This window comes from Anoxybacillus pushchinoensis (assembly GCF_900111795.1).
GTDB lineage: Bacteria > Bacillota > Bacilli > Bacillales > Anoxybacillaceae > Anoxybacillus > Anoxybacillus pushchinoensis.
On sequence record NZ_FOJQ01000016.1, the window covers coordinates 1 to 46789 of the forward strand.

Below are 46789 nucleotides of genomic sequence, written 5' to 3' on the forward strand. Positions count from 1 at the left end.
GATGTCGAAAAGATATCGTCCTGACGATACGCTTCGATATGATCAAAATCCGTTTTTCCTGTGGCAAGCAAGCCGATCATCGAGCGAATGACGTCGCTATGGGAAATGTGCACATCTCGACGAACCGTTGGGAGCCGAAGGGCGTTTACTCGCTTATCCAGCTTCGTTTGGTGCAGTAAGTAGCCCACGAGAGCAAGCCCAGCACTTGGAGTAATCGCTTCATCTGTCAATACAAACCGAATCGGGAAATCTTTCATCACATTCACCTACTTGATGAAGAGTCGTCAACGTCGTTTTCCCTTATCGTATCAACGGTTTGCGACCATTGTAAAGATGTTTTGTCACGGATTCAGGTATTATACATATTCTGAAGAAAAAGGAAATAGTATAATGTGCTGAAAAATATTTTTTTACACAGGAGTTGACACATGAAAGAGAGAAAAATAATGATGTTCGATCATATGGAAGGGGATGAGGATATGAAATTTGTTACAGCGTATGCAGGATCTGATGTGTTTGTTGGAGTTGTACATGAAAACGTGATCGTCCATTTATCGAGGGCAGATGAAACGATACCGAATACGATGATCGAATGTGTAGAACTTGGTGAATCGTTCATTGAAAAAGTGGAACGTGTGCTTCAAAACGTGCATCCGGAGTGGACGTATGCGCTTTGCGACGTACAGCTTCTTGCTCCGATTCCGCGTCCGACGAAAAATATTTTTTGTATCGGGAAAAATTATGCGGATCATGCGCAAGAAATGGGCAGTGAGGCTGATCGGGAAAATATAATCGTATTTTCAAAAGCGCCAACGGCGGTCATCGGGCATGAGGCGGACATTTTACGCCATGCGGATGTGACCGATCAGCTCGATTATGAAGGAGAGCTTGCGATTGTTATTGGGAAAAAAGGGAAAGCGATCCCGAAAGAACAGGCGCTCCATTATGTGTTTGGTTATACAATTATAAACGATGTAACAGCGCGCGATTTACAAGAAAGACATAAACAATATTTGCTCGGCAAAAGTTTAGATACATCATGTCCGATGGGACCTTGGATCGTTCATCGTTCCGCTATTTCGGATGCGCATGCGTTACATATCGAAACGAAAGTCAATGGTGAAGTGAGACAATCGGCAACGACGGCACAATTTATTTTTGACATTCCGACGATAATCGCAACATTGTCGAAAGGGATGACGTTAGAGCCGGGCGACATTATTGCGACAGGAACACCAGCAGGAGTCGGAAAAGGCATGACGCCTCCGCGCTTTTTACAGTCGGGTGATGTGATTGAAATAACGATTGAACAAATTGGAACGTTGCGCAATCGGGTAAAGTAAAAAGCTGGGATACCCCAGCTTTTTACTGTTCAAACACTTTTTTCACTTTTTCGATTGCCCAGTCGAGCTCTTCTTTCGTAATGACGAGCGGTGGTGCGAAACGAATGACTGTATCGTGAGTTTCTTTACATAATAGTCCTTCTTGTTGTAGTTTTTCGCAGTACGGACGGGCAGGTACGTGCAGTTCGACGCCGATGAACAATCCTCGTCCACGCACTTCTTTAATGTCAGGATGATTGATTTCGCGCAATTTTTCTTGGAAATATTGTCCGAGTTCGAATGAGCGTTCTGGCAATTTTTCTTCTACAATTACATCTAGTGCAGCGATCGATACTGCGCAAGCAAGCGGGTTACCGCCGAATGTTGATCCGTGCGATCCCGGATTAAATACGCCAAGAATGTCTCGGTTTGCCGCAACGCACGAAATTGGGAATACACCGCCACCAAGCGCTTTGCCGAGAATGTACATATCTGGTTCGACGTCTTCCCAATCGCACGCAAACATTTTACCAGATCGACCAAGCCCTGATTGAATTTCGTCGGCGATATATAATACGTTATGTTGTTTACATACGTCATATGCGGCTTTCAAAAATCCTTCTGGTGGAATGTTAATGCCGGCTTCTCCTTGAATCGGTTCAAAAATAAAAGCGGCAGTATGCGGTGTGATCGCTTGTTTGAGCGCTTCGACATCTCCAAACGGAATGACTTTAATGCCCGGAAGCATTGGACCGAATCCGCGTTTATATTCTGGATTGGATGACATCGATACAGCTGTCATCGTCCGTCCGTGAAAGTTATCTTCACAAACGATAATTTCCGCTTGATCTGCTGGAACGCCTTTTACGTCATACGCCCAGCGGCGCGCCGCTTTCACTGCTGTTTCTACCGCTTCGGCACCTGTGTTCATCGGCAAAACCATTTCTTTTTTCGTTAGCTTTGCGACTTTTTCGTACCACGGACCGAGCTGATCGTTATGGAACGCTCGGGAAGTTAACGTAATTTTATTCGCTTGATCAATAAGCGCCTGCACGATGCGCGGATGGCGATGACCTTGGTTGACCGCAGAGTAAGCGCTCAACATATCCATATAACGATTGCCTTCTGGATCTTCTACCCATACTCCTTCGCCTTTAGATAAGACGACTGGAAGCGGATGATAGTTGTTTGCCCCGTATTTTTCTGTTAGCTCGATAATTTGTGTTGTTTTCAAGTTGATCCCTCCCACTTGGATGCTCATATATATAACATACTTGAAGTGAATATAGAAAGTAAATAGAAAAGGTGAGCGTTTTCTTTTTCAATTGTCCGATCCCGATCGACGTGTTATTATAGATTCATATATGAAATGGATAGAGAAAGGAGAATGACGATGACACATGCACATATTACAACGTGGGTCGTTGCGCTCATTTTATTTGTCGTGGCGATTGCGTTGCAAGCGAAAGGGAATGAAAAAACAAAAATGGTGCATATGATGTTGCGTTTATTTTACGTATTAATTATTGCAACAGGTGCATGGATCTTATATACCATGTCTTCGTTTCCGGCTCTTTATATCGTCAAAGTTGTTGTCGGTTTATGGGTAATCGGAGCGATGGAAATGATTCTCATTCGGACGGCAAAAGGAAAAAATACGAACGTGCTTTGGCTTCAATTTATTACTGCGTTTGTCGTTGCGCTATATCTCGGATTTAAGTTGCCGTTTGGTTTCTCTTTCTTTTCATAAAGTTGGCATATTTGCCAACTTTTATATTTTTCTACTATATAAAAATGTGCTATAATATAAAATGATTAAAAATTCTAAAAAAAGAGAAAGGAAGAGTGGGAAAAAAGGGGATGAAATTATTTCAAACGGCTTGTAAAACGTTTGCTGATTGGGAACGGTGGGTAAGCGACTATCGTTTATATGAGTACGAGCAACTAATGCTTTTCATTTCTTCGCTCTCTCCTTCGTTTCGCATGCAGTTGAACCGATACATACAACAACATTTGCCCCAAGCGCAGCTGTTTCCGATGATTGGGGATTCATCGGAATGTGCAGTCATTTGTGCGCTTGTTTTTGATGAATGTCGCGCAGACTTAGACGAGATGCGTCAAAAAATGAAAATATCTGAACAGTATTATCGCTCATTATTTGAACATAATCCAGATATTGTATATTCAACGGATTTAGAAGGTAACTTCACAAGCGTCAATCCTGCGTTCGAACGAGTTTTCGGATATAAAGCAGAAGAAATTTTGCATACAAACTCGCTTAGCTATATTAAAAAAGAGGATATTCCGCGCGTGCGCCGCTATTTTTATCGCGCATTAAAAGGGAAAGTACAGCAATACAATTTGGAAATTCCAGCGAAATCGGGGGAAGTATATTTATTTCAAATAAAAAACGTCCCGATTATTGTTGACGGAAAGAAGGTTGGCATTTACGGCATCGGGCGCGACATTACTGAACAAAAGCGCGCGGAAGAACATATTCAATATATTGCCTATCACGATATAGACACGGGGTTGCCGAATCGGCTGCAATTTACAAATATCGTGAAAAACGCCATCGACAAAGCGAAAGAAACAGGCGATACACTTGCGGTTTTATTTATTGATATGGACCGCTTTAAAATGGTGAACGATACGATCGGTCATTACGGTGGGGATGAAATATTAAAACAAATGGCAGAGCGAATAAAAAACGTCTTGCCGAAAGGTGCGCACATCGGTCGTTTCGGTGGAGATAAATTTAGCTTACTGTTCACAAAACAAGTCGATGTACAGACGGTTGTCGATTGGGCAAAAAAGCTGCTGCAACATATTTCCATCCCGATTGTGTACGAAGAAAAAGAGTTTTTTTTAAGCGCAAGCATCGGAGTGAGCTTTTATCCAACAGACGGCATCGATGCGCAGTCGCTGTTAAAACATGCGGATACGGCCGTCAATCGCGCGAAACAAAAAGGCGGCAACGGCGTGAAGTTATACGCTACAAAAATGAACGAACAAGTGCTTCATCGCCTAGAACTTGAGCGATATTTGCGGAAAGCGCTCGAAAAACAAGAATGTTTTCTCGTCTATCAGCCGCTCCTTGATTTAATGACGGGAAAAATTATCGGGAGCGAAGCGCTATTGCGCTGGAAACACCCGAAAATCGGATTTGTGTCTCCGCTTGAATTTATTCCGATTGCAGAGGAAATCGGATTCATTCATGAGCTCGGGCGTTGGGTGTTAACGGAAGCGTGCACGCAAACGAGAAAGTGGCACGACCTCGGTTTTGATTCGCTTATGATTTCTGTCAACGTCTCAGCAACCCAATTTCAACATGCGACATTTTTTGAAGATGTGCAGCAAGCGCTGAAGCAGTCGCAGCTTCCCGCTCATTGTTTACATTTAGAACTTACAGAAAGCTCGATGTTACGAAATATGTATTACAGCATTCACGTGATGAAAAAGCTTCAACAGCTTGGTGTGCAAGTGTCTATTGATGATTTTGGCACAGGTTACTCCTCTTTAAGTTATTTAAAAGATTTGCCGATCAATACGTTAAAAATTGACAGGTCGTTCATTTACCAACTTCATCAAGATCGTTCGGACATTGCGATTGTGAAATCAATCATTACGATGGGGCACGGCTTGCGCCTAAAAGTTGTCGCGGAAGGCGTCGAAACGGCTGAGCAAATGAAGTTATTAAAACGATTAAAATGTCATTATGCCCAAGGGTATGCGATTTTTAAGCCGCTTTCTGCGGAACAATTTGAACAACAAGTGTTACAAGGGAACGTGGTCATTCAATAATCGAGTTGGACACCGATCACTTTTTTCCCTGTTTGCAACGTCAGTTCAAAGCGATGTTGTTTTTCGTCAAAATAATGTTGGACGTTGCACATGTCGAGCGAGTTATCGAACATAAGGAAATTCACCCCTTTTTCAGCAAACAATATATAGTTGTAACAATACAAACAGTCGTATACTGAGAAATTCCATTCGTTTATTAAATGAATGAAATGAAAAAACGCGTGATCAGGTAGCTGAGAGAGCCATTGTTCGTATGCGTGCGGCAGCGGCTTTACGTAGCGAAGACGATCACCGTTTTTTAATGTATATCGTTCAGTCACGTACACATCTCCATCTTCGCCAAGCCACCCTTTGATCCATTGACCGAAGCGAAACAGTTCCACTTCTTCTGGCAAATGTGCGAGCTCATGCGCTTCATCTTCTTCGTCAAAAAACACCCATTGTTCATTTATTTGTTCGACGACACCGTATATATAAGCACGTTTTTGTGCGCGCAATGATTTGAGGCGATCCATTGTCATTCAGCTCCTTTTGTGTCAATTCCTTTCGTACGCCATTATAGACAACTCATCATTTATATAAACGATGCATAAAATAAAAGCATGCTTCACACTTGTTCACAACAGAAGGGAATGATTGACGTGTGCGGAATTACCGGATGGGTTCATTTTGAGCGTCAGTTGCGCCAAGAAAGAGATGTTGTTCTCAACATGGCCAATACGCTTTCATTTAGAGGACCTGATGATACAAATGTTTGGATGGACGATCATGTCGCATTTGGGCATAAGCGGCTTGTTGTCGTCGATCCAGCAGGCGGTGTACAGCCGATGACGCGAATGAAAAACGGCTATAGCTATACGGTTTGTTATAATGGGGAGCTTTACAATACGGAAGATATTCGGAAAGAGCTATTGAAAAAAGGATATACGTTTCAAGGGCATTCCGATACGGAAGTGTTGCTTACAGCATATATGGAATGGCGGGAACAATGTGTCGATCATTTCAACGGCATTTTTGCATTTGCTGTTTGGGATGATGAGCGACGCCATTTATTTTTAGCGCGCGACCGATTAGGTGTCAAGCCGCTTTTTTACCGCCATGAACAAGGAGAGTTTTTATTTGCATCGGAAATCAAAGCGATTTTATCACATCCGAACGTCCGAGCAGAAGTTGACCGCGAAAGCTTGTGCGAAATTTTAGCGCTTGGACCGTCGCGTACACCAGGACATGGCGTGTTTCGGACGATTCATGAGCTACGTCCGGCACATGCGATGATTGTCGCAAAAGATGGTGTGCGACAGTGGCGGTATTGGAATGTAACGAGCGCACCGCACGTTCATTCGTTTCATGAGACGGTTGAACATCTTCGGACATTGCTGACAGATGCGATTACGCGCCAACTCGTTTCCGATGTACCTGTTTGTACGTTTTTATCCGGGGGAGTAGACTCGAGCGCTATTACGGCGATTGCTGCCAAGTCGTTTGAAAAAGACGGAAAAGGAGCACTTCATACGTATTCGATTGACTATGAGGAGAATGAACAATATTTTACAGCAAACGTCTTCCAACCAAATAGCGATGGTCCATGGATTAAACAAATGAGCGATGCGTTTCAAACCGTTCATCATACGTGCGTCATCTCTCAACAACAGCTAGCCGACTATTTGACGGAAGCGATGATTGCGCGCGACTTACCGGGGATGGCTGATATCGATTCGTCGCTTCTTTGGTTTTGTCAACAAATTAAACAACAGTTTGTTGTTAGTCTCTCTGGAGAATGTGCTGACGAAATTTTTGGCGGCTATCCTTGGTTCCATAGGAAAGAAGATTTAGAGCGAGACGGATTTCCGTGGATGCGGTCGTTAAATGAACGGTTTCGACTTTTAAACGAAACTTGGCGCGAAAAACTTCCGCTCCATGATTATGCGTATATGCGGTATAAAGAAACGCTTCGTGAAGTTCCTCACGCAGATGGGGAAAGCGGAGAAGAAAAACGTCGCCGCGAACTATTTTATTTAAATATGATTTGGTTTATGACGACGTTGTTAGATCGAAAAGACCGCATGAGCATGGCGGCGAGTTTGGAAGTGCGCGTGCCGTTTGCTGATCATCGTCTCGTGGAGTACGTATGGAACATTCCGTGGGAGATGAAAATGTATAACAATCGCGAAAAAGGGATTTTGCGCAAAGCGCTCGAAGGATTGTTGCCTCATGACGTATTATATCGGAAAAAAAGCCCGTATCCGAAAACACATCATCCGCGCTATACAGAAATCGTAGCCGGACGTTTACAAACGATTTTAGCGGATCGCTCATCCGTTTTATACGAGCTGTTTGATTCACAGCAATTGCAACAATTAGTCGAAACAAAAGGACAATCGTTCCGCATTCCATGGTTTGGTCAGCTTATGTCTGGACCGCAACTTTTAGCATATCTCATTCAATTTCACGAATGGTTTGAGCATTACAATATTCAGTTAAAAGAAAACTGAGAAAACCCGAACAACGTCGTCGTTGTTCGGGTTTTTAAGCTGTCGCTTCCTTTTTGATGAACGATTTCGTGCGCCATACGTTTGATTTCCAGCGCCAATAGACGAGCAGTCCGCGCAGCCATTCGTCCGCGGTAAACGCGAGCCAAATACCTACTAAACCGAGATCGAGCTGAATGCCGAGCACGTAAGCGAGTGGGACGCTCACTCCCCACATGGAAGCGATGCCGATGTATACCGGAAATTTCACATCGCCAGCTGCACGGAGGGAGTTAATAATGACAAGGTTGAAAGAGCGCCCCGGCTCAAGAATCATCGTCAGCAAAATAAGCGTTCCGCCTGCTTCAATCATACGTTTGTTGCTTGTAAAAATAGAAAATAGATGATCGGAAAAAAGAGAAAACAAGGCGGCAGCTGTAAACGAAATGATGACGGCGAGCCGCAAACTTTTTAAACAGCGAGCATACGCTTCGTTAAAACGTTGTGCCCCGACGAGATGCCCGACGATAATTTGCGTCCCTTGCCCGATCGCGACGCTAAATAAAAAAATGAACATCATCAAGTTTTGTGTATATACTCTTGTCGTTAACGCTTCTGTGCCGAGGAGAGTAATAAAATACGTGATGACAAGCTGCGACGTATTGTAAGCGACATGTTCGCCGGCAGATGGAATGCCGATTTTTAATAATTGTTTGACGTAAGCAAATGAAAACGCCTCTTTTGATAACAGTGGGAGCGGGTGTGGGAGACGTTTCATGATGAGCAAAAATCCAATGACAAGCCCGATCATGCGGCTGATGGTCGTCGACCATGCGACGCCTTCTACCCCTAAAACAGGCAAGCCAAACGGCCCGAACAATACGAAATAGTTGCCGATAATGTTTAATATATTCACTCCGATGGTGACGTTCATAATATCTTTCGTAAAACCGTGGCTGCGCAAAATCGCCCCAATCGTCATAATGATCGCTTGCACAAATGAAAAACCGCCGACAATGCGCAAGTAGGCGTGCGCATCAGCCGTGAGTTCGGACGGAACGTTCATAAGTTGAAGGAGCCAGTTACCCCCGACAACAAGCGCAAAGCTTAACATGAGACCGAATAATACATTCGCCCAAATCGAAACAGCGCCAATACGGGACGCTGTTTTTTCATCGTTTGCCCCGGCGTATTGTGCAATTAAAATAGACGTGCCGGTTGCGACAAAACCGAACATAACAATGAACATAAATAACAACTGGTTCGCGACGCCGACTGCCGCTACTGATTCATCGGAATATTGACTGAGCATAAACGTATCGGCGTTGCCTGTTAACATATGAAGCGTTAATTCAATAAAAATGGGCCAAGTGAGCGCAAATAACGAAAACTTTTTTGCCAAAGAAGACAACCCCTTTACGATTTCCGACTTGCAAACTGTTTTCAGTTTAACGGATTGTTATAATGGAAAAAAGGGAAAAAGACGATTATTTTTGTACATTTCCGACTTGAAGGAGGGGGCTTATGTATATATCGTTTTCCGTTCCGCCATTTCCCGTTTTTATTAAAGGTGGCCAGGCGATGTTTCGCAAAGGAATGAAACATTTTCGGCGCACGTTTTCAGTATTTGACTTTTTATATGTACAAAAAGGAACGTTACATATGACGGAACAAAAGGAAACGTTCGTTGTTCGTGAAGGAGAATACGTCATTTTACGCCCGGGTTTTGAACATTATGGGCATGAGCCGTGCGAGGAAGATACGCATTTTATTTGGATTCATTTTTCATTGCCACAATACGATCGCGTGGAAAAAGAGCCGTATGGCTGGGGCGATATTATTGAGAGAGAGGCTACATATGTCGATTATGCGCAATATCGTTTGTTTATTCCGCAATATGGAAAGTTGAAACAAGCGGGGATGGAGTCAATGCTTCAACATATCGTCCGCGAGCAACAAACGCCGGACCATTCGTTAACGCAACAGTTGCTATTTGCTCAATGGATCGTTCAGCTGCAAAAACAAACGCTTCATATTCCGACAGCTGCCGAGCATGTATGTGCAGAAGCGATGGAATATATTCATCAACATTACAGAGAGCCGTTTAACATGGAGCATCTCGCTTATGCACTTCGCCTTCATCCAGATTACATTTCTCGCTGCATGCAAAAGACGATTGGAATGAGTGCGTTGCAGTATGTGAACGACTATCGGATCAACATTGCGAAAAAAAAATTAGCCGCGACGAACGAAACGATCGCGGCTATTGCGAAACAAGTTGGGTTTGAAGATGGCGCTTATTTTTCACGCGTATTTAAAAAAATGGAAGGGATGACCCCGAGCGAGTATCGTCGTTTTATACAGCGGACGTAGGCTGTACAAGTAGCATGAGAAATCCGTACGGCTCAATTGTCATCGTTTGCTTTGTAAGGAACTCGTTCGTCCAAAGATTTGTGATCGTTTTGTCTTTAAGTGAAAATGGAACGGTCCATGTAAGCGGTGTTTCCGCATTGTTTAATACGCAAACGATCGTCTCATCGTCGTATGTTTTGACATAAGCGATATGATTCGTTTCATCGTTTGTTTCTAACACATGAAATTCCCCAAATCGCAAGGCGCGATATTGTTTGCGCAACGCAATGAGCGTTTGTACGTGCGTAAATAAATCGCGGTCTTGCTTTTCTTTTTCCCATACCATACATTTGCGACAAAGCGGATCTTGCCCGCCTGTTAAGCCGATTTCATCTCCGTAGTAAATGCACGGAGAACCGCTGAAAGAAAGTTGGAACACGAACATGAGCTTTACTTTTTCTTTTCGTTCGTCGCACGTAGTTAATATGCGCGGTGTATCGTGGCTGCCGAGCAAATTAAAGGCGACTTCATTGACGTTTTGCGGATAGCTATGCAACACGTTTGTCATCGTATCGGCAAACTCGTTTGCGCGCACGTTCCCTTTCGCAAAATAATTGAGCGCTCCGTTTGTAAATGGGTAGTTCATGACGGCATCGAATTGATCTCCGCGCAACCAAGGCATCGCATCGTGCCAAATTTCACCGAGAATGTACACATCCGGTTTGATCGCCTTCACCGCTTGGCGAAACTCGCGCCAAAATTGATGATCGACTTCGTTCGCGACATCTAAACGCCAGCCGTCAATATCAAATTCGCGAATCCAATATGTTGCGACATCTAGTAAATATTGTTTTACTTCTCGGTTTTCCGTATTTAATTTCGGCATTTCTGGCACGAACGCGAACGTATCGTAGTTTGGGATCGGTTCTGTTTGAAGCGGAAACTCACGAATATGAAACCAATCTTTATAGCGTGACTTCTCACCGTTTTTTAATACGTCTTGAAACGGAGCGAAGTAATAGCCGCTATGGTTAAATACTGCATCAAGCATGACGCGAATGCCTTTTTTATGGCACTCCTCAACGAGCCGTTTAAACGTTTGTTTATTGCCAAATTGCGGATCGATTTCGAAATAGTCAATCGTATCGTATTTATGATTGGATGGCGCTTTAAAAATAGGAGTGAAGTAAATGCCGTTAATCCCAAGTTCAACAAGATAATCTAAATGGTCGATGATGCCTTCAAAATCGCCGCCAAAAAAGCTTGTAGTCGTCGGTTCAACGCTTCCCCATGGGAGCGTATTTGGCGGGTTTAAGCGCGGATTGCCGTTGGCGAAGCGCTCAGGGAAAATTTGATACCAGACGGTGTCTTTTACCCAAGCGGGCGCGCAAAAGACGTCCGCATGATTTAAAAATGGAAAACAAAAGTAATAGGCAGTATCGTCTGTCGGTGCTTCTTGATAAAATCCTTTTTCTGTATAAATGAGCACTTCGTTTTCCGCATGCAATTCAAAGCCGTACCGCAAGCGACGATAAGGTGGAGCAACAGCGATGAACCAATAATCAAATAAGGCATCTGTTCCGCTTTTTTGCATCGGTTGTTTGTCCCATTGCCATGCGCCATCTTTCCATACGTATGGATCACCAAACAATAAATATACGGCATCAACGTCATTTTTTTTTGTGCGGAGACGAATATGTAACGTTCGTTCATCGTATGCATAAGCAAACGCATCTTTTGGACGATGGTAAATCGCTTCTTTCAACATGTTTCAACCACTCCTCTTATTTTTTTTCATCGCGCAATCGCTTGCGCTTTTTCTCACATGCGCCTCCTCTTCTTATTGAACGGTGCACGGAAGCGTAAACAATGTTTATGTCAAGCGTAAAATGAAACGAATAAAAAAGTCAACATTCATTCAAAAAAAGATAAAAAAAATAGTTGTCAAAACGGAAAATGATTGTATAATAAAGATAAAGATTGTGCAATCGTTTTCACAAAACGACGTAGTGAAAGCGTTTGTATATGTTTGAAAACAGGAGGGGTCGAAATGAAAAAAACGGTATCTATTTTTTCATCGCTTGCATTGCTTGCAGGTGTCATGGCAGGTTGTGGTCCACAAGATGAGGCAAAACCAGCGGAAAACGAAAATGAAGGTAAAACAGAAGTAACGGAAGAAGGCATGCCGCCGAAACCGGAAAAGCTTGTCGTTTGGGAAGACGTGGATCGCGGTGTAGCGTTAGAGCCAGCAATTAAAGCATTCGAAGAAAAGTATGGCATTAAAGTAGAGTACAAAGAAGTTGAAATGGCGACAAAACAGCGCGATCAACTTCGTTTGGATGGCCCAGCAGGAACAGGTCCTGACGTTATTACTGTTCCACACGACCAAATCGGTCAGCTCGTTACAGAAGGATTAATTCGTGAAATTCAAGTCGACCAAGCTGTATTAGATACGTTTACAGAATCTTCTATCGCTGCGCAAATGTATGACGGAAAATTGTATGGACTTCCAAAAGCGGTCGAAACACCTGTGTTCATCTACAATAAAAAGTTGATGGACAAAGCGCCAGAGACGATGGATGAGCTATATCAGTTCTCAAAAGAGTTTACAAAAGGCGACCAATACGGTTTCTTAGCGCTTTGGGATAACTTCTATTTTGCGCACGGCGTCATTGCTGGTATGGGCGGCTACGTATTTAAAAACAACAACGGTGCGTTAGATCGCAATGACATCGGTTTAAATAACGAAGGTGCAGTAAAAGGGACAGAATACATTCAACAATGGTATAAAGAATTGTTCCCGAAAGGTATTATCGGTGAAAACGGCGGTTCAGCGATGGACGGTTTATTCAACGAAGGAAAAGCGGCATCTGTCATGAACGGTCCGTGGGCGTTCCAAGGTATGCGTGATGCAGGTGTCGATATCGGAGTGGCGCCAATGCCAAAATTGCCAAACGGCGAGCCTGTGAAAACATTTATGGGTGTAAAAGGATGGCACGTATCATCGTTCTCGAAACATCCTGAATGGGCAACAAAATTAATTGAGTTTATTACAAACGAAGAAAATGCGAAAAAACGCTTTGAGTTAACGCATGAAATTCCGCCAGTAAAATCGCTCATTGACGATCCGGTAATCACGGAAGACGAAGGAGCGAAAGCAGTCGCAATTCAATCTCAATACGCGATTCCAATGCCAAACATTCCAGAAATGGCAGAAGTATGGGGTCCAATGGCGACAGCGCTTCAGCTTGTAGCGACCCAAAAAGCAGAGCCAAAACAAGCGCTTGATGAAGCTGTAAAAACAATTAAGACGAACATTGAAACAAATCATCCAAGCAACTAAGAAACGAGCGGTACCTCTCTTGTAGAGGTACTGCTTCAACTTTCTATCGTTTGTTTATTCATTCACAATGCAGGTGGGCTCCTCGCAATTGGTCAGAAAGGAGACAAAATCAATGGAAACACCAATGTATCAATCGAATCATCGGAAAGTGGCTCTCGGTTTATCCATTATTCCGGGATTTGGTCAATTGTATAATCGTCAATACGTGAAAGGTATTTCATTTTTTATTTTAGCTGCGTCTTTTCTTATCGTGTTTAAAGATTTGTTAAATATGGGATGGTGGGGGTTATTTACGCTCGGTGAAGTTGTTGGACGAGACCATTCTATTTTCTTGCTTGTTGAAGGAATTTTAGCTGTTATCGTATCTGTTTTTGGGTTAGGATTTTACGCATTCAATTTACGCGATGCCTATAAAAACGGGCAAAAGCGTGACTTAGGTTTGAAAATTAGCTCGCTGCGCGAGCAATATCGTGCGCTCGTTGACAACGGCTTTCCATATTTAATGATTTCACCAGGATTTCTTTTACTTGTGTTTGTCGTTATTTTCCCGCTTATTTTCGTCGTCTTATTGGCGTTTACAAACTATGACTTATATCATTCACCGCCAGCGAAACTTGTTGACTGGGTTGGGTTTCAAAACTTCATTGACTTAGTGAAGCTCGATCTTTGGCGGAAAACGTTTATTAACGTCCTCGCATGGACGATCGTTTGGACGTTTGGGGCAACAACGTTACAAATTGCGCTCGGTATTTTCTTAGCGATTATTGTGAACCAAAAAGATTTAAAAGGAAAAGCGATCATTCGGACCATTTTCATTTTACCTTGGGCAGTTCCAGCGTTTGTAACGATTCTCGTTTTCTCAGGTATGTTTAACGAATCGTTCGGAGTGATTAATAAAACGATTTTGGCGTCGTTAGGCATCGGACCGATTGAATGGATGACCGATCCGTTTTGGACGAAAGTGGCATTAATTCTCATTCAAACGTGGCTCGGCTTCCCGTTCGTCTTTGCGATGACAACGGGGGTATTGCAAGCTATTCCGAATGAATTGTATGAAGCGGCGACAGTAGATGGAGCTTCAAGCTGGCAAAAGTTTACGAAAATTACGCTGCCACTTGTGCTATATGCAACAGCGCCAATTTTAATTACGCAATATACGTTTAACTTCAACAACTTTACCATCATTTACTTATTTAATGGTGGTGGCCCTGCAGTATCTGGGCAAAATGCTGGTGCGACAGACATTTTAATTTCGTGGATTTATCGTTTAACGATGACGTCTGCGCAATATTCGAAAGCAGCTGCCATTACGTTACTTCTTTCCCTCGTTGTCGTATCAGTAGCGCTATGGCAATTTAGAAGAACAAAATCATTTAAAGAAGAGGATATGATGTAATATGGATATGAAAAGACAAAAACTCATTCGGTTGACGTTATCGTATGCCGTTATTTTGGTGATGACGATCATTATCGTCTATCCGCTTCTTTGGGTCGTTGGCTCGTCATTTAATCCGGGACAAAGCTTATCTGGGTCAAAAATGATTCCAGACAACGCCACGCTAGCGCACTATAAAAAATTGTTCGATACATCGCAAAGCGATTATTTGACTTGGTATTGGAACTCGTTAAAAGTTTCGACGTTGACGATGATTTTTTCCGTTATTTTAGTAAGTTTAACGGCGTATTCGTTTTCCCGTTACCGCTTCGTCGGGCGTCAAAACGGATTGATGACGTTTTTAATTTTGCAGATGATCCCAAACTTTGCAGCGCTCATTGCTATCTTCATTTTGGCGCTTTTAACAGGATTAGTTGATACGCATTTAGGGTTAATTCTCGTATACGTCGGTGGAGCCATTCCGATGAATACGTGGCTGATGAAAGGATATTTAGATACGATTCCGAAAGAGCTTGACGAATCGGCGAAAATTGACGGAGCGGGGCATTTGCGCATTTTCTTCCAAATCGTTTTGCCGCTTGCGAAACCAATTATTGCGGTTGTGGCGCTCTTTACGTTTATCGGTCCGTTTGGCGATTTCATTTTAGCGAGCGTGTTGCTTCGCAGCAAAGAAAAGTATACGCTTGCGGTCGGATTGTACGATTTAGTTGCAAAGCAGTTTGGTAGTGAATTTACGACGTTTGCGGCAGGTTCTGTATTAATAGCCGTGCCAATCGCCATTCTCTTCCTTTCATTCCAAAAGTATTTCGTTTCTGGCTTAACGGCAGGTGGAACAAAAGGATGAGAAACGAAAGGAAAGAATCGTTTAGGTTCTTTCCTTTCTTACTATTTCGAGATATATTAACATAAGAAGCTTGGAATGAATAGGAGTGGAATGGAATGAAAAACGTATGGCGTATATGTCTAGCTATCATATTATTGTTTTCCTTTGCTTTGCCGGCAAGCGCAAAAACAGAGCGCACATGGCAAGATGAACGTATTTATTTTATTATGGTTGACCGCTTTAATAATGGGAATCCGAAAAATGACTACGACGTCGATGTGCACGACCCGAAAGCGTATCACGGTGGCGACTTGCAAGGGGTTATTGACAAGCTCGATTACATAAAGGACATGGGCTTTACAGCTATTTGGCTTACCCCCATTTTTGCGAACGAAAAAGGCGGCTACCACGGCTATTGGATTGAAGATTTTTATAAAGTGGAAGAACATTTTGGTACGCTCGATGATTTCAAACGGCTTGTAAAAGAAGCGCATAAGCGCGATATGAAAGTCATTTTAGATTTCGTTGTCAATCATACAGGCTACAACCACCCGTGGCTGAATGATCCTTCAAAAAAAGATTGGTTTCATGAGAAAAAAGACATTTTCAATTGGGCCGATCAACAGGAAGTTGAAAACGGCTGGCTGTTTGGCCTTCCAGATTTAGCGCAAGAAAATCCGGAAGTAAAAGCGTATTTATTTGACGTGGCGAAATGGTGGATTCAAGAAACGGATATTGACGGATATCGCTTAGATACGGTTAAACATGTACCGAAATGGTTTTGGGAAGAGTTTGCAAAAGAAGTGAAGTCCGTGAAGGAAGACTTTTTTTTGCTTGGTGAAGTATGGCACGATGATCCGCGTTACGTAGCGCAATATGGGAAGCTTGGCATCGATGCGTTAATTGATTTTCCATTTTATAAAGAAGCATCAACCATTTTTTCAAACATCGATCAATCGCTCGAACCGCTGTATAACGTTTGGAAGCGCAACGTGGCGTTTTACGACGACCCGTATTTGCTCGGAACATTTTTAGATAATCATGATACCGTTCGCTTTACTCGCTTAGCGTTACAAAATCGCATCAATCCGGTGACGCGCTTAAAGCTTGGCTTAACGTATTTGTTTAGCGCCCCGGGCATTCCGATTATGTATTACGGAACGGAAATCGCGCTTGATGGCGGAGAAGATCCGGATAATCGACGTTTAATGAATTTCCGCACGGATAAAGAGTTAATTGACTATGTGACAAAGCTCGGTGAATTGCGTGAAAAATTGCCGTCGCTTCGCCGCGGTGATTTTGAATTGTTGTATGAACAAGGCGGAATGGCTGTGTTTAAACGGACGTATGAAGAGGAAACAACGCTCATCGCCATTAACAACACGTCAAAAACGCAAAAAGTGACGTTCACTGACGAACTAGAACAAGGAAAAGAGTTGCGCGGCTTGCTTGCTGGCGATTTAGTCCGAAGCAAAGATGGCAAGTATGATATCATTTTAGATCGCGAAACAGCAGAAATTTACGTGTTGGCGCCAAAAACAGGATTAAACATTCCGTTTATTGCGGCGCTTGTAGCGGTGTATGCTTCTTTTGGACTGTTTTTATATTTAGCGCGAAAACGGAAGAGATCATAACGATAGGGGGCGGCATGTATGCTAGAGGAGACGAGCTTTGCGATTCGGCCGACAAATGGGACGAATGAAATAGATGTGTGGCAATCGGTTGGCGATGTGCAAAAAATTGAAGAAAAAAAGCAAATCGTTTCATTTACGTGCGAGAGGGCATCGGGTAAAATTCATTTTTACCGCGACGATATCGTTCGGATCACGATCGATCCATTTGCTCAAAAGTACGCTTCCGTTAGTCCAGCGGTCGTGGCAGCGCCAGAGAAAGTGGCGATGCATGTGCAGGAAGTGGAAAATGGTTGGGAGCTGAAGACGAATGCGTTGACGGTCGTGATCGAACGACGCCCGTTTCGTATAACGGTTTACGATCGAGAAGGGAAGGTGCTTGTACGCGATGTCGAGCCGGTTCGTTTTCAAGCGAAAGGGCGCATACGTTGTGCGCACACCCTCGCTCCGACCGATGTCGTGTACGGCTTAGGTGAAAAGACAGGAGTGTTAAATAAACGCGGAGCGGTATGGAAGATGTGGAATACAGATGTGTATGCTCCGCACAATTTAGAAACGGACCCGCTGTACCAGTCGCATCCGTATATGATGGTGTTAAAAGACGGACATGCACACGGCGTCTTTTTCGATCATACGTATGAAACGACGTTTGACTTACGGTATGAATCGTTTTATACGTTCACGTCAGAAGGCGGTTCCCTCGACTACTACGTGTTTGCCGGCCCGCACCCAAAAGATGTGTTGACGCAATATACGCATCTTGTTGGACGAATGCCTTTGCCGCCAAAGTGGGCGCTCGGTTATCACCAGTCGCGCTATAGTTATGAAACGGAGCAAGAAGTGCGTGAATTAATTGACACATTTCGCAAAAAACATATTCCACTCGATGCGGTATATTTAGATATTCATTATATGGACGAATATCGTGTATTTACGTTCGATCAAAATCGGTTTCCACATCCGAAATCGCTCGTTCAATATGCGAGTGAACAAGGGGTTCGCATCGTTCCGATCGTTGATCCGGGAGTGAAAGTAGATGCAGAGTACGATACGTATCGCGATGGCGTGCAAAAAGATTATTTTTGTAAATATGCAGACGGAACGTTGTTTAAAGGAGACGTTTGGCCGGGGACGAGCGTGTTTCCTGACTTTTTGAAGAAAAAAGTGCGCAAATGGTGGGGCGAACAACATGCGTTTTACACGAGCATCGGCATTGAAGGCATTTGGAATGATATGAATGAGCCGTCTGTGTTTAACGAAACGAAAACGATGGACGATCAAGTCGTTCATGACGGATGGAAAACGCATCGTCAAGTGCATAACATATACGGAATGATGATGACGGAAGCGACGTACAACGGATTGAAAAAACAACTGAAAGGGAAGCGTCCGTTTGTGTTAACGCGCGCCGGTTTTTCGGGCATTCACCGATATGCTGCTGTGTGGACAGGAGACAACCGCAGTTTTTGGGAACATCTTGAACTATCTTTGCCGATGTGTTTAAATTTAGGATTATCTGCCGTTGCATTTTGTGGGGCGGATGTGGGCGGCTTCGCTCATGATGCTCATGGGGAATTGCTTGTTCGTTGGACGCAAGTCGGCGCTTTTTTCCCATATTTCCGCAATCATTGTGCGATTGGTTTCGCCCGTCAAGAACCGTGGGCGTTCGGTGAAACATATGAACAGATGGTGAAGCGATATATTGAGTTGCGCTACGAGTGGCTCCCACATTTGTACACGTTATGTTTTGAAGCATATCAAACAGGTGTGCCGATGATGCGTCCGCTCATGTTAGAATATCCGGACGATGCTGAGACGTGGAACATATCAGATCAATTTATGGTCGGCAATGAAGTTATGATCGCGCCGGTCATGCGTCCGCATACGTTCCATCGCCTCGTCTATTTTCCGAAAGGGCGTTGGATCGATTATTGGACGAAAGAAAAATTTGAAGGCGGCAGACGATATATTGTCGAAGCGCCACTTGATCGGTTGCCGATATTTGTAAAAGAAGGGGCGATGATTGCCCGTGCCGAAGCAAAACAATCGACGTCCATTGCGGACGAACAGTTGACGTTGTATGTGTATGCGATGGAAGAAGGAACATCATCATATACGTTATACGATGATGACGGCACAACGTTTGCATACGAAAAAGGAGAGTATGTGAACATGCATATTCGCGCGACGTTTTCGGACGATGCGGTTCATTTTGAGATAGAACGGGAAGGTACGTACAAACCACCTTGGCAATTGCGTGTCGCATTTGTTGGCGATGTACCGTCTACAATTGTTGTTAATGGAGAACGATGTATCATCGATGAAGCGACAAACACGTTTGTTTTGTAAGGGATGGGGGATTTTTATGACAGTAACGATTAAAGATGTAGCGAAACGAGCGAACGTGGCACCATCGACTGTTTCGCGCGTCATTGCTGACAGTCCGCGCATTAGTGAAAAGACGAAGAAAAAAGTGCGCGAAGCGATGAAAGAGCTCGGTTATCATCCGAATTTTATCGCCCGCAGTTTAGCAAATAAATCGACGCAAGTGATCGGCTTAATTATGCCAAGCTCAGCCGATAAAGCGTTTCAAAACCCGTTTTTCCCAGAAGTCATTCGCGGCATTAGCAAAGCGGTGCATGATCGACAATATGCGTTGCAGTTGTCGACAGGGGAGACGGAAGCGGAAATTTATGAAGGCGTCGTCCATATGGTGCAAGGAAAACGCGTCGATGGGGTGATTTTGCTGTATTCGCGCGCGAACGATAAAATTATGGCGTATTTACAAAAAGAAGACGTGCCGTTTGTCGTCATCGGTAAACCGCATAAAAAAGCGGAGCAAATTACGCACGTGGATAACGATAACGTTCGCGCCGCGCGCGAGGCGACGGAATATTTAATTGAGCTCGGTCATGAACGCATCGCTTTTGTCGGAGGAAATGTAAATCTCATCGTGACGATGGATCGTTTGCTCGGATATGAAAAAGCATTGAAATCGGCTAGTCTTTCGTATCGAAAAGATTACATCGTGCATGAAGAATTTTTAAAAGAAGGCGGCCAAGAGGCGATGAAAGAGTTGCTTTCATTGAAAGAACCGCCGACTGCGCTCGTTGTTGCCGACGATTTGATGGCGCTCGGTGTGTTAAATACGCTTGCAGAAATGGGGCTAAGGGTACCGGCTGATTTGTCGATCGTGAGCTTTAACAACGTGCTTTTATCAGAAATTTCCCGTCCGCCATTAACATCGGTAGACATTAACATTTTCCAGCTCGGCTTTGAAGCAGCAAGAAATTTAATTCAACAAATCGAAAACCCGAATGAGCCAATTAAACGCATCATTATTCCGCATACGCTCGTCAAACGGTTTTCGTGCGATTATTACAAAGCACCTTTTGAATAGGAAGGTGCTCTTTTTTTTTTATAAACAGGCTAGGCGAGAAGAAAAAAATGGTGTATTATATTCTTAACATTCACGCTCTTTGAAAAAAATATATACGATGAGCAAGTACGGTGCATACGTCCGTATGCTTAAAAGGGAAGAACGGTGCAAAGCCGTCGCGGTACCCGCCACTGTGATGGGGAGTTTCGTTGCAATATGCCACTGATTTTTGGGAAGGCGCAACGAAATGATGAACCTAAGCCAGGAGACCTGCCTGCTTGCGATACGTCGGCTGCCTACGGGAATATAGGTGGACGTGCGGAGACGATGGAAAGCAACGGTTGTGAATGCATGATTGTTTGAATATTTCGTTTTTTCTGCACCTCTACCTAGAGGTGCTTTTTTATTTTGAAAAAAGGGGCGACATATATGGCAACATGGAATTTACAAGGAACGACACATCACGTGCTTATTTGCAACGGAGGAAGCTGCATGAGAAAAGGAGGGGAAGAGGTGACGCAAGCGATTCGCGATGAAATTGATCGGCTACAGCTGAATGGGCGCGTTCATACGACGCGTACACGATGCAACGGTCGCTGCGAAGATGCATGTGTCGTCATCGTTTATCCAGAAGGTGTTTGGTATCGTACGATTGATGAACAAATAGGGAGGGACATTGTACGCAATCATGTACGTGACGGGAACATATTGCGCGATTACGTCACGTATACGTATGAACATACAGGATTTGTTATGCCCGAACATAGCGTTGTGACAAGGGGGAAAGAAAAATGAAGCGAAACGCATGGTGGATCGTTTGTACATGCTTGACTGTCTACGTTTTATTTGCGCTTTCACCTTCAGTATATGCGATGCACATTATGGAAGGATTTTTACCTTGGCATTGGGCGCTCGTTTGGTGGTTGTTATTTTTGCCATTTTTCTTCGTCGGTTTACGGACGATGACGCGCATCGTAAAACAACAGCCGGAAATGAAAATGTTGCTTGCGCTAGCGACCGCATTTACATTCGTTCTTTCCGCTTTAAAAATTCCATCTGTCACAGGAAGCAGCTCGCATCCGACAGGGACAGGCCTCGGTGCGCTGTTATTTGGGCCGTTCGTCATGACGGTCATCGGTACGGCTGTGTTAATGTTTCAAGCATTATTGCTTGCGCATGGTGGATTGACAACGCTCGGTGCAAATGCGTTTTCGATGGCGGTTATCGGTCCGTTTGTAGCGTACGTGTCGTTTGTTGCATGCCAAAAGCTTCGCATTTCGATGCGCCTTTCTGTTTTTGTGGCGGCGATGTTTGCCAATTTAGCTACGTATGTGATGACATCGATACAACTTGCGCTAGCATTTCCAGACGCAACAGGCGGGGTATGGGGGGCGTTCTTAAAGTTTGCTTCCATTTTTGCTTTCACTCAAATACCGCTTGCAATTACCGAAGGGCTTCTGACTGTTGTTGTATGGAATTTTTTACATACGTACACGAAACAAGAATTAAATATATTGCAACAGAAAGGGGCGTCTGCTAAATGAACAATCGACTATTGCTTTTCCTTGCCGCACTTTTGATCGTTTTGCCGCTCGTCGTTGTAAAACATACGGAGTTTGCTGGGGCAGATGCGCTTGCGGAGGAGATGATTCAACAACTTGCGCCCAATTATGAACCGTGGTTCGATGTGTTTTTTGAACCGCCCGGCGGGGAAGTAGAAACATTGCTATTTTCATTGCAGGCGGCAATTGGAGCGGGAGTGATCGGCTACATTATCGGCTTGTATAGAGGGCGAAAACGAAATGGTTAGCTGGCTTGACGAATGGGCGTATCGCAATCGGCTCGCGAAACTTCGGGCGACATTTAAACTGACATTTTCATTTATTTTGCTTATATGGGCGATGATTGGAACGAATGTCGGTCGGCTGCTTACGATCGGATGGATGCTCATTTGGCTTATTGTTTATGCACGCTTACCGTGGCATGTTTGTTTGCGTGTTTGTTTGCTTATGGCGCTCGTTATTCTTTGGAGTAGCGCACCGCTTCTTCTTTCATTTGATGGTGCTGCTGTGGACGTTTCATATGTAGGTACGATTTGGTTACGAGCGTTTACATGCTCGCTCGTTCTCTTTTTTCTTGCCGCAACAACGCCATTTTTTCGCTTGGCATGCGCACTACAAACATTGCGCATCCCGCGTGTACTAATAGAGCTTCTATTGTTAACGTATCGTTTCATTTTCATGTTGGAAAAGGCAGCAAGGGAGCTGTTTGTTACGGTGCGCGTGAGACAAGGAGAACGAAATTGGCGGATCGCTTCACTTGCTATTGCACAATTGTTACGCCACACATTGCATCAATATGAGGCGATGGTCATTGCGCAACGAGCGCGCCACGTCTCTTTTACAGTTCCGCGGTGCACGGACGAGCAATTGCCAAAAAGGTATGTTATTGAAGCATCGCTTGGCATCGTTGTTTTGTTTATCGTGGAGGGATTATATGTTGCAGTTTCATGATGTTCACTATACGTACCGAAACGGTGCGCACGTCTTAAAAGGAGTATCGCTTACGATCGAACGTGGAAAAAAATATGCATTGATCGGAAAAAACGGTTGTGGAAAAACAACATGGTTGCTTCATACAAACGGCATTTATCGCCCAACAAAAGGGGAGGTGTATTGGGAAGGAAAACGTGTAAAGGAACGTTTGCGCCAACATGTCGGCGTCGTTTTTCAAAATCCAGAACATCAATTTTTAGCACCAACGATTGAGGAAGAGCTTGCGCTTAGTTTGCAAGGGAATAGCGAACGGATCGAACGAGCGATAAAAGCATTTTCGCTTGCTGAATGGCGAGACGTGCCCATTCACCATCTCAGTCTCGGACAAAAAAAGTGGTTGTCGCTCGCTGTAGCGATGGCCTCTCAACCGAAGTTGCTTATTGTCGATGAGCCAGCTGCTTATTTAGATGCTGCACAGAGCGAGCGCCTTATCATGAAACTAAATGAGTGGCACGAAGCAGGTACGACGCTCGTTGTCATCACTCATGATTTTGATTTCGTATGGCAATGGGCAGACGAAGTGTTTGTCATGCATGATGGACGCATCGTTTTGCACGGTACACCTGCGTTTATATTTTCACAAGCGGATATTTTTCACCAGCTTCGTTTGCCACTTCCTCTTCTTTTACGCATATGGATGAAGGAAAATAAGCCATGTACAGAACAACAACTGTTTGAATGGATCGAACGATGGAAAAAGGGGTGAAAACATAATGGGAAAATTGTTTGTTGTCGGTTTTGGCCCAGGAAGTGTTGACCATATGACGAAACGGGCGCGTGAAGCGATTGAAGAAAGCGATGTTATCGTTGGTTATAAAACGTATGTCGATTTAATTAAAGACATCATTCGTGGAAAAGAAGTGATTAGCACAGGGATGACGGAAGAGGTGAGTCGAGCACAAGAAGCTGTAAAGCAGGCAGAACGCGGAAAAAACGTCGCTGTCATCTCGAGCGGAGATGCCGGACTGTACGGTATGGCTGGGCTTGTTTACGAGGTGTTAATTGAAAACGGGTGGCATAAGGAAACAGGGATTGAAGTGGAAGTCATTCCAGGCATTTCAGCCATTCATTCTTGTGCCGCTTTGTTAGGGGCGCCGATTATGCATGACGCATGCACGATTAGTTTAAGCGACCATTTAACACCATGGCACATCATCGCCAAACGAATTGAGGCAGCCGCAGCAGCAGATTTTGTCATTGCGCTATACAATCCAAAAAGCGGCCGCCGTACACAACAAATTGTCGAAGCGCAGCGTATTTTATTGACGTATCGTTCGCCACATACACCAGTTGGTCTTGTAAAAAGCGCGTATCGTGAGCGGCAACATGTCGTGTTAACGAATATAGGCGACATGTTAGAGCACGACATTGGCATGTTAACGACAGTCATTATTGGAAACTCCTCTACGTTCGTTCATGACGGTCTTATGATTACGCCGCGTGGCTATGAACGGAAATATAACTTATCTAGTGCCGTCCAGCCGTTAAAACCGCACGAGCGACTACGTCCAGAAGCAGAGCCGTGGGCGTTGACGCATGTGCGCTCACTAGCGGAAGAGGCGTATGAAAAAGTAAATGTAGAACGATTGGAAGTAGCAGTTAGTCTGGGAATTGCAAAGAAAACGTGGGAGCCTGAGCAAATGGTGCAACTTGCCCGCATCGTTGGCGAGCAAGGAACGATCACGTATACGCCTGATCATTACTTTAAAGTGACGATGGAAACGAATCGGGCAGATGAAGTTGTGCGCGCGCTCGTACAAGTTGGATTGACTGTCGCGCCTGTTGGAGATGTGTTTGTTATGAAAGCTTGTGACTTTTGTGACGGGGAGAAAAAAGATGCGATTCCTTATGCAGAGCAACTATATAAGCAGTTTGGAGGCATGAAGTTGCCAAAGGAATTGCGTGTAGGATTTAACGGGTGCGGCATGGCATGTTATGGAGCCGTTCATGAAGATATTGGGATTGTTTATCGCAAAGGGGCATTTGATTTATTTTTAGGTGGAAAAACGGTAGGGAGAAACGCTCATCCTGGACAGCTTGTTGCTGAAGGCATTCATCCCGATGACCTTGTTGAAACGATTGCTCGGATCATTGCGCAATATAAAGAAGAAGGATATGCAAACGAACGATTTCATAAGTTTTTTGAACGAAAAAAAGAAGTCGGTGGCTTCGTTTACGGACAGACGAAGAACGTCGAGCCAGCGGCATGTGGGGAGTGATACATGTGAAAGCAATTTTGTTTGTTGGGCATGGGAGCCGTGATGAAGAAGGAAACGAGCAAGTACGACAGTTTGTTCAAACGATTCGTCCGCACATTGATGCGACGTTTTATGTGCATACATGTTTTTTAGAATTTGGTATTCCGTCTGTAACAGATGGTATCGTCCATTGTGTCGAACGAGGAGCGACGGAAGTCATTGTCATACCTATCATTTTACTTCCAGCTGGACATTCGAAGTTGCATATTCCGGCAGCGATTGATGAGGCAAAAGAACGTTACCCGTACGTCTCATTTACGTACGGACGACCGCTTGGCATACACGATGCGACGTTTACGATTTTGCACGATCGCTTACAAGAAGCTGGCGCCGTTGTGGACGGTGAGACGGCAATTATTTTATTAGGACGAGGTGGGAGCGATCCAGATGCAAATAGCGATTTGTATAAAATTGCTCGCTTATTTTGGGAGCGAAATAAACAGACGATTGTAGAACCGGCGTTTATGGGAGTGACGAATCCGTCATTAGATGAGGCCGTCGACCGATGTGTCAAACTCGGTGCGAAAAAGATTGTCATTTTGCCGTACTTTTTATTTACGGGCGTATTAATCAAACGGTTAGAAAAGCGAGTTTCCGAGTTTCAAATAACATATCCGCATCTTTCATTTATTCTTGCAAACTATTTTGGTTTTCACCCGGCACTACAAACGATCGTACTTGATCGGTTGCAAGAGGCGCTTAACGATTCGGTTTATATGAATTGTGATACGTGTCAATATCGGCTTCATGTCGCTGAACATCATCACCATCATCACCATCACGATCATCATGATCATTGAGGTGAAGCACATGATTATGATGTTATCAGGAACAAGCGATGCGAGACAGTTAGCGCTAGCTATTCGCGATGCGGGATATGACATATTTGCGACCGTCGTTACCGAACATGCGGCAGAGCAGATGGCTCATGTCGGCATTCATGCGCACGTCGGACGATTAACAGCGTCACAAATGATTGCGCTCATGAACGAACATAAAGTTAAGGCGATCGTTGACGCGAGCCATCCGTTCGCGGAAGAGGCGTCGCGTCAAGCGATGCAAGCTGCAGAAAGAGCATGCGTTCCGTACATTCGCTATGAGCGAAAAGAAAGCGTGATTGCGTATGAGCGCGTTACATTTGTCGATAGCTATGAAGCGGCGGCACAGTATGCTGCAAATAAAAAAGGGGTAGTGATGTTGACGACGGGCAGTAAAACGTTGCCGATTTTTGCTGATATGTTGCTTCCACTTCCTGATGTTCGTTTAATTGCCCGCATGTTGCCGCGAAAAGACAACATGGAATTGTGTGAACGATTGCGCTTTCCGCAAGAAAACATTATCGCGATGCAAGGTCCATTTACGAAACAATTAGATATCGCTTTGATGCAACATTTCGGTGTGACGCTTCTTGTGACGAAAGAAAGTGGACGAGTTGGATTTGTCGATGAAAAAATTGCTGCAGCCCAAGAACTTGGCATTGAAACGGTCGTTATTCGCCGTCCGAAACTTGCTTATCCAAACGTGTACAATGAGTTTTCCGACATCATTCGCGCACTTGAGCGAGAGATAAAAAAGGAGGAAAAGTAAATGTTTCGTCCAATAACTGTGCAACCAGAACAAATTGAGCAAAAAAGCTTTCAAATCATTGATGAAGAAATAGGGGAGCATGCATTCACTGCTGAGCAGTATGCTGTTGTTCAACGCGTCATTCATGCGAGCGCCGATTTTGAATTAGGGAAAAGTCTTTTATTTCATCCGCGAGCGATTGAAGCGGGAATGGCTGCGATTCGTGCCGGGAAAAAGATCGTGGCTGACGTCCAGATGGTACAAGTAGGGATCAATAAAGCGCGCATTGAAAAATACGGGGGAAGTATCCACGTGTATATTTCTGATGAAGATGTGATGAAAGAGGCAAAACGGCTAAATACAACGCGGGCAATTGTAGCGATGCGCAAAGCGGTGAAAGAGGCAGACGGGGGGATTTTTGCGATTGGAAACGCTCCAACGGCGTTGCTTGAGTTAATTCGGTTAGTAAAAGAAGGGGTGGCGCGCCCCGGCTTAATTATCGGTCTTCCTGTTGGGTTCGTTTCTGCAGCAGAGTCAAAAGAAGAATTAGCGAAATTAGATGTTCCGTTTATTACGAACATCGGAAGAAAAGGAGGGAGTACAGTTACGGTCGCCGCATTGAACGCCTTGTCTATTTTGGCGGAGCGAGAATCAGTATGAAGAAGGAAAATTTGCGTGAAGGATATACGACTGGAGCGTGTGCAACGGCCGCCACAAAAGCGGCGTTGCTTGCGCTCATTACAGGTATGAAGCAAACGGAAGCAACGATCATGCTTCCAATCGGTCGGGAGGTGACGTTTCCGGTCGCTGCTTGTGAAGTACATCTACATGTAGCAAGCGCCACAGTCATAAAAGATGGGGGGGACGATCCTGACGTCACGCACGGTGCTTCGATCGTTGCAACAGTAAGCTGGACGGAAGAGGGCATCCATATTGACGGAGGAGAAGGGGTAGGAAGAGTAACAAAACCGGGTCTTCCTGTTCCGATCGGGGAGGCGGCGATCAATCCGGTTCCTCGTCAAATGATGACGGAAGTTGCTCGTCAATTGCTTACAAAATACGGTGTGACATGCGGTGTGAGCATCGTCATTTCCGTACCGAACGGAGAAGAAATGGCGAAAAAAACGTTAAACGGGCGGCTTGGTATTATGGGTGGAATTTCTATTTTAGGAACGCGTGGCATCGTCGTCCCATTTTCTACGTCCGCCTATCGGGCAAGTATTGTACGTGCGCTTGAAGTCGCTGTCGCTTGTGGCTGTGACCACGTTGTCGTGACGACAGGTGGGCGAAGTGAGCATTATGCGATGAAACAATATAGCCACTTACCACAAGAGGCTTTTATTGAGATGGGCGATTTTGTCGGTTTTACGTTGAAGCAATGCAAGCGGCTCGGCATAAAAAAAGTATCGCTCGTTGGTATGATGGGCAAATTTTCAAAAGTGGCGCAAGGGGTCATGATGGTACATTCGAAAAGTGCCCCTGTCGATTTTCATTTTTTAGCTCGTATCGCTGAACAATGCGGTGCTCCAACACATATGATTGAAGCTGTTAAACAGGCGAATACAGCGTCACAAGTCGGCGATATGATGTACGAGGCAGGATATATGTCGTTTTTCGATTTGTTATGTGACTATTGTTGCCAACATGCGTTACGCGAAGTAGGTGGAGGAATGACGGTTGAAACGACAATGTATACGTTGAAAGGACAATTGCTAGGGAAGGCGGTGCGAAGCGATGGAACAGATGAAATTAATCGGGATCGGGGCTGATGGGAAAGCGTCGCTTCCGTCATTATATAGACAATGGATTGACGAAAGCGAACGGCTCGTTGGTGGGGAACGGCAACTATCTTTTTTTCCTGATTATCGTGGAGAGACAATTGTCATTCGCAACAACTTATCATCGCTCGTTTCCACGTTAATGAATGAGCCGAAAAAAACAGTTATTTTAGCTTCAGGAGACCCGTTGTTTTATGGCATCGGCAGCTATTTAGCGAAAAAAATGCCGATTGCTGTGTATCCATCCATTAGCTCGTTGCAATGGGCGTTCGCGAAAATGGGAGAAAGCTGGCATGATGCGTACGTCGTTAGTTTACACGGGCGCACGATGAAAGGGCTAGCACAGCGAATCGATGGAAAAGAAAAGGTAGCTATTTTAACAGATGAAACGAACGATCCGCCTGCCATTGCGTCGTATTTGTTGGATTATGGGATGACTGAATATGAGGCGTTTGTCGGGGAACATCTTGGGGGCGAAAACGAGCGCTGTCGCTTTTTTACGTTGGAAGAGATGAAGGAGGCTTCGTTCGCTCCATTAAATATTGTCGTTTTGCGCAGAAAAACAGATGGGACGAAGTGGATGTTTGGGATCGACGATGCTGAATTTTTTCAGCGCAAGCCAGAAAAAGGGCTAATTACGAAAAAAGAAGTGCGCGTACTAAGTATACAAGCTCTCCGTCTTCATGAAAGAAGCGTTGTATGGGACATTGGGACGTGCACGGGGTCGGTAGCGATTGAAGCGGCAAAAATGGCTCGAGAAGGGGCGGTTTTTGCGATTGAAAAAAATGCTTTAGATATAGAAATATGTAAGAAAAATATGAAAAAGTTCCGCGCAGACTTTACACTTGTGCACGGGCGAGCGCCTGAAGGATTAGCGCAATTTCCTGACCCAGATGCGATTTTCATTGGGGGAACGTCAGGAAGTTTACGCGACATTATCGACGTATGTTGTACGCGATTAAAAAAAAGTGGGCGCATCGTCATCAATGCCGTCACAATCGAAACGTTATATGAAGCGACAAAGGCATTGCGAACGCATAATTACGCTGTCGATATTTTGCTCGCCCAATTTTCACGAAGCAAGCCTATTTTACAATTGACACGTTTTGATGCATTAAATCCGATATACATTATTTCAGCGCGAAAGGATGAAAGCGAATGATCGGTACGTTATATGGCATTGGCGTCGGTCCGGGAGACCCGGAACTGCTGACAGTGAAAGCTTTTCGCCGTTTAAAAGAAGCGCATGTCATCGCCTATCCAAAAAAAGCGAACGGGAGTAAAAGTTACGCCCAACACATTGTTGAAGCGTATTTTTCTAAAACGGAAAAACAGATGATTGGTCTCGTGTTTCCGATGACGAAAGATGAACGTGTGTTGCGAGAAAAGTGGAGTGAAACAGTGGAAACGGTGTGGGCTTACTTACGTGAAGGAAAACATGTCGCATTCGTAACGGAAGGCGACCCGCTCTTATATAGCACATGTATTCATTTTATGCGCACGATGCGAACATATCATCCAAACGTGCCGATCGAAATCATCCCAGGTGTTTCATCAATTAATGGGGCAGCGGCTCGCTTGCAGTTGCCGCTAGCTGATGGCGATGAGACGATTGCGATCGTTCCCGCACGAGATGATTATGACGCGATGAAAAAAGCGTTGCAAAATCACGATTGCGTCGTGTTTTTGAAAGTGGCGAAAGTGATGCCGCTCCTTCTCTCGCTTTTAAAAGAGATGAATTTAATCAATGAGGCGGCGGTTGTAACAAAAGTCACATCCCATGAAGAAGTGATATGGGATGTGACGAAGCTCGAACACACATCTTTACCATACTTGACATTAATGGTGGTGAGAAAGTGAAAATATACATTGTCGGGGCTGGACCTGGGTCACCGGAACTCATTACTGTGAAAGGAATGAAATTGTTGCAGCAAGCGGACGCCATCTTTTACACCGATTCGCTTGTCAATGATGAACTGCTTACATATGCAAAAGAAAGCGCGCGCATTTTTTGTACATCGGGTATGCATTTAAAGCAAATGGTTGCCATGATGTGCGAAGAAGTGAAAAACGGACATATCGTCGTTCGTCTTCACACTGGTGATCCATCCATTTATGGGGCGACGATGGAACAAATCGTACTTTTGAAAAAAGAAGGAATTGACGTTGACATCGTGCCGGGGGTTAGTTCTGTATTTGCTGCCGCCGCTGCGGCACAAGTAGAATTGACCGTACCGAATTTAACGCAAACGGTCATTTTAACGCGAGCAGAAGGAAGAACTCCAGTTCCTGAAAAAGAACAGCTCGCTTCGTTGGCGCAACATCATTGTACAATCGCTCTTTTTTTAAGTGCGACGTTAACGAAAAAAGTGACAGCTGCATTTCTTGAAGCAGGATGGAGCGGGCATACGCCTGTTGTCGTTGTGTATAAAGCGACATGGCCGGATGAAAAAGTCGTTCGTTCTACCGTGGGCACGCTCCATGAAGATATGCAGCGCCACGGCATTCGGAAACATGCCCTTATTTTAGCAGGATGGGCGCTTTCTGAGCGACTCGATGAATCGTATCGCTCGAAACTGTATGACGAGACATTTACACACGGCTATCGCAAAGGGAGGGAGTAGAGATGTATGCGGTTGTAGCGATTACAAAGCATGGGGTAGAAATAGCGAGAAAACTGCACGAAAAACTTCCTGATGCGCACATTTATTATACGGATAAGTTTGCCAAAGGTGACGAAGAGCAAAAAGGTATTCGTTTATTTTCAGGGAACGTTCGCGTTCATTTAGCAACGTGGTTTGCGACGTATCGCGGGCTCATTCTTATTATTTCGCTCGGTGCCGTTGTACGCATGATTGCGCCGTTGTTAAAAGATAAAAAAACAGATCCAGCCGTTGTCGTGATTGATGATAAAGCGGAGCATGTCATTAGTGTGTTGTCCGGCCATTTAGGTGGGGCAAACGAATTAACGCGCCAAGTAGCGGCATTGCTGCATGCCCGTCCAGTTATTACAACAGCATCTGATGTGCAACAAACAATTGCTGTTGATTTATTTGGCCGCTCGTTCGGATGGGTGTGGGAGAACGAAGAAAACTTAACACCTGTGAGCGCTGCCGTTGTGAACGAGCAACACGTCGCGATTGTACAAGAATCAGGGGAGCGGCATTGGTGGACGTATGATGCACCGCTTCCAGCGAACATTCGTACATATGGGTCGATTGCGGAAGCGCTGAAAGCAAGGCCTGATGCAGCATTAGTTGTGACGCATCGGCTGCTCGAGAAAGAGGAACAAGCCATTTTACAACATGGAGTGTTGTATCGTCCGAAAGTGATTGTTATTGGCATCGGGTGTAATCGTGGGACAAGCGCACAAGAAATTGAACAAGTCATTTGCGATACGTTACAACAGCTTCGTTTTTCGCTAAAAAGCGTGAAAGCGTTATGTACAATTGATTTGAAAAAAGATGAAGAAGGTTTATTAGCCGTCGCAAACAAATATGGGTGGCCACTTATTTTTTATACGCCCGAACAATTAAACGACGTTCCGATCGATGAACCGTCGGAAACGGTGTTTCGTTACACGGGGGCATATGGGGTAAGCGAGCCTGCCGCTAAGCGATATAGCGGACAACAACAGCTCGTTTTAACGAAGAAAAAAAGCGGAAACGTCACGATTTCCGTTGCGCTATGGGAGGGAGAGCGATGAAGCGGATTGTTGTGGCTGGCACGGGGAGCGGAGTTGGAAAAACGACGGTGACGCTCGGTTTAATGAGCGCGTTCAAACAGCGGGGATACGTTGTTCAAGGATTCAAATGTGGGCCGGATTACATTGATCCGACGTATCATACGGCGGTGACGGGAAGGCGCTCACGCAATTTAGATAGTTGGATGGGAAATGAGCAAATTGTACGCGATGTGTGCAAGCGGGGAGGCGAAGGGGCACATCTTTCCATCATTGAAGGGGTCATGGGGCTATTTGATGGAAAGCGTGCGACGACAAATGAAGGATCGACCGCAGAAATTAGTATAATGACGGAAAGCCTAGTATTGTTAGTTGTCGACTGTTCAGGGATGGCGCGAAGTGCAGCGGCTGTCGTGCGCGGGTTTCAATCGTTTCATGAGCGCGTTCGCATCGTTGGGGTGATCGCGAATCGTGTCGGAAGTGAAGGGCATTTTCGGCTCGTTAAAGAAGCGATTGAACAACAATGCCGTATTCCTGTCGTCGGTTATTTACAAAAAGAGGTTGACTTGACGATTCCAGAGCGTCATTTAGGGCTCGTTCCTTCTGTCGAGCGGGGAGAACTTCAGCCGTTTTTTAATGAGCTTGGCAAGCGAATAGAGAAAACGGTTGATTTGGATGCGATATGGGACTTAGCCGAGGCGAATGAGCTGACGAGCGCTCCATTTTTTCAGCCGAAGCAAACGTACGATGTGCGCATTGCTGTGGCGAAGGACGCTGCATTTCATTTTTATTACGAAGAAAATTTAGAGATGCTTCAGGCTTGTGGGGCGACGCTCGTTTATTTCTCGCCACTTGCAGGTGAACGTGTTCCACATGACGTTCACGGTTTATATATTGGCGGAGGATTCCCAGAAGAATTTGCAGCGGAGTTGGCGCGTGATGAAGAAGTAAAACGCTCGGTCGCCGCAGCGATTCAGCGCGGCTTGCCGACGCTTGCAGAATGTGGGGGATTTATGTATTTAACGGAAGGAATTGTGACTACAGATGGGCAATATTACGAGATGGTCGGCGTCATCCCAGGATACGTACGTATGCAGCAAAAGCTCGCTGCTCTCGGATATCGTGAAGTGACGGGACGAAAGGGGAACTTTTTGCTTGAATATGACAAAGCAAAAGGGCATGAATTTCATTACTCGACGTTTGTCCCACGCAAAGAAGAAAAGTTTGCATATGAAGTGAAAGGGTTGCGAGGATGTAAATTAGATGGCTATATGGATAAACGTCTTATTGCCGGCTACGTTCATTTTTATTTTCCATCAAATCCTTTGCTTGTTGAGCGATGGCTCAAGGCGTGTAGCGAGGTGAAGAGAGATGCGTAAGGCGCTTCCGATTATGTTTCAAGGAACGCATTCGGATGCCGGAAAGAGCGTCATCGCGACCGCTTTTTGCCGCATCTTTGCGCGCAACGGTTGGAAGACGGCGCCGTTTAAATCGCAAAATATGTCGCTTAATTCGTACGTGACGATTGACGGAAAAGAAATTGGACGTGCACAAGGAGTTCAGGCGGAGGCAGCGGGTGTTGTCGCGACGACGCATATGAATCCGATTTTAATTAAGCCAAGCCGCGATCAAGAAGCGCAAATTGTTGTACATGGGAAACCGTATGAAAATATGAAAGCGAGCACGTACCGAAACGAGTTTTTTGACGTCGGACTGGAACTTATTCGACAGTCTCTCCATACGTTAATGGAACAATATGACCGCCTTGTGATCGAAGGAGCTGGCAGTCCAGCGGAAGTGAATTTGAATGATCGCGAGCTTGTGAATATGCGCATCGCCCGCATGGCAAACGCCCCTGTCGTGCTAATTGGTGATATTGAGCGCGGAGGGGTGTTTGCGAGTTTAGTTGGTACGTTGCAACTATTGGAGGAAGAAGACCGGAAACGCGTCATCGGGGTGATCATTAATAAATTTCGCGGCGATCTTTCGCTTCTTCAGCCCGGTTTGCATTGGTTTGAGCAATATACAGGTGTGCCGGTGATCGGTGTCGTGCCGTACATGCATACGCGCATCGATGCTGAAGATTCGGTCGTCCTTTCCCGTTATGCGACGAAAAAAGATGAGACGAAAGCAATTGACATCGCAGTTATTCAATATCCACGCCTGTCGAACTTTACAGATATCGATCCATTTTTTGCTGAAGCAGATTGTTCGGTGCGCTTCGTGACCGATCATGCTATGTTAGGTGAGCCTGATATACTCATTTTGCCTGGAAGTAAAAATACGATCGAAGACGTTTGTTTTTTAAAAGAAACGGGCTTATTTTCTGCTATCCGACGCTTATATGAACGAACGGATGTGACGATCGTCGGCATTTGTGGCGGCTATCAAATGCTTGGCGAACGTATTAAAGATCCATTTCATGTCGAAACACCACTTGATGCTGTTGCTGGATTAAGCTTGTTGCCGGTTGAAACGACGCTCGCTTGTGAAAAAACGACAGTGCTATGTGAAGGGATGTTGGTGTACAAAAACGAAATGTTTGATGTAAAAGGGTACGAAATTCATATGGGGCGTTCACTTGTGAAACAAGGTGAGCCGCTTATTTTATTAAGCGGAAAAACGGATGGGTGTAAAACGAAAGATGAGCGCGTCATCGGAACATATATGCATGACTTGTTTCATAACGATATGTTTCGGCACCATTTATTAAATAGTGTGCGAAGAAAAAAACAACTTTCACCGTTAATGGAGCGTCCACATTATCGGGAATTGCGTGCGCAAGCATTTGATGACTTAGCTGATTGTGTTGAAAAACATGTCGATGTGAAAGCGATTGAACGAAAAATGATCGAATTTCAAGGGGGAGAACACCATGCTTTATGAACAAATCGGGGAAGAAGTGCGCAATTATATTGACCAATTAACAAAACCGCGCGGCAGTCTTGGGCGTCTTGAGGAATTAGCGATCGAGATTGCAAAAATGACAGGGGAGCGTTTTCCACGTGTGACACCGCCTGGCGTGCTTGTATTTGCAGCTGACCATGGCATCGCAAAAGAAGGAGTGTCTGCGTATCCGCAAGAAGTGACCACACAAATGGTGCTAAATTTTGTGCGTGGCGGGGCGGCCATTAACGTATTCAGTCAACAAATTGGTGCTATATTTGCGGTCGTTGATGTTGGTGTGGCGGTTGATGTGGATGAAGAAGGTGTCATCAATGAGAAAGTGGCATATGGAACGAAAAATTTTGCACATGAGCAAGCGATGACAAAAGAAGAAGTAGAGAGGGCAGTACAAGCTGGATATCGACAAGCGAGCGCCATGATTGATCGCGGTATTCGGTGTCTCATCGTTGGAGAGATGGGGATCGGCAATACGACAACAGCAAGTGCATTGTTGGCAGCGATGAGCGGTCGCTGCGTGGCTGAACTTGTCGGCAAAGGAACAGGTATTCATGATGAAGCCATTGCACATAAGCGAGCGGTTATTGAACGAGCACTTATGCTTCATCAGCCGAACGCGTCCGATCCGTTGGATTTATTAACAAAAATCGGTGGACTTGAAATTGCAGCGATGGCTGGTGCGATGCTTGCAGCAGCAGAACGGCATGTTCCGATTTTGCTTGACGGTTTTATTTGTACGGTTGCTGCACTTATTGCGCAGCGGTTGAATGAGCAAGTTGTCCATTATATGATTGCTGGTCATGAATCTGTCGAACCGGGACATCACGTCGCATTGCAGTTATTAAACAAAGAGCCGCTCGTTCGCTTGCATATGCGTCTTGGTGAAGGAAGCGGGGCAGCGGTAGCATTTCCAATTGTCCATATGGCGATGGCGATGCTTCACATGGCGACATTTTCCTCTGCGAACGTATCAACAGGGAGTGATCATCATGAATAAAGGAAAAGTATATATTGTTGGCGCAGGCCCAGGGAATCCGAAGCTCATTACTGTTTATGGACGAGAATGTATTGAAAAGGCGGACGTTATTATTTACGATCGCCTCATTAGTCGCGAACTGTTGGCTTACGCGAAAGAAGGGACAGAATTTGTATATTGTGGAAAAGAACCGAAAAAACATGGAAACATTCAACAACAAATTCACGAATGGCTTGTGGAACATGCCTTGCAAGGAAAAACGGTTGTTCGATTAAAAGGCGGTGATCCATTTATTTTCGGTCGCGGTGGAGAGGAGGCAGAACATTTGCGGGCACACGGCATTCCGTATGAAATTGTCCCCGGGGTGACAGCTGGTGTGGCTGCGCCAGCGTACGCTGGCATTCCTGTGACGCATCGCAACTATGCGGGCGGGGTGACGTTCATCGCTGGACATCAAAGCGGAGAGCGCGATCGCATTCGTTGGGATGCATTAAGTCAAGCGACAGATACGATCGTATTTTATATGGGGATGGCAAATATCGCTTACATTTGCGAACAGCTGAAACGTCATGGAAAAGATGAGCATACGCCGGTGGCGGTCATTGAATGGGCAACGACAAATAAGCAGCGGACGGTCGTCGGTACGTTGCAAACGATCGTCCATCTCGTGCAGGAGCACAACTTTTCTTCCCCGGCCATCATTGTTGTTGGCGATGTTGTACAATTACATGACAAGTTAAAGTGGGTGGAAGAAATATGGTGATCGTCTACACAGGGGACGGAAAAGGAAAAACAACTGCAGCGGTCGGACTTGCTGTTCGCGCTGCAGGCCACGGAAAAAAAGTTATCGTCATTCAATTCATTAAGTCACCGCATCGTCCATATGGCGAGGCGAAAACGTTACAGCAACTCGGTATTGACGTACATCAAACAGGTGTTGGATTTACGTGGACGAAAACGCCAGAGGAGCATCGCGAAGCGTTACAAAAAGGATGGGAGCTTGCGAAAAAACACATTGTTTCCGGACGATATGATGTGATCATTTTAGACGAATTAAATGTAGCGTTAGCGATTACGTCGTTTCCGATCGATGATGTGTTGCCGCTTTATGACGTTGTACATACGTTAACGAACAAGCCAGCGCATACGCACGTTGTCGTAACAGGGAGAGGTGCAAAAGAGGACATCATTCAACTTGCTGATTTAGTGACGGAAATGAAAGAAGTGAAACATTATTACCATGAAGGCGTTCATGCGATAAAAGGGATTGATTTGTAGATGGTATTTCATCTTTACCATTGAGTAATGTAAAGATAAAATAAAAGTAAAGAATATTTTTGGGGGGGATACGATGGAAAATAACACATATGTTTATTCGTCGACGCTCTCTTCGAAACATCAGGTGACGATCCCGACGAAGGTGAGAGAATTGCTTGGAGCAGAACCGGGCGATCAAGTTGTGTTTGTTTATGGCGAAAATCAAGAAGTAACGTTGAAAGTGAGAAAGAAAGATTCGTTACTATCGTTATTTGGAAGCATGCCACCAAAGCGGGAACAGAAAGATATGAATTGGGAGGACATTCGAAAAGAAGCTAGAGAACAATGGCTTGCTAGCAAGCAAAAGAAAGAAGATGAACGATGTACATTTTAGATGCAAATGTAATTGTTCGTTTTTTAACTAACGATGATAAAATCCAATCACCAATTGCTTATCGCTTATTCGAAAAGGCGGTAAATGGAGAACTGTCGTTTGTACTACATCCGTTAGTGATTGCAGAATGTTGTTGGGTTCTCGAGTCAAAACGTTACGGTTATCGGAAAGAAGAAATAGCTGAACGTTTAACACAGCTCGTTGAGGCTCCTTGTATAAAAACGATCGATAAAGAAGTTGTGTTGCAAGCGATAGCGAGTTATGGAAAGCATCGTGTTGACTTTGCGGATGCTTATCTTAGCTCGCTTGTCAACTACCCCCACTTAGCTAACGCTTGAAGCGGGGGCTTGCAACTCCCCAGAAGTGCGAACGGACTTCGTCCTCCTTCCCTGACTTGGGGTTGCATCAGGGGCAGGTTGACAACTACCCAACGACATAGGTCATGCCTATATCGCTACCGAGTGGCTCGGCATGTCTGTAGGCAGTACTTGACTTCCACGCACAACAGACGGATGTACGCTCGATGTTTTACGGTTGCAACGTTTCCTGCAACCAACTCCCTACATCGAGTAACGGGGATTGGAGTGCCTTGATTCAACGGTTTTCTCCATATTCTTATTTTATCATATACAAAAGAAAGAAGGAAGGGCGATTCCTCCCCGACTTTCGCTCTCGCTTAGAAGTCGGGGTCTCCTCGCCAAAGATGATGAAACATTCTCCTACCGTACAAGCGGTCGTCACATGGAATGAAAAGGATTTTAAAAAACTAGCATGTCAACAACCCAATGACTAAAGTCATGGGCTTGTAAGCCCCATGTTGACCAGACCAAGGCTTGAAACAGAGCCTACGTTATAGATGTCATGACACGTTCGGGTGCTTCTCCAGCCCGTTCCTCTGTCGTGCAAGATTAAACAAGCGTGGTGGGTGGCGCTAGTGTCTTGCATATAACAAGCATCTATAACATGGTCGAGGAGAATATGACCTGCTTTATGCAGAGGAAAGGGGAGAACCCTATGGTTTTTGTATTAGATACAAATAAGCGTCCACTCGCCCCTTGTCATGAGGCGGTCGCAAGAAAGTTATTAAAGCAAGGAAAAGCAGCGATCTACAAACGCTATCCATTTACGATTATTTTAAAAGAAATTGTCGATAATTTTCGACCGAAAACACCGTATCGGCTCAAAATCGATTACGGAAGTAAACACACAGGACTTGCGATTGTGCGAGGAGAAGAAGTGTTGTGGCTTGCACAACTTGACCATCGCACAGACATCAAAGAGCGATTAGACAAAAGACGGGCGTTTCGTCGTGCAAGAAGAAAGCGAAAAACTCGATACAGAAAACCACGTTTTCTTAATCGTAGGAGAAAAGACGGGTGGTTGCCACCATCGTTAGAGAGTCGTGTGCAAAATATTCAAACATGGGTGGAACGTTTAAGGAAGATATGTCCGATTGAGCATATATCGTACGAGAACGCAAAGTTTGACACGCAACTCATGCGAAATCCTGAAATCAATGGTGTAGAGTATCAACAAGGTACGCTACAAGGATATGAAGTACGGGAGTATTTGCTCGAAAAGTTTGGACGAAAATGCTGTTATTGTGGAAAAGAAGGCGTTCCGCTTGAAATCGAGCATATCATTCCAAAATCGAGAGGTGGAACAGACCGAGTGGATAACCTATGTCTTGCCTGTCATGACTGTAATCAGCGCAAAGGAAGTAAGACAGCAGAAGAATTCGGGTATCCACATATTCAAGAAATGGTCAAAAAAACGCTAAAAGACGCAAGTGTAGTGAATGCCACTCGATGGAAAGTGTATGAAGTGTTAAAACAAAGCGGATGCGAAGTAGAGTGTGGAACAGGCGCACGAACGAAAATGAATCGAATACGATTAGGACTACCGAAAATTCACTATTTTGATGCTTGTTGTGTAGGCGAAAGCACGCCACTCCAATTGCATTTCAAAACAAAAGAAGCATTATTTATCAAGGCAAAAGGACGCGGAAGTCGCTCTCGTACAAATCTTGATAAGTATGGCTTTCCAAGAGGATTTTTGGCAAGACAAAAGTTCTTCTTTGGTTTTCAAACAGGGGACATGGTTAAGGCTGTTATCCCAAGAGGGAAATATCAAGGCGGTTGGTTTGGCGAAGTCGCATGTAGAAAGACTGGAAGTTTCGACATTAAAGGCAAGGACGGAAAGCGTATCGCACAAGGAATAAATTATAGATATGTCCAAGTCATTCAGCGATTCGACGGATACACATATCGAAGGGAGGGAATGAACATTGCGTAAGGCGCAATTCCTCCCCGTGCCTTAAGGCAGGGGCTTCCTTGCGCAAGTGTTCGTGAATATTATTTACCCGATCGTATTGTGTGAAAAAGCTGACTTTAGTCAGCTTTTTCATAACACGTTAAAATATCTTGCTTCTGGATGAGCGAAGACGATGGCGGAGACAGACGCTTCCGGTTCCATCATATAGCCTTCTGTTAAATGAATGCCAATTTCTTCTGGACGCAATAGGCGAAAAAGTTTTTCTTGGTCTTCTAGATTTGGACAAGCAGGGTAGCCGAAAGAAAAACGTTGTCCTTGGTATTTTGCCGCAAACCGTTCTTCCATTGTAAAATCGGGCGAATCAGGAAATCCCCAGCGGTCGCGCATAATTTGATGAACCCTCTCCGCTAATCCTTCCGCTAGTTCAAGCGCTAACGCTTGAATCGCATGGCTTTTTAAAAACTGTCCTTCTCGTTTAAAATGTTGAGCGAGATCGCGCACGCCTGCCCCGGCGGTAACGGCAAATAGCCCGACGTAGTCGATTTGTTCGCTAGAAAGATAGTCTGCTAAACATAAATACGGTGCTTTCGTTTGTCTTGGAAACGTAAACGTCTCAATGACCGTTTGTTGATCGCGCGGATCGTAAATGATCACCGTATCGCCGTCGCTTGTTGCTGGGAAAAATTGATATACTGCTTTTGGTGCAAGCGAACTTGTTTGTTTTGCCTCGGCAAGTAATTCATCGATGAGCTCTTTTAACATGATCGCTTTTTCATTTCCTTCCGCCAACAGCTGTTTGACGTTTCCTTTTAAACCGAGATGGTGTCCGAGCAACATTTGCCAATTGACGTACGGTTCAATGTGTGAAAGCGGAATGTCTTTTAATATATGGCGCTCGGTATCGGTTGGAACGTAAATAGGCGCTGGTTTCACATGCGATTTCGTCTTAACAGCGACAGCGCTTTGTCGTTTTGGTGTTTGTTCGACTTTTTCTTTTTTCTCATAGACGATGTCTTGTTGGACGATGCGGTTGGCGAGCGTCAATCCTTCCATCGCATCTTTGGCGTACAAAACGATGCCGTCATATTCAGGTGCAATTTTTGTATCGGTAAACTTGCGCGATAAAGCGGCGCCGCCGACTAAAATCGGCAACGAAATGCCAGTTTGTTTTAAGTCTTGTGCGGTAAGCACCATTTGTTGTGCTGATTTCACAAGCAATCCAGATAATCCGATCATATTCGGCTTCTCGCGGCGCACCGCTTCGATGAGCTGTTGCGGTGTCACTTTAATGCCTAAATCGACGACGTGAAAGCCGTTGTTGCTTAAAATGATATCGACTAAATTTTTGCCGATGTCATGCACATCGCCTTTGACGGTTGCAAGAAGCACCTTTCCTTTTACGCTCGTTTCGTTTTTCTCCATATACGGCTCTAAAAAGGCGACTGCCGCCTTCATCACTTCCGCGCTTTGCAACACTTCCGCAACGATGAGCTGGTTATCGTTAAATAGACGGCCGACTTCATCCATGCCGTTCATAAGCGGACCGTTAATAATGTCGAGCGGACTGTACGATTGCAAGGCGAGCGTTAAGTCTTCCGTGAGCCCGTCTTTCGTTCCTTCAATGACGTATGTCGCAAGCCGCTCTTCTAGCGTCATATTCGTATTCGTCTGTTTCGGCTGCTTCGTTTTATCGCGATAAAATTGAATAAATGCGTTTAATGTCTCATCGTTTGTGTTAAATAACAACGCCTCCGCTAAGCGCACTTCTTCTTCCGGAATGGAAGCGAACCGCTCTAATTTTTCCGTATTCACGATCGCATAATCAAGCCCTGCTTGCGTGCAATAGTATAAAAAGACGGAGTTTAACACTTCGCGTCCGACAGGTGGCAAGCCGAATGAGACGTTGCTAATGCCGAGCATCGTTAAGCAGTTAGGTAAATGTTGTTTAATGAGACGAATGCCCTCAATCGTTTCTTTTGCTGCGCCAATATATTGCTCATCTCCCGTACCGATCGGAAATACGAGCGGATCGAAAATAATGTCGTGCGGTGAGACCCCGTATTTGTTGACGAGCAAATCGTACGAGCGAAGGGCGATGTCAAGCTTTCGTTTTGCATCAATGGCCATTCCTTGTTCGTCAATTGTGCCGACAACAACAGCCGCCCCATATTGATGGAGAAGGGGAACAATTTTTTCAAATCGTTCTTCGCCATCTTCTAAGTTAATGGAGTTAATAATTGCTTTTCCTTGTGAATACGATAAAGCGCAGGCGATGACGTCTTCGTCTGTCGAGTCGATGACGAGCGGCACTTTCACTTTTTTCACGACTTGTTGAATAAATTGCTCCATATCTTCTTTTTCATCGCGGTCAGGGTCGGCTAAACAAATGTCGATGACGTGCGCCCCGTTTTTCACTTGAGCGCGAGCAATTTCTGCCGCTTCTTCATATTTTCCTTCCGCAATGAGCCGCTTAAATTTGCGCGAACCGATGACGTTCGTTCGTTCCCCAACAAAAAGCGGGCGCATCGTCTCATCGTAAATGAGCGCATCAATGCCAGAGACGGCATGCATCGGAAACTGTTTCGGAATGACGCGCGGTGGCACGTCGCGAACGGCTTCAGCGATGGCGCGAATATGTTCAGGCGTCGTACCGCAACAGCCGCCGACGATATTTAGCCATCCTTTTTCGGCAAATTGGCGAATTTTTTTCGCGAGCATGTCTGGCGTTTCGTGATAACATCCTTCTTCGTCCGGAAGACCGGCGTTTGGATAACAGCTGACGGCGGTGTTCGCTAATGAAGCGAGCGTGCGCAAATGATCGGTCATAAATTCTGGACCGGTTGCACAGTTTAAGCCGACGGCAAATGGTTTCATATGTTGAATCGAAATAAAAAACGATTCGATCGTCTGTCCGGCAAGCGTTGTGCCCATCGGCTCAATCGTTCCAGAAATCATAAGCGGCACTTGTTTTCCGACCGTTTTAAACGCTTCGGTTATGCCGAGAAAAGCGGCTTTGACGTTTAACGTATCTTGGCACGTTTCTAATAAAAGAAGATCGACGCCGCCAAGTAGTAGTCCGCGCGCTTGTTGTTCGTATGCGGCGACAAGTTCAGAAAACGTCGTTCCGCCTGTGACAGATAACGTTTTCGTCGTCGGTCCCATCGAACCAGCAACGAAGCGTGGCCAATCGCTCGTTGAATATTGCTCCGCGATTCGCTTAGCGAGCTTTGCCGCTTCGATATTTAACTCAAGGGCGATATGTCCGAGATTGTATTCATCTAATACGATGTTCGTTGCGCCAAACGTATTCGTTTCGACGATGTCCGCACCCGCTTCAAAATAAGCTTCATGAATGTGGGCAATGACTTCTGGCGCGGTGATCGTCAAATATTCATTGCATCCCTCGTACGCTTCACCGCCAAAGTCATCCGCTGTTAAGTTGGCGGCTTGAATCATCGTTCCCATTGCCCCGTCAATAATTAAAATTTTCTTTTCGAGCTGTTCGAGTAAACTAGCCATGGTAAACCGTCCTTTCTTTTTTGAGCCGCTCTTTTTCGTGCGTGTAGCGAACGAGTTCGACCGTCATATCGTAACGTAAAAATGGTGTGATGAAATATATGCCTTGGAATAAATCGAACGCCGCATCGATGAGCGCTTTTGCAATCGCTAACCCTTCTTTTGTCGATTGGACAGGGTCGTTTGCGCAAGCAGCCATGCGCGCACGAATGTGATCGGAAAGGGTAATGCCTGGCACTTCATGGTGCAAAAAGTCGGCGTTTCTAGCGCTTGTAAGCGGCATAATGCCGATGTAAATTGGCGTCGCCAAATGTTTTGTCGCCTCGTATACGTCTTCGATTTGTTTTTCGCTATATAGCGGCTGCGTTAAAAAATAGTGCGCTCCGCATTCAATTTTTTTCTCTAGCCGTTTCACCGCTTTATCTAAATGGCGTACGTTCGGATTAAAGGCCGCAGCGATGGAAAAGTTCGTTTTTTGTCCGAGCGGTTTTCCAGAATACGAAAGCCCTTCGTTAAATTGACGAATTAACGAAATTAAGTCAAACGATGATAAATCGTAGACGGATGTCGCCCCTGGAAAGTCGCCGACTTTTGATGGATCGCCGGTTAAAGCGAGCACATCGGTCATGCCGAGCGTATGAAGCCCCATTAAGTGCGACTGTAAGCCGATTAAATTGCGGTCGCGGCATGTGATGTGAATAAGCGGCCGCATGCCGAGCTGTTGTTTGACGATCGTTCCGACAGCGACGTTGCTAATGCGCGGTGTTGCTAGCGAATTGTCAGCAAGCGTTAACGCATCAATATGTGCTTCTTTCAACGCTTTGGCGCCTTCTAAAAATGTTGTTAAGCCGAGCTTTTTTGGTGGATCGAGCTCGACGATGATCGAACGGCGCGTGCGGGCGATGTCGGCTAAGGAAGGTTCTTTCGCCCGTTCCGCTTCTTGCACGACGATTGTATGCCGTTGTTTCACTTTTTTTTCATATACAGGTGTGCGGTCGGACAGGGCGCGAGCGATGGCGGAAATATGTTTCGGCGTCGTTCCACAACATCCGCCGATGAGTCGAACTCCTTGATCGCGAAAGGCGCGCGCTGTTTCTTCAAAATATTGTTCGCTCGTTTCATAAACGAACCGTCCGTCGCGATATTGCGGCAAGCTTGCGTTTGGGTACACCGATAAAAAGGCGCGCGTCGGAATCGGCACTTCTTCAAGCGAGCGCAACATATGATACGGACCGAGATGGCAGTTTAAGCCAACGACATCGGCGCCAAGTTGCTCTAATTGATGAAGCGCATCGGCAAGCGAGATCCCATGTTGCAAGACGCCAATGTCATGCAAGGTGACGTGGGCGATGAGCGGCAACGTCGTTTCTTTACGAGCGATGGAAAGAACGGTTTGCAGTTCTTCAAAATCGTAATACGTCTCAAGCAGCAGGCCATCGACGCCTTCGTTTAACAGCGCGTACAGCTGCTCGCGAAACGTTCGTTTCGCTTCTTCGAGCGAAATGGTGCTTTTATTTGTGCTGCGGAGTCCCCCAATTGTGCCGAGCACATAGGCGCGTCCTTGCGCCGCTTGCTTGGCGAGCCGAACGGCTGCTTCGTTTATTTGTTTGACGTCATCTTGCAAGCCGTAGCGGGCGAGCTTTACATAGTTCGCTCCGTACGTATTCGTCTGGATGACTTCAGCTCCTGCATCGATATACGCTTCGTGAATATGAACGATTTCCTCAGGCTTTGTCACATTTAATTCTTCAAAACAACGATCGATGCCGTGCGCATATAATAACGTCCCCATCGCTCCATCGGCGATGACGATGCGTTCTTTTAAATCATCTAGCAATCCCACGTCCATTCCTCCGTTTCTTTTTCAAATAAAAAAGCCTTCTCCATAAGAAGAAGACGTCGCACGCTCCTTCTTATCTTCCAAGCGAATCGCTTGTCTGGACTTAGCACCTTGACGATCGTCAGGTTGCTGAAGGTTCATCGGGCCAGTCCCTCCCCTTCTCTCGATAAGATGATGTGTATGAAGTTACTCATAAATGTAACTGATTTTTTAGAAATATTCAACTATTTTATTCGGAAAAAGAAAAAAAGAAGGCGCATAGCCTTCTTAACGGTAGTTGACGAATTGGACGTCGATCGGCAAATCTGCTTCGCGAATGGCGGCGATGACTTTTTGTAAATCGTCTTTACTTTTGCCGCTGACGCGAATTTGGTCTTCTTGAATTTGACTTTTCACTTTTAAACCTGTATTTTTAATGATTGTGTTAATTTTTTTCGCGTTGTCTTTGTCGATGCCTTGGACGAGTTTCGCGCGTTGGCGTACCGTTCCGCCTGAAGCAGGTTCTACTTTTCCGTATTGAATGTTTTTCGTTGGTACACCTCGTTTAATGAGCTTTCCGATAAGCACATCTTTCAGTTGTTCTAGTTTGAACTCGTCGTCGGAAATAAGAATAAGCTCGTCTTTTTCAAGCGAAATGTCGCTTTTGCTCCCTTTAAAGTCATAGCGATTTTGAATTTCTTTTAGCGCGATGTTGACGGCGTTCGTCACTTCCGACAAATCGACTTTTGATACGATATCAAATGAACTTTCTTTTGACATATGGATCACCTCAAGCAAATATTGTGCTTCCATTATAGTCGATTGTTGACATATGAACAACTTTACAAAATCTTTATTATTATTGAAGAAAATATGCGTCTGCATTCTCGTGACTTTAGTCATGAGTAAGGACGCATAACATATGTTATTTATCATGTGGCTATAAAACCAGATAAAAAATTAATTTTCACTCATGCACATGTTACCCTGCAATTAGGTGATAATATATGGCACAAATACACTACGGACGAGGTTATGTCTATTCTATTCAATACCATATCGTATGGTGTGTGAAATATAGACGCAAAATATTAACTGACAAAATAGAACAACGTTTGGTGGAAATATTGCAAAAGATTGCCACAGAAAATGAGTTTGTGATACAAGAAATCAACGGAGATTTAGACCACATACACTTACTCATAGAATGTAGTCCGCAGCATTATATACCAGATATGATTAAGGCATTAAAAGGTGTAAGTGCGAGGTTGTTATTTAAACAATACCCAGAG

The 46789-nt window shown here is 44.9% G+C and carries 41 protein-coding genes, 1 pseudogene and 2 riboswitches; of the genes and pseudogenes, 34 read left to right on the plus strand and 8 right to left on the minus strand.

The genetic code is table 11. The features are described 5' to 3' along the window. Window positions 1–257: pseudogene (locus BM213_RS06230) on the minus strand (IS1380 family transposase); the annotation flags it as partial. A 222-nt stretch (window positions 258–479) separates the two neighbouring features. Between BM213_RS06230 and BM213_RS06235 the strand changes: the two are divergent. Continuing rightward, window positions 480–1343, plus strand: coding sequence for a fumarylacetoacetate hydrolase family protein (locus tag BM213_RS06235; RefSeq protein ID WP_091702143.1), 864 nt, complete (start codon window positions 480–482; stop codon window positions 1341–1343). A 22-nt stretch (window positions 1344–1365) separates the two neighbouring features. Here the strand turns inward: BM213_RS06235 and BM213_RS06240 are convergent, their stop codons facing one another. After that, window positions 1366–2583 (minus strand): ornithine--oxo-acid transaminase, encoded by a 1218-nt coding sequence (locus tag BM213_RS06240; RefSeq protein WP_091702057.1) that lies wholly within the window; start codon window positions 2581–2583, stop codon window positions 1366–1368. Window positions 2584–2715: 132 nt separating this feature from the next. On the opposite strand from BM213_RS06240, the gene BM213_RS06245 reads away from it, so the two are divergent. After that, window positions 2716–3072 carry a YisL family protein gene (locus BM213_RS06245; RefSeq protein ID WP_091702059.1) on the plus strand — a complete coding sequence of 119 codons (357 nt, stop codon included), beginning with the start codon at window positions 2716–2718 and terminating at the stop codon, window positions 3070–3072. 110 nt (window positions 3073–3182) lie between these two features. Beyond that, window positions 3183–5126 carry an EAL domain-containing protein gene (locus tag BM213_RS06250; RefSeq protein ID WP_091702146.1) on the plus strand — a complete coding sequence of 648 codons (1944 nt, stop codon included), beginning with the start codon at window positions 3183–3185 and terminating at the stop codon, window positions 5124–5126. Here BM213_RS06250 and BM213_RS06255 read toward each other — a convergent pair. Next, window positions 5120–5641: a DUF2777 family protein gene (locus tag BM213_RS06255; RefSeq protein ID WP_091702062.1), complete on the minus strand. Its 522-nt coding sequence runs from the start codon at window positions 5639–5641 to the stop codon at window positions 5120–5122. The genes BM213_RS06250 and BM213_RS06255 overlap by 7 nt on opposite strands. Before the next feature lie 126 nt (window positions 5642–5767). Between BM213_RS06255 and asnB the strand changes: the two genes are divergently transcribed. Continuing rightward, the gene (asnB, locus tag BM213_RS06260; protein WP_091702064.1) at window positions 5768–7618 is read left to right on the plus strand and encodes an asparagine synthase (glutamine-hydrolyzing); all 1851 of its coding nucleotides are present in this window, start codon (window positions 5768–5770) and stop codon (window positions 7616–7618) included. A 34-nt stretch (window positions 7619–7652) separates the two neighbouring features. On the opposite strand, the gene BM213_RS06265 is transcribed toward asnB, so the two are convergent. Then, on the minus strand, window positions 7653–8996 hold the full coding sequence (locus BM213_RS06265) for an MATE family efflux transporter (protein ID WP_091702067.1): 1344 nt from the start codon (window positions 8994–8996) through the stop codon (window positions 7653–7655). A 122-nt stretch (window positions 8997–9118) separates the two neighbouring features. On the opposite strand from BM213_RS06265, the gene BM213_RS06270 reads away from it, so the two are divergent. Then, window positions 9119–9967, plus strand: a complete 849-nt coding sequence (locus BM213_RS06270) for an AraC family transcriptional regulator (RefSeq protein WP_091702070.1) — start codon at window positions 9119–9121, stop codon at window positions 9965–9967. On the opposite strand, the gene BM213_RS06275 is transcribed toward BM213_RS06270, so the two are convergent. Beyond that, window positions 9951–11714: an alpha-glycosidase gene (locus BM213_RS06275; RefSeq protein WP_091702072.1), complete on the minus strand. Its 1764-nt coding sequence runs from the start codon at window positions 11712–11714 to the stop codon at window positions 9951–9953. The genes BM213_RS06270 and BM213_RS06275 overlap by 17 nt on opposite strands. Before the next feature lie 282 nt (window positions 11715–11996). Between BM213_RS06275 and BM213_RS06280 the strand changes: the two genes are divergently transcribed. The 28 genes from BM213_RS06280 to iscB all read left to right on the plus strand — a co-directional run bounded on the left by BM213_RS06280 (window position 11997) and on the right by iscB (window position 40183). Further along, window positions 11997–13289 (plus strand): extracellular solute-binding protein, encoded by a 1293-nt coding sequence (locus tag BM213_RS06280; protein WP_091702075.1) that lies wholly within the window; start codon window positions 11997–11999, stop codon window positions 13287–13289. A gap of 112 nt (window positions 13290–13401) precedes the next feature. After that, a complete protein-coding gene (locus tag BM213_RS06285; protein WP_091702078.1) occupies window positions 13402–14685 on the plus strand; it encodes a carbohydrate ABC transporter permease in 1284 nt (427 codons plus the stop codon). Between the two features lies 1 nt (window position 14686). Then, window positions 14687–15529 carry a sugar ABC transporter permease gene (locus BM213_RS06290; protein WP_091702082.1) on the plus strand — a complete coding sequence of 281 codons (843 nt, stop codon included), beginning with the start codon at window positions 14687–14689 and terminating at the stop codon, window positions 15527–15529. A 95-nt stretch (window positions 15530–15624) separates the two neighbouring features. Continuing rightward, a complete protein-coding gene (locus tag BM213_RS06295; protein WP_091702085.1) occupies window positions 15625–17142 on the plus strand; it encodes an alpha-amylase family glycosyl hydrolase in 1518 nt (505 codons plus the stop codon). Window positions 17143–17160: 18 nt separating this feature from the next. Further along, on the plus strand, window positions 17161–19488 hold the full coding sequence (locus BM213_RS06300; protein WP_091702087.1) for a glycoside hydrolase family 31 protein: 2328 nt from the start codon (window positions 17161–17163) through the stop codon (window positions 19486–19488). Window positions 19489–19504: 16 nt separating this feature from the next. Then, window positions 19505–20539, plus strand: coding sequence for a LacI family DNA-binding transcriptional regulator (locus BM213_RS06305; RefSeq protein ID WP_091702090.1), 1035 nt, complete (start codon window positions 19505–19507; stop codon window positions 20537–20539). A 90-nt stretch (window positions 20540–20629) separates the two neighbouring features. Next, a riboswitch (cobalamin riboswitch) is annotated at window positions 20630–20810 on the plus strand. Window positions 20811–20947: 137 nt separating this feature from the next. Further along, entirely contained in the window at window positions 20948–21313 is a 366-nt protein-coding gene (locus tag BM213_RS06310) for a (2Fe-2S) ferredoxin domain-containing protein (protein WP_091702149.1), read from the plus strand. Beyond that, window positions 21310–22062, plus strand: coding sequence for an energy-coupling factor ABC transporter permease (locus tag BM213_RS06315; RefSeq protein WP_091702092.1), 753 nt, complete (start codon window positions 21310–21312; stop codon window positions 22060–22062). Before BM213_RS06310 ends, BM213_RS06315 begins: the two co-directional genes overlap by 4 nt. Beyond that, window positions 22059–22328 (plus strand): energy-coupling factor ABC transporter substrate-binding protein, encoded by a 270-nt coding sequence (locus BM213_RS06320; protein ID WP_004891947.1) that lies wholly within the window; start codon window positions 22059–22061, stop codon window positions 22326–22328. Before BM213_RS06315 ends, BM213_RS06320 begins: the two co-directional genes overlap by 4 nt. After that, window positions 22321–23031: a CbiQ family ECF transporter T component gene (locus BM213_RS06325; protein WP_091702095.1), complete on the plus strand. Its 711-nt coding sequence runs from the start codon at window positions 22321–22323 to the stop codon at window positions 23029–23031. Before BM213_RS06320 ends, BM213_RS06325 begins: the two co-directional genes overlap by 8 nt. Further along, window positions 23015–23779, plus strand: coding sequence for an energy-coupling factor ABC transporter ATP-binding protein (locus tag BM213_RS06330; RefSeq protein ID WP_091702097.1), 765 nt, complete (start codon window positions 23015–23017; stop codon window positions 23777–23779). The genes BM213_RS06325 and BM213_RS06330 overlap by 17 nt, the downstream gene beginning before the upstream one ends. A gap of 4 nt (window positions 23780–23783) precedes the next feature. Next, window positions 23784–25292, plus strand: coding sequence for a precorrin-3B C(17)-methyltransferase (cobJ, locus tag BM213_RS06335; protein ID WP_091702152.1), 1509 nt, complete (start codon window positions 23784–23786; stop codon window positions 25290–25292). A gap of 5 nt (window positions 25293–25297) precedes the next feature. Continuing rightward, window positions 25298–26131, plus strand: coding sequence for a sirohydrochlorin chelatase (locus tag BM213_RS06340; protein WP_143091180.1), 834 nt, complete (start codon window positions 25298–25300; stop codon window positions 26129–26131). Window positions 26132–26141: 10 nt separating this feature from the next. Beyond that, window positions 26142–26918 carry a precorrin-6A reductase gene (cobK, locus tag BM213_RS06345; protein WP_091702103.1) on the plus strand — a complete coding sequence of 259 codons (777 nt, stop codon included), beginning with the start codon at window positions 26142–26144 and terminating at the stop codon, window positions 26916–26918. After that, entirely contained in the window at window positions 26919–27557 is a 639-nt protein-coding gene (locus BM213_RS06350) for a precorrin-8X methylmutase (protein WP_091702106.1), read from the plus strand. It abuts the gene before it with no gap. Continuing rightward, a complete protein-coding gene (locus tag BM213_RS06355; protein ID WP_091702108.1) occupies window positions 27554–28666 on the plus strand; it encodes a cobalt-precorrin-5B (C(1))-methyltransferase in 1113 nt (370 codons plus the stop codon). The genes BM213_RS06350 and BM213_RS06355 overlap by 4 nt, the downstream gene beginning before the upstream one ends. Further along, window positions 28632–29837 carry a precorrin-6y C5,15-methyltransferase (decarboxylating) subunit CbiE gene (gene cbiE / locus BM213_RS06360; RefSeq protein ID WP_091702111.1) on the plus strand — a complete coding sequence of 402 codons (1206 nt, stop codon included), beginning with the start codon at window positions 28632–28634 and terminating at the stop codon, window positions 29835–29837. Before BM213_RS06355 ends, cbiE begins: the two co-directional genes overlap by 35 nt. Next, entirely contained in the window at window positions 29834–30535 is a 702-nt protein-coding gene (gene cobI, locus BM213_RS06365) for a precorrin-2 C(20)-methyltransferase (protein WP_091702113.1), read from the plus strand. Before cbiE ends, cobI begins: the two co-directional genes overlap by 4 nt. Further along, window positions 30532–31299 (plus strand): precorrin-4 C(11)-methyltransferase, encoded by a 768-nt coding sequence (gene cobM, locus BM213_RS06370; protein ID WP_091702116.1) that lies wholly within the window; start codon window positions 30532–30534, stop codon window positions 31297–31299. Before cobI ends, cobM begins: the two co-directional genes overlap by 4 nt. Window positions 31300–31301: 2 nt before the next feature. Next, a complete protein-coding gene (locus tag BM213_RS06375; protein WP_091702118.1) occupies window positions 31302–32381 on the plus strand; it encodes a cobalt-precorrin 5A hydrolase in 1080 nt (359 codons plus the stop codon). Continuing rightward, on the plus strand, window positions 32378–33736 hold the full coding sequence (locus tag BM213_RS06380; RefSeq protein WP_091702122.1) for a cobyrinic acid a,c-diamide synthase CobB: 1359 nt from the start codon (window positions 32378–32380) through the stop codon (window positions 33734–33736). Before BM213_RS06375 ends, BM213_RS06380 begins: the two co-directional genes overlap by 4 nt. Then, window positions 33729–35243, plus strand: a complete 1515-nt coding sequence (locus tag BM213_RS06385; RefSeq protein WP_091702125.1) for a cobyric acid synthase — start codon at window positions 33729–33731, stop codon at window positions 35241–35243. Before BM213_RS06380 ends, BM213_RS06385 begins: the two co-directional genes overlap by 8 nt. Further along, window positions 35233–36258, plus strand: coding sequence for a nicotinate-nucleotide--dimethylbenzimidazole phosphoribosyltransferase (gene cobT / locus BM213_RS06390; RefSeq protein WP_091702128.1), 1026 nt, complete (start codon window positions 35233–35235; stop codon window positions 36256–36258). Before BM213_RS06385 ends, cobT begins: the two co-directional genes overlap by 11 nt. Beyond that, complete coding sequence (gene cobA, locus BM213_RS06395; protein ID WP_208601875.1) at window positions 36251–37000, plus strand: uroporphyrinogen-III C-methyltransferase; 750 nt, start codon at window positions 36251–36253, stop codon at window positions 36998–37000. Before cobT ends, cobA begins: the two co-directional genes overlap by 8 nt. After that, complete coding sequence (gene cobO / locus BM213_RS06400) at window positions 36994–37515, plus strand: cob(I)yrinic acid a,c-diamide adenosyltransferase (protein WP_091702130.1); 522 nt, start codon at window positions 36994–36996, stop codon at window positions 37513–37515. Before cobA ends, cobO begins: the two co-directional genes overlap by 7 nt. 73 nt (window positions 37516–37588) lie before the next feature. Beyond that, window positions 37589–37888, plus strand: a complete 300-nt coding sequence (locus BM213_RS06405; RefSeq protein ID WP_064220496.1) for an AbrB/MazE/SpoVT family DNA-binding domain-containing protein — start codon at window positions 37589–37591, stop codon at window positions 37886–37888. Further along, window positions 37876–38226: a PIN domain-containing protein gene (locus BM213_RS06410; protein WP_244149202.1), complete on the plus strand. Its 351-nt coding sequence runs from the start codon at window positions 37876–37878 to the stop codon at window positions 38224–38226. Before BM213_RS06405 ends, BM213_RS06410 begins: the two co-directional genes overlap by 13 nt. Before the next feature lie 676 nt (window positions 38227–38902). Further along, complete coding sequence (gene iscB, locus BM213_RS06420; protein ID WP_091702133.1) at window positions 38903–40183, plus strand: RNA-guided endonuclease IscB; 1281 nt, start codon at window positions 38903–38905, stop codon at window positions 40181–40183. A 108-nt stretch (window positions 40184–40291) separates the two neighbouring features. Here iscB and metH read toward each other — a convergent pair whose 3' ends face one another. From metH to BM213_RS06435, 3 genes are all read right to left on the minus strand, one after another. After that, window positions 40292–43681 carry a methionine synthase gene (gene metH / locus BM213_RS06425; RefSeq protein WP_091702136.1) on the minus strand — a complete coding sequence of 1130 codons (3390 nt, stop codon included), beginning with the start codon at window positions 43679–43681 and terminating at the stop codon, window positions 40292–40294. Beyond that, entirely contained in the window at window positions 43674–45521 is a 1848-nt protein-coding gene (locus tag BM213_RS06430; protein WP_091702138.1) for a bifunctional homocysteine S-methyltransferase/methylenetetrahydrofolate reductase, read from the minus strand. Before BM213_RS06430 ends, metH begins: the two co-directional genes overlap by 8 nt. Window positions 45522–45588: 67 nt before the next feature. Next, window positions 45589–45691: riboswitch (SAM riboswitch) on the minus strand. Between the two features lie 94 nt (window positions 45692–45785). Then, on the minus strand, window positions 45786–46277 hold the full coding sequence (locus BM213_RS06435) for a YajQ family cyclic di-GMP-binding protein (protein WP_003395448.1): 492 nt from the start codon (window positions 46275–46277) through the stop codon (window positions 45786–45788). Between the two features lie 227 nt (window positions 46278–46504). On the opposite strand from BM213_RS06435, the gene tnpA reads away from it, so the two are divergent. Next, a partial coding sequence (gene tnpA, locus BM213_RS06440; RefSeq protein ID WP_091702141.1) for an IS200/IS605 family transposase occupies window positions 46505–46789 on the plus strand: 285 nt, incomplete at its 3' end.

What these genes read in the sequence shown, in the direction of transcription:
- BM213_RS06250 (WP_091702146.1), top strand. Translation starts at nt 3,183, where the DNA reads ATGAAATTATTTCAAACGGCTTGTAAAACGTTTGCTGATTGGGAACGG.
- BM213_RS06305 (WP_091702090.1), top strand. Translation starts at nt 19,505, where the DNA reads ATGACAGTAACGATTAAAGATGTAGCGAAACGAGCGAACGTGGCACCA.
- BM213_RS06380 (WP_091702122.1), top strand. Translation starts at nt 32,378, where the DNA reads ATGAAGCGGATTGTTGTGGCTGGCACGGGGAGCGGAGTTGGAAAAACG.
- BM213_RS06320 (WP_004891947.1), top strand. Translation starts at nt 22,059, where the DNA reads ATGAACAATCGACTATTGCTTTTCCTTGCCGCACTTTTGATCGTTTTG.
- cbiE (WP_091702111.1), top strand. Translation starts at nt 28,632, where the DNA reads ATGGAACAGATGAAATTAATCGGGATCGGGGCTGATGGGAAAGCGTCG.
- BM213_RS06350 (WP_091702106.1), top strand. Translation starts at nt 26,919, where the DNA reads ATGTTTCGTCCAATAACTGTGCAACCAGAACAAATTGAGCAAAAAAGC.
- BM213_RS06355 (WP_091702108.1), top strand. Translation starts at nt 27,554, where the DNA reads ATGAAGAAGGAAAATTTGCGTGAAGGATATACGACTGGAGCGTGTGCA.
- BM213_RS06325 (WP_091702095.1), top strand. Translation starts at nt 22,321, where the DNA reads ATGGTTAGCTGGCTTGACGAATGGGCGTATCGCAATCGGCTCGCGAAA.
- BM213_RS06385 (WP_091702125.1), top strand. Translation starts at nt 33,729, where the DNA reads ATGCGTAAGGCGCTTCCGATTATGTTTCAAGGAACGCATTCGGATGCC.
- BM213_RS06235 (WP_091702143.1), top strand. Translation starts at nt 480, where the DNA reads ATGAAATTTGTTACAGCGTATGCAGGATCTGATGTGTTTGTTGGAGTT.
- BM213_RS06300 (WP_091702087.1), top strand. Translation starts at nt 17,161, where the DNA reads ATGCTAGAGGAGACGAGCTTTGCGATTCGGCCGACAAATGGGACGAAT.
- BM213_RS06280 (WP_091702075.1), top strand. Translation starts at nt 11,997, where the DNA reads ATGAAAAAAACGGTATCTATTTTTTCATCGCTTGCATTGCTTGCAGGT.
- BM213_RS06330 (WP_091702097.1), top strand. Translation starts at nt 23,015, where the DNA reads ATGTTGCAGTTTCATGATGTTCACTATACGTACCGAAACGGTGCGCAC.
- iscB (WP_091702133.1), top strand. Translation starts at nt 38,903, where the DNA reads ATGGTTTTTGTATTAGATACAAATAAGCGTCCACTCGCCCCTTGTCAT.
- BM213_RS06315 (WP_091702092.1), top strand. Translation starts at nt 21,310, where the DNA reads ATGAAGCGAAACGCATGGTGGATCGTTTGTACATGCTTGACTGTCTAC.
- cobT (WP_091702128.1), top strand. Translation starts at nt 35,233, where the DNA reads ATGCTTTATGAACAAATCGGGGAAGAAGTGCGCAATTATATTGACCAA.
- BM213_RS06375 (WP_091702118.1), top strand. Translation starts at nt 31,302, where the DNA reads ATGTATGCGGTTGTAGCGATTACAAAGCATGGGGTAGAAATAGCGAGA.
- BM213_RS06410 (WP_244149202.1), top strand. Translation starts at nt 37,876, where the DNA reads ATGTACATTTTAGATGCAAATGTAATTGTTCGTTTTTTAACTAACGAT.
- BM213_RS06245 (WP_091702059.1), top strand. Translation starts at nt 2,716, where the DNA reads ATGACACATGCACATATTACAACGTGGGTCGTTGCGCTCATTTTATTT.
- BM213_RS06255 (WP_091702062.1), bottom strand. Translation starts at nt 5,641, where the DNA reads ATGGATCGCCTCAAATCATTGCGCGCACAAAAACGTGCTTATATATAC.
- BM213_RS06435 (WP_003395448.1), bottom strand. Translation starts at nt 46,277, where the DNA reads ATGTCAAAAGAAAGTTCATTTGATATCGTATCAAAAGTCGATTTGTCG.
- BM213_RS06290 (WP_091702082.1), top strand. Translation starts at nt 14,687, where the DNA reads ATGGATATGAAAAGACAAAAACTCATTCGGTTGACGTTATCGTATGCC.
- BM213_RS06240 (WP_091702057.1), bottom strand. Translation starts at nt 2,583, where the DNA reads ATGAGCATCCAAGTGGGAGGGATCAACTTGAAAACAACACAAATTATC.
- BM213_RS06285 (WP_091702078.1), top strand. Translation starts at nt 13,402, where the DNA reads ATGGAAACACCAATGTATCAATCGAATCATCGGAAAGTGGCTCTCGGT.
- cobI (WP_091702113.1), top strand. Translation starts at nt 29,834, where the DNA reads ATGATCGGTACGTTATATGGCATTGGCGTCGGTCCGGGAGACCCGGAA.
- BM213_RS06310 (WP_091702149.1), top strand. Translation starts at nt 20,948, where the DNA reads ATGGCAACATGGAATTTACAAGGAACGACACATCACGTGCTTATTTGC.
- metH (WP_091702136.1), bottom strand. Translation starts at nt 43,681, where the DNA reads ATGGCTAGTTTACTCGAACAGCTCGAAAAGAAAATTTTAATTATTGAC.
- BM213_RS06270 (WP_091702070.1), top strand. Translation starts at nt 9,119, where the DNA reads ATGTATATATCGTTTTCCGTTCCGCCATTTCCCGTTTTTATTAAAGGT.
- BM213_RS06405 (WP_064220496.1), top strand. Translation starts at nt 37,589, where the DNA reads ATGGAAAATAACACATATGTTTATTCGTCGACGCTCTCTTCGAAACAT.
- BM213_RS06295 (WP_091702085.1), top strand. Translation starts at nt 15,625, where the DNA reads ATGAAAAACGTATGGCGTATATGTCTAGCTATCATATTATTGTTTTCC.
- BM213_RS06275 (WP_091702072.1), bottom strand. Translation starts at nt 11,714, where the DNA reads ATGTTGAAAGAAGCGATTTACCATCGTCCAAAAGATGCGTTTGCTTAT.
- cobA (WP_208601875.1), top strand. Translation starts at nt 36,251, where the DNA reads ATGAATAAAGGAAAAGTATATATTGTTGGCGCAGGCCCAGGGAATCCG.
- cobK (WP_091702103.1), top strand. Translation starts at nt 26,142, where the DNA reads ATGATTATGATGTTATCAGGAACAAGCGATGCGAGACAGTTAGCGCTA.
- cobO (WP_091702130.1), top strand. Translation starts at nt 36,994, where the DNA reads ATGGTGATCGTCTACACAGGGGACGGAAAAGGAAAAACAACTGCAGCG.